This window comes from Streptomyces sp. NBC_00236 (assembly GCF_036195045.1).
Lineage (GTDB): Bacteria > Actinomycetota > Actinomycetes > Streptomycetales > Streptomycetaceae > Streptomyces.
Genome location: NZ_CP108100.1, coordinates 3544274 through 3600159, shown reverse-complemented (window position 1 = coordinate 3600159; position 55886 = coordinate 3544274). Strand labels below are relative to the sequence as shown.

Annotated in this window: 56 protein-coding genes (2 of these 56 running past the window's edge); 21 read left to right on the top strand and 35 right to left on the bottom strand. The window is 71.2% G+C overall.

Annotation, left to right across the window (positions count from 1 at the left end; all coding sequences use genetic code 11):
* The 7 genes from OG446_RS16120 to OG446_RS16090 all read left to right on the top strand — a co-directional run.
* Positions 1-525: the end of a M20/M25/M40 family metallo-hydrolase gene (locus OG446_RS16120; protein ID WP_328894707.1), read on the top strand. The gene continues 783 nt to the left of window position 1, outside the view; 525 of the gene's 1308 nt are visible here — the last part of the coding sequence; its start codon lies beyond the left edge, outside the window; the stop codon is at positions 523-525.
* 33 nt (positions 526-558) lie between these two features.
* The gene (locus OG446_RS16115) at positions 559-1674 is read left to right on the top strand and encodes an Ldh family oxidoreductase (protein WP_328894706.1); all 1116 of its coding nucleotides are present in this window, start codon (positions 559-561) and stop codon (positions 1672-1674) included.
* Positions 1675-1772: 98 nt separating this feature from the next.
* A complete protein-coding gene (locus tag OG446_RS16110; RefSeq protein ID WP_328894705.1) occupies positions 1773-3086 on the top strand; it encodes a Gfo/Idh/MocA family protein in 1314 nt (437 codons plus the stop codon).
* Entirely contained in the window at positions 3083-3748 is a 666-nt protein-coding gene (locus tag OG446_RS16105) for a phenylalanine--tRNA ligase beta subunit-related protein (protein ID WP_328894704.1), read from the top strand. Before OG446_RS16110 ends, OG446_RS16105 begins: the two co-directional genes overlap by 4 nt.
* Positions 3749-3889: 141 nt before the next feature.
* A complete protein-coding gene (locus OG446_RS16100) occupies positions 3890-5386 on the top strand; it encodes an anthranilate synthase component I family protein (RefSeq protein ID WP_328894703.1) in 1497 nt (498 codons plus the stop codon).
* Positions 5383-5982: an anthranilate synthase component II gene (locus OG446_RS16095; protein ID WP_328894702.1), complete on the top strand. Its 600-nt coding sequence runs from the start codon at positions 5383-5385 to the stop codon at positions 5980-5982. The genes OG446_RS16100 and OG446_RS16095 overlap by 4 nt, the downstream gene beginning before the upstream one ends.
* The gene (locus tag OG446_RS16090; protein WP_219567249.1) at positions 5952-6617 is read left to right on the top strand and encodes a flavodoxin family protein; all 666 of its coding nucleotides are present in this window, start codon (positions 5952-5954) and stop codon (positions 6615-6617) included. Before OG446_RS16095 ends, OG446_RS16090 begins: the two co-directional genes overlap by 31 nt.
* Positions 6618-6640: 23 nt before the next feature.
* Here the strand turns inward: OG446_RS16090 and OG446_RS16085 are convergent, their stop codons facing one another.
* From OG446_RS16085 to OG446_RS16050, 8 genes are all read right to left on the bottom strand, one after another.
* Positions 6641-7912, bottom strand: a complete 1272-nt coding sequence (locus OG446_RS16085) for an amidohydrolase family protein (protein ID WP_328894701.1) — start codon at positions 7910-7912, stop codon at positions 6641-6643.
* Entirely contained in the window at positions 7909-8631 is a 723-nt protein-coding gene (locus OG446_RS16080; protein ID WP_328894700.1) for a hypothetical protein, read from the bottom strand. Before OG446_RS16080 ends, OG446_RS16085 begins: the two co-directional genes overlap by 4 nt.
* The gene (locus OG446_RS16075) at positions 8628-10202 is read right to left on the bottom strand and encodes a phenylacetate--CoA ligase family protein (RefSeq protein ID WP_328894699.1); all 1575 of its coding nucleotides are present in this window, start codon (positions 10200-10202) and stop codon (positions 8628-8630) included. The genes OG446_RS16080 and OG446_RS16075 overlap by 4 nt, the downstream gene beginning before the upstream one ends.
* Before the next feature lie 186 nt (positions 10203-10388).
* The gene (locus tag OG446_RS16070; RefSeq protein WP_219567253.1) at positions 10389-10991 is read right to left on the bottom strand and encodes a phosphoribosylanthranilate isomerase; all 603 of its coding nucleotides are present in this window, start codon (positions 10989-10991) and stop codon (positions 10389-10391) included.
* Positions 10992-11071: 80 nt separating this feature from the next.
* A complete protein-coding gene (locus OG446_RS16065; RefSeq protein WP_328894698.1) occupies positions 11072-12349 on the bottom strand; it encodes an MFS transporter in 1278 nt (425 codons plus the stop codon).
* Positions 12336-13619 (bottom strand): ATP-grasp domain-containing protein, encoded by a 1284-nt coding sequence (locus OG446_RS16060; RefSeq protein ID WP_328894697.1) that lies wholly within the window; start codon positions 13617-13619, stop codon positions 12336-12338. Before OG446_RS16060 ends, OG446_RS16065 begins: the two co-directional genes overlap by 14 nt.
* Before the next feature lie 49 nt (positions 13620-13668).
* Positions 13669-14883 (bottom strand): ATP-grasp domain-containing protein, encoded by a 1215-nt coding sequence (locus tag OG446_RS16055; RefSeq protein WP_328894696.1) that lies wholly within the window; start codon positions 14881-14883, stop codon positions 13669-13671.
* On the bottom strand, positions 14880-15896 hold the full coding sequence (locus OG446_RS16050) for a Gfo/Idh/MocA family protein (protein ID WP_328894695.1): 1017 nt from the start codon (positions 15894-15896) through the stop codon (positions 14880-14882). Before OG446_RS16050 ends, OG446_RS16055 begins: the two co-directional genes overlap by 4 nt.
* Before the next feature lie 276 nt (positions 15897-16172).
* On the opposite strand from OG446_RS16050, the gene OG446_RS16045 reads away from it, so the two are divergent.
* Positions 16173-16943 (top strand): 3-oxoacyl-ACP reductase family protein, encoded by a 771-nt coding sequence (locus OG446_RS16045; protein WP_328894694.1) that lies wholly within the window; start codon positions 16173-16175, stop codon positions 16941-16943.
* A 71-nt stretch (positions 16944-17014) separates the two neighbouring features.
* On the opposite strand, the gene OG446_RS16040 is transcribed toward OG446_RS16045, so the two are convergent.
* The 13 genes from OG446_RS16040 to OG446_RS15980 all read right to left on the bottom strand — a co-directional run bounded on the left by OG446_RS16040 (position 17015) and on the right by OG446_RS15980 (position 30937).
* The gene (locus tag OG446_RS16040) at positions 17015-18691 is read right to left on the bottom strand and encodes a phytoene desaturase family protein (protein WP_328894693.1); all 1677 of its coding nucleotides are present in this window, start codon (positions 18689-18691) and stop codon (positions 17015-17017) included.
* Between the two features lie 109 nt (positions 18692-18800).
* Complete coding sequence (locus OG446_RS16035) at positions 18801-19925, bottom strand: beta-ketoacyl synthase N-terminal-like domain-containing protein (protein ID WP_328894692.1); 1125 nt, start codon at positions 19923-19925, stop codon at positions 18801-18803.
* The gene (locus OG446_RS16030) at positions 19922-21145 is read right to left on the bottom strand and encodes a beta-ketoacyl-[acyl-carrier-protein] synthase family protein (protein ID WP_219567261.1); all 1224 of its coding nucleotides are present in this window, start codon (positions 21143-21145) and stop codon (positions 19922-19924) included. Before OG446_RS16030 ends, OG446_RS16035 begins: the two co-directional genes overlap by 4 nt.
* A complete protein-coding gene (locus tag OG446_RS16025; protein WP_148020103.1) occupies positions 21138-21404 on the bottom strand; it encodes an acyl carrier protein in 267 nt (88 codons plus the stop codon). Before OG446_RS16025 ends, OG446_RS16030 begins: the two co-directional genes overlap by 8 nt.
* Positions 21405-21483: 79 nt before the next feature.
* A complete protein-coding gene (locus OG446_RS16020) occupies positions 21484-21918 on the bottom strand; it encodes an ester cyclase (protein ID WP_219567262.1) in 435 nt (144 codons plus the stop codon).
* Between the two features lie 80 nt (positions 21919-21998).
* Positions 21999-22703, bottom strand: coding sequence for a 3-oxoacyl-ACP reductase FabG (gene fabG / locus OG446_RS16015; protein ID WP_328894691.1), 705 nt, complete (start codon positions 22701-22703; stop codon positions 21999-22001).
* Positions 22704-22797: 94 nt separating this feature from the next.
* Positions 22798-23454 carry an HAD-IA family hydrolase gene (locus OG446_RS16010; RefSeq protein ID WP_328894690.1) on the bottom strand — a complete coding sequence of 219 codons (657 nt, stop codon included), beginning with the start codon at positions 23452-23454 and terminating at the stop codon, positions 22798-22800.
* Positions 23447-24493 (bottom strand): AfsA-related hotdog domain-containing protein, encoded by a 1047-nt coding sequence (locus OG446_RS16005; RefSeq protein WP_328894689.1) that lies wholly within the window; start codon positions 24491-24493, stop codon positions 23447-23449. Before OG446_RS16005 ends, OG446_RS16010 begins: the two co-directional genes overlap by 8 nt.
* 49 nt (positions 24494-24542) lie before the next feature.
* Entirely contained in the window at positions 24543-25979 is a 1437-nt protein-coding gene (locus tag OG446_RS16000) for an MFS transporter (protein WP_328894688.1), read from the bottom strand.
* Entirely contained in the window at positions 25976-27061 is a 1086-nt protein-coding gene (locus OG446_RS15995; protein ID WP_328894687.1) for an SMP-30/gluconolactonase/LRE family protein, read from the bottom strand. The genes OG446_RS16000 and OG446_RS15995 overlap by 4 nt, the downstream gene beginning before the upstream one ends.
* Before the next feature lie 407 nt (positions 27062-27468).
* Positions 27469-28881, bottom strand: coding sequence for a DUF2637 domain-containing protein (locus tag OG446_RS15990; RefSeq protein ID WP_443050138.1), 1413 nt, complete (start codon positions 28879-28881; stop codon positions 27469-27471).
* A 178-nt stretch (positions 28882-29059) separates the two neighbouring features.
* A complete protein-coding gene (locus OG446_RS15985; protein ID WP_328894685.1) occupies positions 29060-29905 on the bottom strand; it encodes a DUF3558 family protein in 846 nt (281 codons plus the stop codon).
* Positions 29906-30031: 126 nt separating this feature from the next.
* Positions 30032-30937, bottom strand: coding sequence for a DUF3558 domain-containing protein (locus tag OG446_RS15980; RefSeq protein ID WP_328894684.1), 906 nt, complete (start codon positions 30935-30937; stop codon positions 30032-30034).
* A 170-nt stretch (positions 30938-31107) separates the two neighbouring features.
* Between OG446_RS15980 and OG446_RS15975 the strand changes: the two genes are divergently transcribed.
* Entirely contained in the window at positions 31108-32301 is a 1194-nt protein-coding gene (locus tag OG446_RS15975; RefSeq protein WP_328894683.1) for an RtcB family protein, read from the top strand.
* Between the two features lie 63 nt (positions 32302-32364).
* Here OG446_RS15975 and OG446_RS15970 read toward each other — a convergent pair whose 3' ends face one another.
* The 3 genes from OG446_RS15970 to OG446_RS15960 form a co-directional block, all read right to left on the bottom strand.
* Positions 32365-33249 carry a hypothetical protein gene (locus OG446_RS15970; RefSeq protein ID WP_328894682.1) on the bottom strand — a complete coding sequence of 295 codons (885 nt, stop codon included), beginning with the start codon at positions 33247-33249 and terminating at the stop codon, positions 32365-32367.
* Between the two features lie 159 nt (positions 33250-33408).
* Positions 33409-34170 (bottom strand): SDR family oxidoreductase, encoded by a 762-nt coding sequence (locus OG446_RS15965; RefSeq protein ID WP_328894681.1) that lies wholly within the window; start codon positions 34168-34170, stop codon positions 33409-33411.
* A 54-nt stretch (positions 34171-34224) separates the two neighbouring features.
* Positions 34225-34560: a YnfA family protein gene (locus OG446_RS15960; protein WP_219567274.1), complete on the bottom strand. Its 336-nt coding sequence runs from the start codon at positions 34558-34560 to the stop codon at positions 34225-34227.
* Positions 34561-34649: 89 nt separating this feature from the next.
* Here OG446_RS15960 and OG446_RS15955 point away from each other — a divergent pair, with 89 nt between their 5' ends.
* Together OG446_RS15955 and OG446_RS15950 are read left to right on the top strand one after the other, a co-directional pair.
* Entirely contained in the window at positions 34650-35171 is a 522-nt protein-coding gene (locus tag OG446_RS15955) for a hypothetical protein (RefSeq protein WP_328894680.1), read from the top strand.
* Between the two features lie 50 nt (positions 35172-35221).
* Positions 35222-35710, top strand: a complete 489-nt coding sequence (locus OG446_RS15950) for a MarR family winged helix-turn-helix transcriptional regulator (RefSeq protein WP_328894679.1) — start codon at positions 35222-35224, stop codon at positions 35708-35710.
* A 14-nt stretch (positions 35711-35724) separates the two neighbouring features.
* On the opposite strand, the gene OG446_RS15945 is transcribed toward OG446_RS15950, so the two are convergent.
* The 4 genes from OG446_RS15945 to OG446_RS15930 form a co-directional block, all read right to left on the bottom strand.
* On the bottom strand, positions 35725-36480 hold the full coding sequence (locus tag OG446_RS15945) for a Mut7-C RNAse domain-containing protein (RefSeq protein WP_328894678.1): 756 nt from the start codon (positions 36478-36480) through the stop codon (positions 35725-35727).
* Between the two features lie 62 nt (positions 36481-36542).
* Positions 36543-37382: an NAD(P)H-binding protein gene (locus OG446_RS15940; protein WP_328894677.1), complete on the bottom strand. Its 840-nt coding sequence runs from the start codon at positions 37380-37382 to the stop codon at positions 36543-36545.
* A gap of 226 nt (positions 37383-37608) precedes the next feature.
* Positions 37609-38139, bottom strand: a complete 531-nt coding sequence (locus OG446_RS15935) for a GNAT family N-acetyltransferase (protein ID WP_328894676.1) — start codon at positions 38137-38139, stop codon at positions 37609-37611.
* A gap of 45 nt (positions 38140-38184) precedes the next feature.
* Positions 38185-39024, bottom strand: a complete 840-nt coding sequence (locus OG446_RS15930) for a helix-turn-helix domain-containing protein (protein WP_328894675.1) — start codon at positions 39022-39024, stop codon at positions 38185-38187.
* A 90-nt stretch (positions 39025-39114) separates the two neighbouring features.
* Here OG446_RS15930 and OG446_RS15925 point away from each other — a divergent pair, with 90 nt between their 5' ends.
* Positions 39115-39687: a TIGR03086 family metal-binding protein gene (locus OG446_RS15925; protein WP_328894674.1), complete on the top strand. Its 573-nt coding sequence runs from the start codon at positions 39115-39117 to the stop codon at positions 39685-39687.
* Here the strand turns inward: OG446_RS15925 and OG446_RS15920 are convergent.
* From OG446_RS15920 to OG446_RS15905, 4 genes are all read right to left on the bottom strand, one after another.
* Positions 39620-39937 carry a hypothetical protein gene (locus OG446_RS15920; protein WP_328894673.1) on the bottom strand — a complete coding sequence of 106 codons (318 nt, stop codon included), beginning with the start codon at positions 39935-39937 and terminating at the stop codon, positions 39620-39622. The two genes, OG446_RS15925 and OG446_RS15920, sit on opposite strands and share 68 nt — an antisense overlap.
* A gap of 171 nt (positions 39938-40108) precedes the next feature.
* Positions 40109-40645, bottom strand: a complete 537-nt coding sequence (locus tag OG446_RS15915; RefSeq protein WP_328894672.1) for a DUF3291 domain-containing protein — start codon at positions 40643-40645, stop codon at positions 40109-40111.
* 49 nt (positions 40646-40694) lie between these two features.
* Positions 40695-41375, bottom strand: coding sequence for a helix-turn-helix transcriptional regulator (locus OG446_RS15910; protein ID WP_328894671.1), 681 nt, complete (start codon positions 41373-41375; stop codon positions 40695-40697).
* A gap of 83 nt (positions 41376-41458) precedes the next feature.
* Positions 41459-41896 carry a hypothetical protein gene (locus tag OG446_RS15905; protein ID WP_003968390.1) on the bottom strand — a complete coding sequence of 146 codons (438 nt, stop codon included), beginning with the start codon at positions 41894-41896 and terminating at the stop codon, positions 41459-41461.
* Positions 41897-42175: 279 nt separating this feature from the next.
* On the opposite strand from OG446_RS15905, the gene hemL reads away from it, so the two are divergent.
* From hemL to ccsB, 7 genes are all read left to right on the top strand, one after another.
* A complete protein-coding gene (hemL, locus tag OG446_RS15900) occupies positions 42176-43492 on the top strand; it encodes a glutamate-1-semialdehyde 2,1-aminomutase (protein WP_328894670.1) in 1317 nt (438 codons plus the stop codon).
* Positions 43489-44193: a histidine phosphatase family protein gene (locus OG446_RS15895; RefSeq protein ID WP_328894669.1), complete on the top strand. Its 705-nt coding sequence runs from the start codon at positions 43489-43491 to the stop codon at positions 44191-44193. Before hemL ends, OG446_RS15895 begins: the two co-directional genes overlap by 4 nt.
* Positions 44194-44564: 371 nt before the next feature.
* A complete protein-coding gene (locus OG446_RS15890) occupies positions 44565-45827 on the top strand; it encodes a hypothetical protein (RefSeq protein WP_328894668.1) in 1263 nt (420 codons plus the stop codon).
* Positions 45828-45894: 67 nt separating this feature from the next.
* Positions 45895-46503: a TlpA family protein disulfide reductase gene (locus tag OG446_RS15885; RefSeq protein ID WP_328894667.1), complete on the top strand. Its 609-nt coding sequence runs from the start codon at positions 45895-45897 to the stop codon at positions 46501-46503.
* A gap of 4 nt (positions 46504-46507) precedes the next feature.
* Positions 46508-47266, top strand: coding sequence for a cytochrome c biogenesis CcdA family protein (locus OG446_RS15880; RefSeq protein WP_328894666.1), 759 nt, complete (start codon positions 46508-46510; stop codon positions 47264-47266).
* A gap of 6 nt (positions 47267-47272) precedes the next feature.
* Entirely contained in the window at positions 47273-49060 is a 1788-nt protein-coding gene (resB, locus tag OG446_RS15875) for a cytochrome c biogenesis protein ResB (RefSeq protein ID WP_328894665.1), read from the top strand.
* A complete protein-coding gene (gene ccsB / locus OG446_RS15870) occupies positions 49057-50139 on the top strand; it encodes a c-type cytochrome biogenesis protein CcsB (protein WP_328894664.1) in 1083 nt (360 codons plus the stop codon). The genes resB and ccsB overlap by 4 nt, the downstream gene beginning before the upstream one ends.
* Positions 50140-50207: 68 nt before the next feature.
* On the opposite strand, the gene OG446_RS15865 is transcribed toward ccsB, so the two are convergent.
* The 3 genes from OG446_RS15865 to OG446_RS15855 form a co-directional block, all read right to left on the bottom strand.
* A complete protein-coding gene (locus tag OG446_RS15865) occupies positions 50208-51773 on the bottom strand; it encodes an ABC transporter substrate-binding protein (protein ID WP_328894663.1) in 1566 nt (521 codons plus the stop codon).
* The gene (locus OG446_RS15860) at positions 51766-53871 is read right to left on the bottom strand and encodes a hypothetical protein (RefSeq protein WP_328894662.1); all 2106 of its coding nucleotides are present in this window, start codon (positions 53869-53871) and stop codon (positions 51766-51768) included. The genes OG446_RS15865 and OG446_RS15860 overlap by 8 nt, the downstream gene beginning before the upstream one ends.
* 124 nt (positions 53872-53995) lie before the next feature.
* Positions 53996-54391, bottom strand: a complete 396-nt coding sequence (locus OG446_RS15855; RefSeq protein ID WP_328894661.1) for a PLD nuclease N-terminal domain-containing protein — start codon at positions 54389-54391, stop codon at positions 53996-53998.
* A 567-nt stretch (positions 54392-54958) separates the two neighbouring features.
* Here OG446_RS15855 and OG446_RS15850 point away from each other — a divergent pair.
* Positions 54959-55675 (top strand): lytic polysaccharide monooxygenase, encoded by a 717-nt coding sequence (locus OG446_RS15850; RefSeq protein WP_328894660.1) that lies wholly within the window; start codon positions 54959-54961, stop codon positions 55673-55675.
* A gap of 123 nt (positions 55676-55798) precedes the next feature.
* On the top strand, positions 55799-55886 hold the start of the coding sequence (locus OG446_RS15845) for a menaquinone biosynthesis decarboxylase (protein ID WP_328894659.1). Its footprint extends 1370 nt past the window's final position; only the first 88 of its 1458 coding nucleotides appear in the window; the start codon lies at positions 55799-55801; the stop codon falls past the right edge of the window.

Here is a 55886-nt window from a genome sequence, read left to right as displayed (position 1 = left end):
ATGGGAGCCAAGCTCTGCGTCTCCGGCCTGCACACCGGCAACGCGCACAACCGGGTGTACGGATCGGGGCAGTTGCTCCTCAACATCGCCTACCCGGCGACCGAGCAGGCCGAGCTGCTCGCGGCCTCCCTCGAAGTGCTGATCGAGGAGGCCCGTACCGAGTTCTCCCATCTGCACGCCCATGACCCGTTCAGCCGCCGCACGGTGAAGGACTGGCGCCGGATCGTCCGCCTCGACTGGCTGAAGCAGGGTCTGCCCACCCTGAACAACCGTGACCCCGAGGCCGAACTCCTGCTGAACGAGGCCGGGTTCGTCCGGCACGACGGCCTCGCCGACGGCTCCGCCTTCACCTGCGACGCCATCTGGGCGCCGGGCCCCGGCCGCTATGTCGTCGCCTGCGGCCCCGGCCGCCTCGACGCCAACGGGGCGCACACCGCGGACGAGTTCGTGCACCTGGACGACCTGGACACGTACGCCCTGCGCATCAAGGACCTGGTGCACGCGTTCGCCGCGCACACCGCCTGAAAGCCAATTCACCCACAAGACAGAGGACTTGCCATGACCGTTCGTGTTCCCCTCGCCGAGCTCACCGCCTTCGTCCGCAACGTCCTCACGGAGTGCGGCCTGGACGCCGAATCGGCACGTACCGCCGCCGACGTCATCACGTACGCCGACGCGAACGGTTTCACCACGCACGGCACCAACGGGCTGGTGAACATCTACGCCCCCCGCCTGCTCGACGGCCGGATCGACGCGGGCGCCGCACCGCGCATCGTGCAGGAGACCGCCGGGGCCGCCCTGCTCGACGGGGACCGCGGGCTCGGCCTGGTCACCATGGACCTGGCCATGGACATCGCCATGGCCAAGGCGCGGCAGACCGGCATCGGCATGGTCGCCGTACGCAACAGCACCCACTTCGGCAGCGCCGGCTACTACACGCAGAAGGCGGCCGCCGCCGGGCTGATCGGCCTGGCGATGACGAACTGCGGCGCCCAGGGCGTCGCCCCGCCGCTCGGCGGCACCGTCCGGATGCTCGGCACCAATCCGCTGAGCGCGGCCGTCCCGGTGACCGAGGGCGCGCCGTTCGTCCTCGACATGAGCACCACCGTGGTCGCCACCGGAAAGATCAAGGCCGCCCACCGGGAGGGCCGGGAGGTCCCGCAGGAGTGGCTGGTCCGCCACGACGGCACCCCGACCTCCGACCCGGCCGACTTCATGGCCGAGGAGGCCGACGTCGCCTGGCTCGGCGGGCCCGCCGCGACCGGTGGCGCCAAGGGCTTCGGGCTCGCCCTCCTGGTGGACCTGCTGTGCGGCCCGCTCTCCGGCGCGGCGTACGGCCCCCGGCCCGGCGTGCTGAAGGGCGAACCGGCGGGCGACGACAACGTCGGCCACACCGCGATCGTGATCGACCCGTCGGCGTTCGGCTCCGCGCACGCCATCGCCGCCGAGAACCGGATCCTGCTCGACACGGTCGCGAACTCCCCGGCCGCCGCGTACGCGACGCGGGGCGTCACCTACCCGGGCGCCCCCGAGGCCCTGCGGTACGCGCAGTCGCAGCGCGAGGGCGTGGAGCTGCCGGGACCGGTGGCCGAGGGCCTGGCGGCGCTCGCCGAGCAGCTGACGGTCCGGGCGCCCGAGGCACTGACCGCACGCAGCCTCCAGCCGGTCGCCTGAAGCGCGCCGCACGCAGCCTCCGGCCGGTCGCCCGACGGCAGAGCCGCGCACCCATCCGCACACCCATCCACGCAGCACACGGAGAGGACCGAACCATCATGCGTATCGGAGTCATCGGAGTGGGCGTCATCGCGCCCTTCTTCCTTCAGGCCATCGAGGACGACCCGGAGCTGCGGCTGACCGCCGTCTGCGACCTCGACCAGGCGAAGCTGACCGGATTCCCGCCGGGGACCGTGATGTTCACGGACCACCGCGACCTCCTCGCCTCCGGGCTGGTGGACGGTGTCGTGGTCACCCTGCCCAACCACGCGCACGCCCCGGTCGTGGCCGACGCCCTGCGGGCCGGTGTGCACGTCTGCTGCGAGAAGCCGCTGACCGTCCACGCCGCGGACGCCCACCGGCTGATCCAGCTGGCCGACGAGCACGGCACGACCCTGTTCACCGCCTTCCACCGCCGCTACAACACCCATGTCCAGGACCTGGCGGACCGGCTGCCGGAGCCCGAGCTCATCTCGCACGTCACCAGCCGCTACCAGGAGAAGATCGAGGAGCACACCGGCGCCGACCGCTGGTACCAGGACCTCGACCGCTGCGGCGGCGGTTGCATCATCGACAACGGCCCCAACGCCCTGGACGCCCTGGAGACCGTGCTCGGCCCCCTCACGCTGACCGACGCCACGATCGGGGACGTCAGGTCCGGCGTCGAGTTCGTCGCCGAACTCACCCTGGCCACCGCCGGCGGCATACCCGTCCAGGTGGACCTGGACTGGGCCCTGGAGACCGGTGAGCGCAAGGACATCACCGTGCACCTCAAGGACGGCCGGGAGCTGCACGCCGACATGCTGGACGGCTTCGAGGCGTTCAAGTCCTCCCTCGACCACGAGTACGCGGGCATCATGGCGGACTTCCACCGCGTCGTGCGCGACGGACGCAGCGGACCGGACCGGGGTCCGCACATCGTCGACCTCGTCGAGGAGGCGTACGGCATCGGGCGGACCAAGGAGCAGCGGCTGCGGATGTCCGCCAAGGAGCCTGTTTCGGCCCACTTGGTGAAGCTGCTGTTCCACCGGCGCACGGACCGCGGGATGCGGCTGTCGCCCTGGCAGTCGCGCTGCGTGCGGGCCGGCGACGTCCACGAGCTGGTCACCACCACCGACCGGCCCTCCGCCACCGGGGACCGCGTCGACCACGTGGGATTCCTGGGCTTCGCCGAGTTCCCCTCCGGCACGGTCATCGACCGGGGCGACGTGGTGTCGGGGCCGGACGGGCCGATCGGACGGGTGGCCGGATTCGACGAGTGCCACGCGCCGAACCACTACAACATCCTCATCGACACCGAACGCGTCCTCACGGCCGAGGACCTGAACCTGCATACGCTGGACACCTTCACCTTCTCCGGAGGAACCCGATGACGACCCCCACCTTCCGCAAGGTCGCCGTGACACCCGAGGCCCGCGCACTCGTGCCCGGCGTCCAGGTGCTGACCCTGGAGGCGCAGATCCCCGCCGCCGGCCCCGCACCGGCCGACGACGTCTGGGCCGAGGCGCACGCGCAGTGGACCGGGGCGAGCCGGGCCGAGGTGCGCGCGGCCCCGAACGTCGCCGCCTACCGGGAGTTGAGCCGCCTGATCGGCAGCCACCCCGACAAGCGGCCGCCCTCCGTGCAGGCGCTGATCGACCGGGGGCTGCGGGCCAAGCCGCTCGGCGCCTGGCCGAGGATCAACCCGGCCGTCGACGCCGTCAACGCGGTGGCGGTACGCGACCTCGTCGCGCTCGGCCTGTTCGACCGGGACATGCTGGAGGGTGAGGTCGCGCTCCGACTGACCGACGGCACCGAGGAGTTCATCGCACTCGGCGCGGACGGTCCGGTGACGCTGGAGGCGGGCGGTCTGGTGCTCGCCGACGAGAAGCGCGTGCTCTCGCAGTTCGCCCACCGCGACGGCGTGCACCAGGCGGTGACCGCGGAGACCCGCCGGGTGCTGCTGCTGGCCTGTTCGGTCCCCGGCGTCGACGAGGACTCCTGCCGGGACGCCCTGCTGGCTGCTGCCGCACTCCTGGGCGGAACGGTGCGGTAGCGGCCCCGGGGGTCTCCCGGGCAGCGCGGTGAAGTGGTCCGCCGCCGGCCCGGAACAGTGGACTGCCGTGCAGGTACGCGCTGTTGGTTGGCTGGGATCGAGCCGCTGACCGACCCCCGTACCGAAAAGAGACCGCCCGCGATGACCATGACCGCCGTCGAGCCCGCCGCAGCACCACCCGGGGCGGTCGCCGAACCCCTGCGGGTGACCGTGGCGCGCACCCCGTTGCCGCCGCACCCCCCGCTCGCCCTGGGCGCCGAGCTGCGCCGGCTGCTCGGTGAGGACCAGGTGTTCCTCTTCGAGAGCCTGGCCGGCCCCGACGAGGACTGCCGTTTCGCCGCGGTCGGCGCCGAGCCACTGGCCCGGATCACCGTGCGGGACGGACGGATCGGCCTGGACGGCGTCCCGGAGGTCGTGGAGCGGCTGCGTCCGCTCACCGACCGCGCCCGCCAAGACGTCCGGCACCTGCTGGAGGCCGTGAACGGGGCCTTCGCCGTGGAGACCGACGTACCGCTGGACACCTACGCCTTCGGGTTCCTGGCCGTGCTCGGCTACGAGGCCGCCTGGCACCTGGAGCAGCTGCCGCCGCTTGCCCCCGGCCACGACCCGGAGATCACCCTCACCCTCTTCCGGTACGTCGTCACCTACAACCTGGCGACCGGTGAGAGCCACCAACTTCTTTCGGACGCACCCGAGTTCGGGGGCCCCGGCATTCTGGGTGCCGATCTCTCCGCGCTCGTGGCCACCCTGCCGCCCGAGCCGGCGACGGACCCCGTGCCGCCCGCCCCGCCGGCGTACAGCGTGCGCCGCACCGTCCGACGGGACGAGTTCACCGACCGGGTGCGCCGCTGCCTGGAGCACATCAGGGCGGGCGACGTCTACCAGATCCAGATCGGCCACCGCATCGAGGTGAGGACCCCGCTGCCGGCCATCGACGCCTACCGCCGGCTGCGCCGGAGCAACCCGTCGCCGTACATGTACCTGGTGCCGTGGGCGGGCCGCACCCTCGTCGGGGCCAGTCCCGAACTGCTGCTGCGGATCGAGGGCCGGACCCTGGCGATGCGGCCCATCGCCGGCACGACCGCCCGGGCCGCCGACCCCGCCGAGGACGCCCGCCGGGTCGCCGCGCTGCACGCCGACGAGAAGGAACGCGCCGAGCACATCATGCTCGTCGACCTGTGCCGCAACGACGTGGCCCGGGTGTCCGTGCCGGGCACTCTCGCCGCGGAGCGGATGATGGCCGTCGAGCACTTCGCCCAGGTCCACCACCTCGTCTCCACGGTCCGCGGTGAACTGGCCGACGGCGCCGACGTGTGGTCAGCCCTGCGCGCCACCTTCCCCGCGGGCACCATGACCGGGGCGCCCAAGGTCCGCGCCATGGAACTGATCCAGGAGATCGAGGGCCGGCCGCGCGGCGCCTACGCGGGCGCGCTGGGCCTGATCGACGTACGCGGGCACGCGGCGACCCTCGCCCTGTGCATCCGTACCGCCGTCCACGACCCCGACACCGGGACGTACGCGCTGCAGGCGTCCGCCGGCGTCGTTGCCGACTCCTCGGCCGACGGCGAATGGCGCGAGACCCTGATCAAGATGAGCGCGGTGTACGCCGCCCTGACGGGCGAGGTGCTGACGGCATGAGGATCCTGCTCGTCGACGCACGCGACAGCTTCGTCCACATCATCGACCACTACCTGCGCGAGCAGGGCGCCCGCACGGACGTCGTCACCGCGCTCACGCACTCCCCGGCCGAGCTGGACGCCCGCCGCCCCGACGCGGTGGTCCTCGGCCCCGGCCCCGGGCACCCGGCCGACTCCGGCCACCCGGAACTCGTACGCCACTTCGCCGGACGGGTACCGCTCCTCGGCATCTGCCTGGGCCACCAGGCCATCGGGCTCGCCTACGGCGGCCGGATCGAACGGGCGGCGCGCACCGTGCACGGCAAGACCAGCCGCCTCGACCACGACGGCTCCGGGATCCTCACCGGACTCGCCGACGGCACCGAGGTCACCCGCTACCACTCACTGGCCGTCGCCGACCCGCTGCCCGCCGAACTCCTGGTGACCGCACGGGCCCGCGAGGACGGCTGCGTGATGGGGCTGCGCCATCGCCGGCTGGCCGTCGAGGGCGTGCAGTTCCACCCCGAAAGCATCACCACACAGACCGGATCCGCGTTCATCGCCAACTTCCTCGAAGGGATACAGCCATGGTCGACCACGGTCCCTGGGCGTCGATAGCCGCCCTGAACGGCTCCGAACGGCCCGACGGACTCACCGGAAGGGTGCTGCGCATGCTGGCGGCCCAGGCCGCCGAGCACGGGGTGCACCTCGATGTGATCCCGCTCGCCGAGTACGACATCACGCCCTGCGGGCCGTGCGGCGACTGCAATGTGCGCCCGCTGCCGTGCGCCCTGGACGACGACGTGCCGGCCCTGGTGGACCGCCTCGTGCGGGCCGACGGGGTGCTGTACGCGGCGCCGGTGCACGGCTTCGGTCTTGCGGGCGTCATGCAGAACTTCATCGAGCGGGCCGGGGTCGGCCATCTGCGCTTCGACCGCCCGCTCGCCAACAAGGTGGCCGGCGTCGTGGTCACCGGCCGCCGCTACAGCCACGACCGGGTCTACGGGCAGCTCATCGACAACGTCCTGCTCAACCGGATGATCGTGCCGGGCAGCGGCTTCCCCGCCTTCGTGCACGACCAGTTCGCCCCGGGCGAGGACCAGGAGGGCCTGGCCGCCGCACGCGGACTGATGGACCGGATGATCGACCTGATGCGGATCCTGCTCCTGCCGCACGGCGGTCGCGGCGACACCGCCCGGCTGCTGTCGCTGCCCCGCAACGAAAGGGCCGGGCTGCTCAGCCCCGCAGGGTGAACAGCCCGGCCCGGACGCATGGTTCAGGATGCGGGCGGTGCCACCGGGCCCGCCGCGTGGCGCCCGCCGACCAGCACCGACCGCAGCGCCCCCTTGTCCTGGAGCACCGTCAGGTCCGCCGCCGGGTCGCGGTCCCACACCACCAGGTCGGCGAGGCGGCCCGCCGCCACCACCCCGGCGTCCGCACCGCGTCCGGCGAGCTCGGCCCCGTTGGCGCAGGCCCACTTGATGACCGTCTCGGGCGCGATCCCGGCCCGCTCCACGTACATCACCAGCTCGTCCGCGTACGTACCGTGCGGGGTCCAGGCGAAGCCGAAGTCGTCACCCGGCACGATCTTCATGCCGCGGCCCTCGGCCGTCGGGAGGAAGCGCAGGGTGTTCTCGATCTCGTCCCGGAAGTCCAGCGACTCCAGATAGTCGGGAGCCTTGCCGAACCGCTCCCCGAGCGCCAGCAGCCGGTCCGGCTGGAACAGGCTCGGCACCACGAACACGCCCCGCCCGGCGATCTCGTCGAGCGCCCGGTCGTCCGCGTACGTGGCGTGGTCGATGACGTCGACCCCGGCGGCCAGCGCGTTGCGGATGCCGGCCAGGCCCCGGGAGTGGGCCCGCACCCGGGCGCCGCGCCGGTGCGCGGTCTCGACGACGAGTGACAACTCCTCACGGGTGAAGAGGAGTTCCTCGGAACGGGCGTTAGGGAACGTGTCGTCCCCGGAGGAGAACACCTTGATGATCTCGGCGCCCTCGTCGATCTCCTCCTCGGTGTACTTCACCAGATCGCCCAGGACGTCCACGACCGGCATCAGCTCGCGCGGCATCCGCTCCTTGAGCTCGGGCGAACGCCGTCCCGGCGGGCCCGACACCATCAGGTCGCGGCTGCACGGGGTGATGCGCGGGCCCGCGATCACGCCGGCCTCGATGGCGTTCTTCAGCGCCATGTCGATCCCGGCGACCGATCCGGCCCCGACGAACGCCGTGTAACCGCAGCTCAGCAGGTCCGCCGCGTGCCGGGCGGCATGCAGCGCGACCTCGGGCACCCGGTACTTGAACAGCGTCTCGCGGCCGGTGGTGACATTGACGTACGCGATGTGGGTGTGGCCCAGCGTCATGCCGGGGAGCACGGTGGCCCCGGCCAGGTCCCAGCGGACGAAGTCGCCTTCGGCGGGAGCCTCCGCGGCCGGCAGCACGGCCTCGATGCGCTCGCCCGACACCAGCACGGAGCGGGCGGGCAGCGAGGCGCGGCCCAGCCCCTCCTGGACGGTGACGTCGTGCAGCAGCAGTCGGCGGTCAGTGGTCACGGCCGGCTCCCCACGGACGGCCGGGCACCCTCGGAGCGGGCGAGTACCGCGGGCCCGAACACCATCCACACCATGGGGACACCCGGCCGTGAGACCTGGAACTCCAGCTGGTGCCGGGCGCGCCCCGGTTCGTTGGTGACGGCGGCGTCCGCGCGCCCCTCGGCGACGAGCTGGGCGGCGTGGATCGTGGACTCGGCGGGCACCCAGGCGATGTCGTACCCGCCCCGGCCCCCCTCGGCCCCGTCGAGCAGCTCCACCAGACGGCGGGTCTCGTGCAGGGTCGCGAGGCGCAGGATGCCCTCACGCAGCCCCGAAGGACCGGAGGCGATGCCGTACTCGGGGGTCGGTGAGGAGAAGGTGGCGTCCAGCCGCAGCCGGGGCGACCAGAAGAAGCGGGTCGCGCACTCGGCGGCCCCCGGCACCAGGGCGTAGGCGGGACCACCGCGGCTGCCGACGGCGGCGAGCAGTTCCTCGAAGGAGTCGTACGGCACGGGCTCCACGACGGGGCCGCCGAGGTGGGCCAGCCGGTACCCGAGACGGGAGAGGGCGACCATCGACGTGGTGCCGTCCGGGCCGAGCGTGCCGACCCGCAGGGTGCCGGGCCGCAGCAGCGGCGAGTGGGGTATCCGGGCGGGCTCCCACAGGATGGGGAACGGCGTCGTGTCGGCGTCGGAGTCGGCGCCGAGGACGTCCTGGGCGCGGAGCAGGGGCTCGGTCATGCGCGGTGCCCCCGGGCCCCGGCGAGCCGGCGGGCGGCTGCCGTCTCGTGGTCGATGGGCGCACGCCGGTCGTGGATGCGCGCCGCCTTCCAGCTGACGAAGGCGCCGGTCGTGGTGACCGGGTCCAGTTCGCTCGGCAGCTCCACCCGGCAGCGCACCCCGAGCGCGTCGGCGACCCGTGCCGCGTGGGCGGCCTCCAGGCCCTGTACGGAGTTCCCCCGCGGCGTCACGGCGTCCGGCACCGCCGCCTCCGGCGTTGTCGTCAGTCGCGAGGGCTCCGCCATCACTCCCTCCTCCGCCTTGGATCCGACGGCACCGGACACCGCTCCTTCTCCCGCGCTGGAACTCCGTACAGGACCTGGCCCCTGCACGCGCCCGTCGGGCAGGTCGAGCCGGACGGTGATCAGGTCCTCGCCGTCCTCGGCCCGGTCGATGACGACCTGGTAGCCGTAGCTGTGGTCGATCCGGCGCAGGACGGCCTGCTCGATCTGCCAGGCCTGGAAGCTGTGACCGCCGAGCACGATCCGGTCGCGGGTGCGGCCGACGACCCGCATGACGGGGCCCCGGATGCCGCAGCCGCACACGTTGTCGGAGAGCTCGACCAGGTCGCCGGTCCGGTAGCGGATCAGCGGCTTGATGCCGTCGATCAGCATGGTGACGACGAGCTCCCCGGTACCCCGGTCGCCGAGTGCGGCGCCGGTGTCCGGATCGACGAGCTCGGCGATGTAGTTGGGCCGGGCCAGGTGGAGCCGGCCGTGTGCGCAGGCCGAGGCGATGACCAGGGTCTCCTGGGAGCCGTAGAGCGCGTTGTACGTCCGCGCGCCCCAGGCCTGGTCGATCTGGCGGGCCAGGTCGGGGGTGCACATCTCCCCGGTGACCAGGAAGACCTTCACGGCGAAGTCGCGGCGCGGGTCGAGCCCCTGCTCACGGGCGGCCCGCGCCAGCGAGAGCGCCACGTTCGGTGTGCAGAACACGACGTCCAGGGCCAGGTCCCGCATCAGCTGAAGGGCCTTGGGGAAGCCGATGACGGGGGAGTACGGCCAGATCTTGGCGACGGCCGAACCCACGTTACGGGCCACGTCACCCAGGGTGTCGCCGAGCGAGTGCACCTCGGTGGGACCCATCACGCCGACGCGCGGGGCCCGGTCGCCGAAGACGTCCGTGAAGATGTTCCGCCAGCTCTCCGTCACATGGGCGTTGGAGGCGATCACCTCGCGCGGGTCACGGGGACAGGGCGTGGCCGGTCCGGTGGTGCCGGTGGTCTCGTAGAAGAAGCAGGCCTCGTCGAGATCGCGGCTCAGGACGTCGGACATGGCCGTGCGCAGGTGGTCCTTCGTGGTGAAGGGCAGCGAGCGCACGTCGTCGAGGGTGAGCCGGCCGGCCGGCACGCCGGCCAGGTGCCGTGCGTAGAAGGGCGAGCCCTCCTGCGCGAGCGCGACGACCGCGCGCAGCTGCCGCTGCGCCCAGGTACGCCACTCCTCCTCGCCGAGTTCACCCGCGGTGTACCGGTCGTGCAGCGTCAGATAGCGCTCGATGAAGTCGCGGTGCTTCCCGGATGTGGGCAGCCACATGGATCCCCCAGGTGATTCGGCGGGTGCGGTGGACGTCAGTGCCGTGCACCGGGCACGTGGCCGGGTGCGCCCGTACGCGTCCGGGAAGCGGCAATCCGATACTGCGGTCCGCACCGATGCGCCCTCAATTAGCCTTAGGAGACAGTCCCTCCGCACTTGGTGGCAGTGCCCGGCGGGCCGCGTGGGTCATGCCGCCGCCTTTTTGGCCGCGGCCACGAACTGCCTGATCAGCTCCGGGTCCTTGACTCCGCGGGTGCGCTCGACGCCGCTGGAGACGTCCACTCCCCAGGGCCGCAGGCCGGCGACGGCCCCGGCGACGTTGTCCGGGGCGAGACCGCCGGCGAGGAGCCACGGGCCGGTGGGGGAGACGCCGAGCGCGGCCGGGTCCCAGCGTTCCCCGGAACCGGGCCGGGGTGAGTCGATGATCAGCAGGTCCTCGCCGTACGCACCGGTCTCCAGCGGTGCCCCGCCCTCCGGCGAGGTGGCCCGGATCAGCCGGAACCCGTCGGCGCGCAGCGCGGCGAACGCCTCGGGGGGCTCCGCCCCGTGCAGCTGCACGGTGTCGACGCCCGCCTCGGCGGCGGCCCGGCGCACCTCGTCGAGCGGCTCCCCGCGGAACACGGCGACCGTGGCGGTTCCCTCCGGCACCAGCGCGGCCAGCGCGCGGACGTCGGCGGGGGCGACCTGGCGAGGGCTCGGCGTGAGGACGAAGCCGATCGCGTCGGCCCCGGCCTCGACGGCGGCCGCCACGTCCTGCGGGCGGCTCAGACCGCATACCTTGACGTACATGTCTTCTCCTGGATCCGGAACGGGGACGGGAACGGGGACATCGATGCTGTCGGGATCATCAATGCTGTCAGGCCGGGCTGCTACGAGCGGACGGCGGTACGGGAGCACAGGAAGACCACCGCCGCCGCGGTCAGCCCGCCCGCCGTCAGGGCCAGTGCGGTCCGCGGACCGGCCGCGGACGCGAGCAGCCCGCCGAGCAGCCCGCCCACCGGGATCACCGCCCAGGTGAGGAACCGGAAGGTGGCGCTGACCCGGCCGATGAGTTCGGGGGGCACGGTGGCCTGGCGCAGCGTGATCGAGTGGATGTTGAAGATCGCGATGCCGAAGCCGTTGAGGACGTAGCTGATGCCGAGGAGCGCGTATCCGGCCCCGGTGCCGGCACCGGCCGCCAGCGGCAGCAGCAGGGTCGCCGAGGAGGCGACCGCCATGCCGGACACCATCGCGCGGCCCACCCCGAGCCGCTTCCCCAGCCGGCCCGCGGACAGTGCGCCGCCGAACGCGCCGATACTGCCGACCGCGATGACCATGCCGAGGCCGGCCGGGCCGAGGTGCAGGACGCGGAGGGCGTAGAGCGGGAAGACGACCAGGACGACGTCCCAGAGCAGGTTGTACAAGGAGGCGTGCAGCATGATCACGCGCAGCAGCCGGCTGTTCAGCGTCATGCGCAGCCCCGCGGCGATGTCCTTGCGCACCGAGGACCGGCCACCGGCCGCGCGGACCGGCCGGGTCTCCGGGGTGCGGATCCGCAGCAGCATGGCCGCGCCGAAGAGATAGCCCAGGCAGTCGACCAGGATGGCGACGGGCGCGGTGAGCACCTGGATCAGTGTCCCGCCGAGTCCCTGCCCGGCGGTCTCCGCGACCGAACGGCTGGCCTGGAGCTTGCTGTTGCCCTCGACCAGCTGCTCCTTGGCCACCAGGGACGGCACATAGGCCTGGTACGCCACGTCGAACAGGGCGGTGAGCACCCCGGTCGCGAACGCCACGGCACACAGGGCCCAGATGCCGAGCCCGCCCAGCCAGGCGAGCAGCGGCACCGCGGTGAGGATCGCGGCCCGCCCGAGGTTGGCGGTGATCAGGAGCGGACGGCGGCGCACCCGGTCGGCCAGCACCCCGGCGAACAGGGTCACGCACAGCACCGGCAGGTACTGGGCGCTGTTCAGCAGTCCCAGCTGGGCCGGGCTCGCGTCGAGCAGCACGATCGCGGTGACCGGCAGGGCCAGTTCGGTGACCCGGGAGCCGAGCAGGGAGACCGTCTGTCCGGCCCACAGCCTGCGGAAGTCCCGGTGGTGCCAGAGTCCGCGGGGCGGCGGTTCTGGGGCCGGGGGTCCGGCCCGGTCGAGGAGCTCAGCCGACGACATGGACGGCCTCCCGGCTTGCCGGGCCCCGGGCGTCGGCCGGCTGCTCGCCCTGCGGGTGCCAGTCGAGCCGGTAGGCGGCGAGCGTCTGCCGGATGGCCTCCTCGACCTGCTCCGAGCGCTCCGCCCGGTAGCGGAACGTGCCGGCGGTGTGGACGGCGCCGCCGTTGCCGCTGAGCACGGTGCCGGGCGGCGGCAGGGTCTCCGAGCAGAGCGCGGGCACCTGGCCCACCAGCGAGGTCACCGCGTCCACGACGGCGGGGCGTACGGGAGGCTCGGGCATCATCAGATACCCGGCGACCGGACCGTCCAGGTCCATCGGCGCGATCGTCACGTCGTCGCCGAGCTGCACCCGTGCGGAGGCGGCGACCAGATCGACCCCGTAGACCTCCTCCCAGATGACCCGGACCTGACCGCCGCCGGCCCGTGCCCCGATCTCCAGGAACACCAGGTCGTCGCCGTCGCCCGAGGGCCGCGGGGCACGGAAGACCTCCAGGTGGAAGACGTCGTCGGTGAGGTCCAGGGCGGCGCAGACGCGCTCGGCGAAGTCGGTCACCCGCTGCTCGAAGTCCCGGTCGTCGTTGGCGACCGAGCTGAAGGCCGTGCCGGTGGCGAAGTCGAGGCAGCTGCCGCCGCAGCGCCAGGCGCGTGAGGTGAGCAGCCTGCCGCCCTGCACCACCCCGTCGATCTGGTAGAGCGCCCCGTCGATGAACTCCTCGCACTGGGCGTCGGCGAGCCCGGCAACGCTCAGCAGGGTGTCCAGCTGTGCCTCGGAGCGCACCACGTGCACGCCCTGGCTGTCGGCGCCCGCGCGCGGCTTGAGGACGAACGGATAGCCGTGCCGTGCGGCGAACTCCCGCACCAGACCGGCCGTGGGCGTCTCCGCGAAGGCGGGCACCCGCAGGCCGGCCGCCGCGACCAGGCCCTTCATCACGACCTTGTCCCGGACGGCGGCGACCTCCTCGGGGCCGCGGCCGGGGATGCCGAAGTGCCGGCGGATCTCGCCCGCGGGCTCCAGGTCGAACTCGGAGAGCGCGAGGACATGCGTGAACGGGCCGTACTGCTCGACGAGTTGAGTGGTCTGTGCCAGGACCTCGGCGGTGTCGGAGAGATCGGAGAGCACACGGATGTCCTCGGCCAGCTCCTCGTCGAGCGGCGGACGGCCCGCCGCAGTGGTCAGATAGGCGACGCGATCGGCGGTGTGGTCGAGGTAACGGTGGTACTCGGCAAAGGAGTTGGTCCAGCGGTTGATGATGAGGACATGGCGGTTCATCGGGTCTCCGGATGGTTCGTGGACAGGTGCTCTGGATGGCTCGGACGGCTCAGCTGAAGGTCACGGCACGTTCGGCGCGTCGCAGCACGCTCGCCGTCTCCCGGTACGAGGCGCCCGCGGCGAGCACGTAACCGAGCCGGCCCGCCGAGCTGCCGGGATCCGGCAGGGCGCTGCCCGGCGGCAGGAGGACACCTATCTCGCGCACCCGCGGATCGGACTCGATCACCGGGTCGACGCGGAACTCGCGGTAGGTGTCGAGGCCGGGACGCAGGAAGTAGCGGATGCCGGCCCGGGCGCCGGTACGGGACACGGCCGGTTCGGGGTTGGGCAGGCCCAGGTAGCAGCGCAGCATGATCTCGTACAGATCGTGGCCGCAGGCCAGGCGCAGCAGGTCGGGGATGCGGTCGCCGGGCAGCCGGGCCGCGACCTCCATCAGCAGCGGGCCGCGCGCGGACATCCGCAGTTCGGCGTGGAAGGGCCCGATGCCCAGGGCGACGGCGTCCAGCACGCGGGCGATGTAGGTCCTGATCTCCCGGGCCGCCGTCGTCCTCAGCTGGGCGGGCACGATGTGCCCGACCTCGACGAAGTGCGGTTCGGCCCCCAGGATCTTCTCGGTGATGCCGAGGATGTGCACCTGGCCGTCCTCGACGTACCCCTCGACGCTGTACTCGGGCCCCTCGACGTACTCCTCGACCAGCACCAGTCCGAGACCGCCGCGCGAGCCGTCGGCCCGGCCGGAGCGCAGCGCCCTGCGGAACGCGGCCACGGTCTCCGCCCCGGTGCCGGCCCTGCGGACGTCGAGGCTTCCCGACTGGTCGACCGGCTTGACCACGCACACCGGTCCGAGTTCCGCGTAGGCGGCGGCGGCCGACCGTGCGCCGGAGACGATCCGGTACCGGGGCTGGTCGAGGCCCGCCGCGTCCACGGCCCGGCGCATCCGGTGCTTGTGGCGCAGGAACTCCACTCCCGCCGGGTCGATGCCGGGCAGGCCGAGCGCGGCGGCGGCGTGGGCGGCGAGCGAGACGAAGTGCTCGAAGCCGGGCAGGACGGCGTCCAGCGGCGTCTCGGCGTGCAGGGTACGGATGAGGTCGAGTACGGCGGCCTGGTCGGAGGTGTCGGCGGTGATCACCCGGTCGGCCTTCGCCGGGGCGCTGCCCGGCCCGAGGCCGGCGGTCAGTACGAGGGCGGTGTGCCCGAGTTCATGGGCGCGGGTGACCAGTTCCAGTCCGGAGGAGCGGGGCTCGATGATCAGAACGGTGCTCATGCTGCTTCCTGCGGGGCCGGGGTGCCGGAGTCCGCGAACGCGGCGGCGCGGGCGGTGTCGAGGAGTTCCATGGACTCCAGGTGCAGGGCGAGATTGCTGCGCGGCGCGGGGGCCTCGCCGCGGAAGTGGGCGTACGCCTGCTCGATGAACCGGGTCAGCGGGGCGTCCTGGACGACCTTGCGGACCGGCCGTCCGGCGATGCGGACCTGGCCGAAGTCGTCGTCGCCGGAGACGGGGTAGTCCGCCACGAGCGTGCCCTCGGTGCCGTGGATGTGCAGCCGCCGCCGGCGTACCGGCGAGGCCAGATCGGTGTACAGCGTGGTCCGTACGCCGGAGGTGTGCCGCAACGTGACCTCGGCACCGCCCAGCCGGGCCAGCCGGCCGGACGGCAGCGGCAGGTCCCAGCCGCGCGAACCGGTGACCTCCGCGACGGGCCCGGCGAGATGCAGGGCGAGCAGCAGCTGGTGCGGCAGCTCCACCTCGAAGGCACTGCCGTGCCCCTGGGTCTGCAGCGAACGGCGGAAGCGCGGCTTGCTCTGCTCCATGTGGTACGAGACCGGCTCACCGATCGTCCCAGAGGCGACGAGCTCCTCGGCGGCCTCGGTGACCCTGCTGGCCGGCCAGACGCTCATCGGCAGCACCACGGCCCCGGTGGCCTCCGCCAGGTCCACCAGGTGGGCGGCCTCCTGGACGGTGTGCGCGATCGGCTTCTCCAGGATGAAGCGCTGCGCCCCGGCGTGCAGGAGCTGCTCCAGGCAGTCCCGGTGGGCGTCGGGCGGCACCGCCACGTGGAAGACGGCGTCGGCGACCCGGTGGCCCGCCGCCCACAGCGCCGTCACGGCGCCGCGGACGTCCGGCACCCATTCCCCTCCCGCCACCTCGGCGGGGCGGGGATCGACGGCGATCACCGTCGACCGGCCGCCCGTGATGTCCCGCAGCGCGCGATGGTGCAGATCGCGGCCCGCGTGTCCGTATCCGACGATGACGGAAGGTGAATTGCCTTTCTTCCTCATCTGTTTACCGCCCTTCGCTGTCGTAGTGAAAGGAGCTTCGCAGCGGGCCGGGAGAGACTTCCAGGCCAATTCCGCGGACCCCCGGCGGACCACTTGAAAGGATTTCCCGCGGCCGGCGGTGCCTGTTCGTGCCTCGAAAGGAACAGGTGCGGCTGCCGAGGTGGTATCGGTCGACGGCATGGTCAACAGGCATGCTGGATAAGGTTGTTCGACGTATTCGGAATTTCGGAACACATTGCGGTACGCATCCGGTTCACCTGGAGAAGGAGTCAATTGATGAGCCTCGAAGGCCGGGCCGCCCTGGTCACCGGTGGTTCCCGCGGCATCGGACGGGCCATCGCGCTCCGTCTCGCGGCCGACGGTGCCGCGGTCGCCGTGAACTACCGCTCCCGCAAGGACGAGGCCGAGCGCACGGTCGAGGAGATCACCGCCCTGGGAGGGCGGGCGATCGCCCTTCAGGCCGACGTGTCGGACCCGGACGCCGCCCAGCGACTGGTGGACGAGACCATGGCGGGGCTCGGCGGGCTGCACATCCTGGTGAACAACGCCGGAGTGGCGCAGGACGGGCTCATATTCGACCAGTCGCCCGAGGACTGGTGGGAGGTGCTCAAGGTCAACGTCGGCGGCGTCTACCACTGCACCCGGGCCGTCGCCGGCCACTTCATGTCCCAGCGCGAAGGCAACGTCATCAACATCTCGTCGGTCATGGGCGAGGGCGGCTGGGTCGGGCAGTCCAACTACTCCGCCTCCAAGGGCGCCGTCAACGCGTTCACCCGCGCCGCCGCCGTCGAACTGGCCCGCTTCGAGGTCCGGGTCAACGCGGTCCTCGCCGGGTTCACCACCACCGACCTGATCGGCGGACTGCTGGAGAAGGACGGCGGCAAGGCCATCAAACGGCAACTGCCGCTGCGCGAGTTCGCGACCCCCGAGCAGGTGGCCGGCGCGGTGTCGTTCCTGGCCGGCGAGGACTCCACCTACATCACCGGTGAACTGCTGCGCGTGGACGGCGGATGGGCCGGCCAGCTCGGCCTCGGCCGGGCGAAGTAGTCCGGCGGCACGGCGCGGGAACGCGGGAAGCCCCGGGGAGCATCTCCCCGGGGCTTCCCGCTCTCCTTCCATCAGCCGATCCGGGCCAGCCCGCGGGCGCCCTGCCGGCCGGAGCCGCGGGAGACGGCCAGCGGGTCCCAGCCCTCCGCACGCTCCGGCAACAGGTCCGGGTCACCCAGGAGCGCGCCCCGGTGGACCTCGGCCATCAGGCCGCGGCCCAGGAGCTGACCGGCCAGCGCCATTCCGCCGGCCGCGGAGCCCGTGATGCCGGTGCCGTGCCGGGTGTTGGTCCCCACCATGTGGAGGCCCTCGATGCTGGTGCGGGTGTCGGGGCGGCTGCCCGTACCGCCCCACTCGGCCAGCCCGTACGGGGTCCCGCCGGTGGCGAGCGTGTAGCGCTCGTGGGTGATGGGGGTCGCCGTCTCCAGGTGCACGATGTTCTCCCGGAACGGGCCGAGCGCCTCCTCCGCCGTGCTCAGCATCGCCTCGGTCAGCTCCGCCTTGCGCCGCTGGTAGCCCTCGTTGCGCCGGTAGCGCTCACCGGCCGCCGGGCCCTTGTCCACCCCCCAGTAGTCGTATCCGGGCGGACACAGCGTCATCACCTGGAAGTTGCTGTGCCCCGGCGGGCAGACGGCCGCGGTGCCCGGGTCCTTCAGCGAGGCGAACGACGCGAAGAGGAAGGGAACCGGACTGATGGTCTCCTTCGCCACCTGCTCGTAGTAGGCCTCGATGTCGTCGTCCCGGTACCACCACAGGTTGGCGTTCGGACGGGCCGGCAGCTCCTTGTCGGTGGCGATGTAGAGCGTGGCGAGCGGCAGCGCCATCTTCGCCTGCCGGGTCCTCGACACCACCCTGCGGCCGAAGTGCTCCTCTCCCACGAGGTCGAACACGGTCCGGGAGTAGTCGGCGTTCGACACCACCAGGGGAGCGCTGTGGACGTCGCCGCCCGTCATCCCCACCCCGGTGACCCGGCCGTCCTCGACGAGGATGCGCTCCACCCGGCTCCTGGTCCGCAGCTCCCCGCCGTGCGCCTCCAGCGCCTCGACGAGCGCCGCGGCGAGCACCTGGCCGCCGCCCTCGGGGTAGTAGGCGCCCCGCAGATAGTGGTCGGTGACGGCCGCGTGGGTGGAGACGGTGGCCTGGCGCGGCCCCATCCCGTAGTTGGGCGACTGGGCGGCGAGCACGGTACGGGCCCGTGGGCCCAGCCCGCAGTGGTCGAACAGCTCGGAGAGCGTTCGGCGGCCCCACTCGGCGGTGACCGGGGTACGCGCCAGCAGGTCGGCCAGCGACGGCTCACCGTCCGACAGCATCATCGAACGGGTCTCCGCGCCGACGGCGGCGCAGATCCGGGTGAACCGCTCGATGCCCTCACGCTGGGCGGGCAGCGCCGCCGTCAGCCGCTTCGTGTACGCCTCCCAGCCCACGGGCACGTCGACCGTGAGACCGGGCAGCACGATCCGGTCGAAGCCGCCCCGGTCCATCTCCCGGTAGGTCACCCGGCCTTCGAGCCCCAGGCCGGAGAAGATCGCCGGCAGCAGCCCGCCCGGACCGCAGTCACCGAGGTAGTGGACGCCCACGTCGAACTCGTAGGCCCGGCGGCGGCGGAACACATGACTGTTTCCCCCCGCCACGTCGTGCTGCTCCAGTACGAGGACGCGGCGGCCGCTCACGGCCAGGTACGCCGCACACACCAGGCCGCCCATGCCGCTTCCGACGACGATGGCGTCCCACTCATCCCGCTTCACCATGCGGCTCAACCGTCCTGTTCCTGTCGGTCCTGTCCGGAGTTCCGCCGCTTCCTCTCCCGCGCTGGAACGCCGGACAGGACCAGGGCGGGGCTGACGTTCCTGTCGCGGGTCAGACCCGCTCGCGCACGACCAGCGCACCGGCGTTGCCGTCGTGGCCGACCGAGGTGATCAGGCCGATACGGGGCTTCCCGCCGCCCGGTGAGTCCTGCCAGCGGGCGAGGAGCGCCGCGAGTTGCATGGCCCCGCCGGCGCTGTACGTCTCGCCCAGTACCTCGGTGACCCGCACCGGGTCCGGCAGCCGGCCCAGGGCGAGCCGCACGGCACGCTCCTCCACCCGGTCGAGCCCGATGTGGTCACCGGCCCCCAGGGACACGTCGGCCACGTCCTCGGCCGCCACCGCGCTGCGCTCCAGGGCTCGGTTGATCGCGGTGACCAGGCCGTTCGTCAGACCGCGGCCGAGCCCGGCCCGCCGGTTGACCCCGGTCCAGCCGAAGAAGCCGACCTCGCAGGCCAGCAGCTCCGCGAGGACCGGCTCGCCGGCGGACTCCTCGGCCCTGACGACGAAGACGGCGCTGCCCTCGCCGACCGGGGCGGCCTCCCGCAGCGTTCCCGCGTGGTGCCAGGCCCAGGCCGTCGGGGCGCTGAGTTCCTCGGCACCGCCGACGAGCAGTTCCTCGGCACGCCCCGCCGCCATGGCGAGCCTCGCGTGCCGGAAGGCGTAGAGGCTGGCGCTGCGGCCGCCGGCCACCGTGGCGTTCAGGCCCTTGAGACCGTGCCGGATGGCCATCTGGCCGGCGCTGCAGTTCATGACGCTGCCCGCGAACTTGCCCGGGTTGATGAGGTAGGGCTTGTCGAGGGTGAGGGTCTCGTACAGCAGGTCGGAGTAGCCCGCGATGGAGCCGGTGTTGGTGGCCAGCACCACACCGGTCCTGGCCGGGTCCGTGCCGGCCGCGGCCGGTCCCGCCGCTTCGAGGGCCTGCTTGCAGGCGACCAGGCTCAGTTGGGCGAGCCGGTCCAGGTTCTTGATGCCCTTGCGGCCCAGGTGGTCGGCGGCCCTGAAGCCGGGGACGGGCCGCAGCGGACGCGGCGGGTAGGCCGCGTCCGCCCCGGCGGCGGACTCCGGCGACGCGTCCCGGGCCGGCGCTCCGGCCAGGGGCGCCAGCCCGTAGCCCGCGCTGGAGACCACTCCGGCGCCGACGACCGGCAGGGGCTGCACGGGCGCGGCCGTGGTCACAGGTACCTCCCGAGGATGGTGATGACGTTGTTGCCGCCGAAGGCGAAGCCGTGGTTCTGGACGATCTCCACCCGGGCGTCCCTGCCCCGGCCCGGGACACAGTCCACGCCGGGCCCGAGCTCCGGATCCGTCTCGACCAGGTTCGCGGTCGGCGGCAGGAAGCCCTGCTCCAGGGCGGTGCAGCAGGCGATGGCGCCGAAGCCGCTGGCCGCGCCCATGGTGTGGCCGAGCATCGACTTGATCGAGCTGATCGGTGGCAGCCGGTCACCGAAGACCTGGCGGACGGCCCGGACCTCGGTCGCGTCGTTGGTCGGCGTGCCGGTGCCGTGGGCGCAGATGTAGTCGATCTGGTCGGGGACGACGCCCGCGTTGCGGTGCGCCGCCTTGATGCAGTCCGCGATGCTCGTGGCGTCCGGGTGCACCATGTGGGAGGCGTCGCAGTTCGCCGCGTAGCCGAGCACCTCGGCGTAGATGCGGGCACCGCGGGCCAGGGCGTGCTCCAGCGGTTCGAGCAGCAGGGCGGCCCCGCCCTCGCCGGTGATGATGCCCGAACGGTTGGCGTCGAAGGGCTGCGGCAGGTCCTGGGCCATGGCGCCCAGGGCGTAGAACCCGGCATGGGTCAGCCGGTTCACGGAGTCGGCGCCGCCGGCCAGCATGAAGTCGGCCTCGCCCAGGCGCACCATGTCGAAGGCGTACCCCAGCGCGTAGTTGCTGGCCGAGCAGGCGGTCGGGATGGTCTGCGCGTCACCGCTCAGGCCGAGTTCGGCATTGACGGCGCCCGCGATCTGGCCCGCCGGCAACTGGCCGACCAGGCGGGGCTCCAGGCCCTTCAGGCCCTGGGTGACCCACTGGCCGCCCAGGCTCTGGGCCACCGCGGACTCGCCGCTGGTGGTGCCCATGATGGAGCCGGACCGGCCGGCGGAGAGCAGCAGGGGATCGATGCCGGAGTCCTCGACCGCGAGCCGGGAGGCGGCGGCGGCCAGGAGCGCGCTGCGGCCCCAGCGGTCGGGGTCGAGGTGGTGCAGGAGGGCGGCCGGGTCGAAGTCGTCGACCTCGGCGGCCTTGCGGCTGGGGAAGGGGGTGGCGTCGAAGCTGCGGGCCGGCCCGATGCCGACCCGGCCCGCCCGGAGGGAATCGGCGAAGTCCCGCACGCCGATTCCGACCGGGCTGACCGCTCCGAGCCCCGTGATGACGACTCGGCGCAAGGTCGGCTCAGGCATTCCGCGCGCATCCCTCGACGGCGAGAAGCAGCGTGCGGAGCGTGGTCAGGGACTCCAGCTCCTCCTTGGGAAGGACGAAACCGAGTTCCTTCTCTATTCGGGAGACGACGGTTATCAGCGTGAGCGAGTCGCTGTCGTAGTCCTCGATGAACAGACCGTCCTCGGTCAGCTCACCGTCTTCCAGTTCCAGTTCCTCGTTGACGATGTCGATGACGCGGGTCCGCAGCTCGGCATCCAGTTCCACGGTCTGCACGGTCATGGTGGGTCCTTTCGTAAGGAGCGAACGTGAAGGGGTGGCGCGACAGGTCTCAGGAAAGGGGCCGGAAAGGCCGGGCGGGTCAGACGGCGGCCGGGGTCGGCGGCACGAGGGTGATGGCGCCGATCTGCGTCAGCAGCAGCAGGTCCTGGCGGAAGCCCCAGTGCTCGACGACCTTGCCGTTCTCGATCCGGTAGATGTGGGACTGCTCGACGTCCACGTCGCGCCCGGTCGGCGCGATACCGAGGAAGTCGCCGGTGTGCTTGCCGGTGAAGCGCAGCCGCAGGACGGCGCGGTCACCCTCGGAGAAGCTGTCCAGGTGCTCCCACTTGGCGCCCTCGAACGCGCTGTGCACCCAGCGCGCGGTGCCGAGGTAGCCGTACGGGCCGTTCGGGACGCCGGCCTGGGCCTCGTAGTCGACGAAGTCGTCCGCGACGTACTTGAGGGCGGCCTCCTCGCTCAGGTCGTTGAAGATCAGGCCCATGTTGATGGAGAGGTCGAGTGCTTCGGTGCTCATCTGATGACTCCTCGAACGGTGGGGAGGGAACCCGGGGAGATACCCCGGAAATCTTCTTTTCGCTGGCCCGGCGGGGCTGCTCAGTGCCCGGCGCCCAGACCGCCGGTGACCGGAATGACCCCGGCGGTCACGTACGAGGCGTCCTCACCGGCGAGGAAGCGCACGGCCGCGGCCACCTCCTCGGGGGTGCCGGTGCGGGCCAGCGCGGTCCTGGCCAGGGCGGCCTCGCGGCGCGCGTCGGTGACGTGCTCCACCATGTCGGTCTCGATCATTCCGGGAGCCACCACGTTCACGGTGACGTTGCGCCGGCCCAGCTCGATGGCCAGCGAGCGGGCGAAACCGATCAACGCGGCCTTCGCGGACGCGTAGTTGGTCTGCCCCGGCGCGCCGGACATGCTGTTGATGGACGACATGTAGATCAGCCGGCCCCAGCGGGCCTTGATCATCGCCGGGACGACCTCGCGGGTGACGGTGACCGCGGCCTGGAAGTTGGTCTCCATCACGGCCCGGAAGTCCTCCTCCGGCATACCGATCAGCAACTGGTCGCGGGTGATGCCCGCGTTGGAGACCAGGACCTCGACGGCCCCCTGCTGGACGGTGACCTCCTCGACGGCGGCCTTCACCTGCGCGGGGTCCGTCACATCGCACCGTACGGCGAAGAAGCCGGGCGGGGGCGGCGTGCTGTGGTAGGTGACGGCGACCTTGTGTCCCTCGGCCGCCAGGGCCCGCGCGGTGGCGAGCCCGATGCCCCGGTTTCCGCCGGTGACGAGTACGGAGCGGCTCATATGCACTTCCTCCTGGTGGGGTGCCGCGGTCCGGCCGGACGAGGCCGGACCGCGGTCGGGGGCGTGGTGGTGGCCGGGGCGGGCGTACGGTGCGTCACGCGAAGTCCTCCCACAGGGAGGCGAGCCGGTCACCGGCGCTCTCGGCATCGAGGAACAGCACCGACTGCCAGCCGGCCGCCTCGGCACCCGCGCAGTTCTGCGCCATGTCGTCCACGAGCACACAGCGCTCCGCGGGCACACCCGCCCGCCGCGAGGCGAGCTCGAACATGCCCGGTGACGGCTTGCGGTGGCCCACCTCGAACGACAGGATCACGTCGTCCCAGAGCCCGTCGGGCTCGATCATGCGCCGCCAGTACGGGTCCCAGGCGGGCACCATGTTGGAGAGCATCCCGACGAACGCCCCGCGCTCCCGCGCCTTGCGCAACTGGGCCACCCAGGCGTGGTTGGTCTCCCGCCCGTCGAACCAGGCGTCCGCCATCGTGGTGAGGCGGAGCGTGACGCCGTGCTCGGCCTCCAGCACATCGCCGATCTCCTGGAGCCACGCCTCCTCGGTCACCACCGGGGTGTCGATCGGCTCCATGATGTCGCTGGTGCCGTAACGGGCCGTGACCGTGGCCAGGGCGCGACCGAGGACCTGCTGGTCAAGGCCCATCGAGGCGCAGAACGTCTTCATCGTGTGGGCGAGCGGAGGGGTGAGAACCCCGCCGAAGTCCGACCAGACGGCCAGACGCGGTGGTGTGGTGTCAGGCATGCCGGCTCCTGGAGGATCCGTCGAGGTGGGAGACATCGGCCACGGCGACGGTGAGCTCCGCGATCTCAGCTGCGTCCTGATGGAAACGGATCCGCACCGCGTGCTGCCCGGCACCCGCGGGAGCCGGCGTCGCGGTGGCCGTCAGGGGGATGTCCAGCTCCGCGAAGCGCTCGAACCCGCCCTCGTAACCGATGGCACACAGCGAGCCCGAACCGGACGCGGCGGCCCGGCCGGTACCGGCGGACGCCACCGTGAGCAGCGCCAGCTGGCGGGCCGCCTCCACCAGCGTCATGGCCGGCAGATGGTCGTAGACGTGGTCGAACAGCGCCGGGTTGTCGAAGCGCGGTGCGACCCGGGCCGTGACGGAACCCTCGGTGAACTCCGGCTCCGTGAGCACGACGTTCAACGGGTTGTCACGGCCCACCAGCTCCGGCGCCACCCGCTCGACGTCACCCGCAGCCTCGGTGAAGTCCGAGCTGAGCGGCGCGGGCGTACCGCGCTGCGCGTGGCGCAGGATCTCGTTCTCGTCCCCCTTGAGGAAGAGCACGTCCATGGAGTGGTCGGCGACATGCACGTCACCCATGAAGATCCGCTGCTCCAGCCGGCCCTTGCGGTAACGCCCGCTGTGCCGGGCGGTCTTGCCGAAGAAGTCCGTGTCGACCCTCGGCGGCCCCGGCTCGCCGCCGATCCGCAGCGCGTGCAGGTTCCGCAGAGAGAACTGGAAGGCGTGCACGATGGCCATGGTTCCCGCCGGAACACCGGCGTTGGTGTGGGACCCGGCGATCGCCGACTGCCGGCCCGCCTCCAGCAGCAGCAGGGAGTCGTGCAGCTTCGGCCGCTGCCGGTGGTCGCTGTAGTAGAGGTGGGTGAGCGGCAGGTGGATACCCGCGGTCACCGCCATCGGCCGCAGACTCCTGACGTCCGTGACGAAGACCTCGGAGATGGCGGAACGGTGGGCGAGCGAGCGCTCGATCGTGCGGCCGTACTCGACGGCCGGAGCCACGGGCGTCGTGGCGTCTTCCAGCACCTGGGTGGTCATCGGTTCCTCCGAACCAGTTCTCGGGGTGGTCTGCCGGGCCTCGGACCGGTCAGCCGACCGGGACCGACACCGCGTTCTCCTCGGCCGCCTCGTCGCCGGCCCGCTCCGCACTGCGCCGGATGAACATGCCGCTCACCGCGCCGATCATCACGACGGCCACACCGATCCACAGAGCGGCCTCCAGACCGTCGGTGAACGCCGCGGCCGGATCGCCCGAGGTGTTGTCGGCGAACTGACGGCTGAACACGGTGGTCAGTGCCGCCACACCCAGCGCGCCACCGAACTCACGACTGGTGTTGTTGGCACCCGACGCCTTGTTCTGCTCGTTCTCCGGCACCGCCGAGATCACCGTGGCGGGGTTGCCCGCGAAGACCAGGCCCATACCGATACCGGCCAGCGCCAGCGCCGGCACCATGGCGCCGTACCCGACGTCCGGCGTCACGACCAGGGCGATCCAGCCCAGGCCGACGCCCTGAAGGGCGCAGCCCGCCGCCTGCAGCACTCCGCCGCCGATCCGGTCCACGAACTGGCTGGCGACCGGCACCACGAACATCGGCGCCAGCGTCCACGGGATGGTGCGCAGACCCGCCTCGAACGGGGAGTAGCCCATCGGGCCCTGAAGGAACTGCGTGAGGAAGAAGATCGACCCGAAGACACCGAAGTACATCGTGATCGAGACCACGTTGCTCAGCACGAAGGCCGGCGCCCGGTACATGTGCGTCGGAATGAGCGGGTGCCTGCTGTTGCGCTCGGACACGATGAACGCCACCGCCAGAACCACCGTGAGGGACAGCCCGGTCAGCGTGGTGACGTGCGTCCAGCCGTGGTCGGCCGCCGACACGATGCCCCAGACCGCCGACACGACCGACGCGGTCACCAGCACCATGCTCGGGACGTTCAGGCTCCGCTCCTTGCCGCGGCTCTCGCTGACCGCCCACAGGGCGAGCGGCAGAGCGATCACACCGACCGGCACGTTGATCCAGAAGATCCAGCTCCACTCGATCTTCTCGGTCACCAGACCGCCCGCGAGCGGACCCGCCGCGATACCGAGACCGTTGACACCGCCCCACACACCGACGGCCAGGTTCCGCTGCGCCCGCGACACCGCGCCGACGGCCAGCGTCAGCGAGACCGGAAGAATGGCCGCCGCGCCCGCACCCTGGAACACCCGGGCGATGACGAGCGTCACGACCGAACCGGCCATCGCACACGCCACGGAGGACAGGGTGAACAGGGCGATGCCGCCCAGGAACACCCGGCGGCGCCCGAACCGGTCACCCAGCGCCGCACCGGCCAGCAAGAGACCGGCGAAGGCCAGCACGTAGCCGTTCATCACCCACTGCAGCTCCGACTGCTTCACGTCGAAGTCCTGGCTGATCTCCGCCAGCGCGTTGGTGACGACGAGATTGTCCAGCGAGACCATGAACATGGGCAGAGAGGTGGCCACCAACGCCCAGAGAACGCCTCGGCTCTTGGTTGTCGTCATCGGATGATCCCCTTGCTGCTCGTGGAGTTGCTGCTCGTGGAGTGCCCGTGGCGCACCGGGCCCGGGCAGGGAAGGCGACGCAGGACGATCCGGTCCGAGGTCTCCCCGACCAGAACCGTCCCCACCTCACCGCTGAGCACGTAGTCGCCGTACGGCGTCACCGCCACCGTCGTGGGGCCGCCGACGGGCCACGGGTCCACCCGCGAGCGGACCGACGCGCTGCGCCATCCGTCGCGCGAACCCACGACCTTGACGGCGTCCACGCCGCCCGGCGCGCCGACGGCGGCACCGATGGAGTTGGTGACGACGACCAGGGAGCCGTCGGGACGCAGTCCGAGCCCGTCCGTACCCACCAGCGGCTCAGCGAGGTCCACCTCGGCCACCTTGCGGCCGGCCGGGGCGTCGGGACGGATCTTGAACATCCGGCCGTCGTCGTAGCGCACGGCCAGCAGATAACCGTCCGGATGCCACACGATGCCGTTCAGACCGACGATCTGCGCGGCGAAGCGGGGGTCGCTCACCACCGGGGTGACATGGCCGGCGAGGTCGATCCGCTGCAGGGTCTGCGACACGGAGTCCGTGACGTAGACGTTGCCCTGCGGGTCGAAGGTCAGGTCGTTGGCGAACGTCCGGGGAAGCCCCTGGGCGACGTCGATACGACGCTGCAGCTTGCCGGTGTCCAGGGCGAAGACGGCCACACCCGAGGTCGGGGGCTGATCCCCGACCTCCAGGCGCTGACGGATCCAGAAGTCGCTGTACGCGACGAGGATGCGATTGCGCGCGGTGTCCACCCGGACACCGAGGGTGGACACCATGCCGATGCTCGGCGCGAGCTCCTCGACGGTGCCGTCCAGCCGGATCACCGAGAGGGTGCCCTTCAGGGCGGAGCCGACCAGGAAGGCGCGGCGCGTGGGGTCCCAGGCGACGCCCTCCGGGTAGACGTCGGCCGCCCGGGTGTTGATCACGTCCGGACCGGTGTGTCGGCCGGCGACCGAGGCCGCCGGGGCAGGCGAATTCGCCAGGGCGGGGGCCGGGAGGGCAATCGGCGCGATCGCCGTGAGAACGGCCGCGGAGGCGAGCACGGCTCTTAGCGGAAGGGCGCGGGACACGGTGTTCCTCTCATGGTGGGTCGGCGGGATCCGGACTCCGTGAAGTGAGGGGAAACGGGTGCACGGAGCATGCGAATTCCGGCGGCGCAACGAACGGTGCGAGGTCGATTGATTTCCGTGCCGCGTGAATGGGCGGGGGCGCGTCCACTGCGGCACACCATCGAATCTAGGTCGGCCGCCGCGCGATATGTAGAGGACCTAGGACGCACCGGGAATGCCTCTTTCGAAACATTCCCCGACCGCGTCGACCCGCGTGGACCTGGCCAAACGCGCACGACTGAGGGCCGCCACCCCGGTGATGCGGGTGGCGGCCCTCAGCCGTTTTCGTCGCTGTTCCTGTGGTTGTCCTTTTCGCTTCCCGCCGTCGCCCTATGGCCCGATCACGCGATGTGGTCGGCCTCGAGTTCGGCGTGGTACCGGTTCTTGAAACCCTGGATCAGCTGGCGGAGCAGGGCCGCACTGCGCGGATGCCGCACGTTGTGCCCGTCCGACAGATGTATGTCGAGGACCTCGATACTGGGATACGTGCTGTGCTGGGTCACGAACGCGGCGAAGACCTCGTACGCGATCTCGCTGAACTCCGCGTCCTCCTGCGCCCACTCCTCGGCCCACTCGTCGGCGGCCTCGACGACGGCCTTCGGCTGCTGCTCCTGCACCGGGAACTGCTCCTGCACGGGCCCCTGGTCCTGCCCCGGAGCCTCCTCGGCCTCGGGGGCCATCGGCATCTGCTCCGTACGCTGCCCGGGCACCCCACCGATCGTGCCGACGTTGCCCAGCGGCCGGGTGCGGCCCCCGGGACCCGACGGGATCATCACCGGGGTGGGCTCCAGGCCCTCGACGTACATCGGGTTGTACGAGCCCTCGTACGCCCCGTCCGGCACCTGCGCCGCGAACCACGGGCTGTCGTGCGAGCCGGGCGGCCCCTCCGCCGGCTGCTGCTCCTCGGCCCACTCGCCGGGAACCGTCTTGGCGTACTGCTCCTGCTGAACCGGCTGCTGCTGCCGCGCCTGCGGGTCCTGCTGCGGTGCGTACGCGAGCTCCGGCTGCGGGGCCGTCTCCACGGCGGCGGCGGCCTGGGCCGTCGGCTGAGCGGGGGCCGGGGGCAGCAGGGCCGGTTCGATGCCGGCCGCGGCGAGTCCGGCGGGGCCCGTCTCGGCGAGCGGGACGCCGTACTTGGCGAGGCGGAGCGGCATCAGGGACTCGACGGGGGCCTTGCGGCGCCAGCTGCGGCCGAAGCGGGCCTGGAGGCGGGCCTGGTAGATCAGCCGGTCCTGTTCGAGCTTGATGACCTGCTCGTACGACCGCAGCTCCCACAGCTTCATCCGCCGCCACAGCCGGAACGTCGGCACGGGGGAGAGCAGCCAGCGGGTGAGGCGGACACCCTCCATGTGCTTGTCGGCGGTGATGTCGGCGATCCGGCCCACCGCGTGGCGGGCGGCCTCGACGGAGACGACGAACAGCACCGGGATCACGGCGTGCATGCCGGTGCCCAGCGGGTCGGGCCAGGCGGCGGCACCGTTGAACGCGATCGTCGCCGCGGTCAGCAGCCACGCGGTCTGACGCAGCAGCGGGAACGGGATGCGCAGCCAGGTCAGCAGCAGGTCCAGCGCGAGCAGGACACAGATGCCGGCGTCGATGCCGATCGGGAAGACGACGGAGAAACTGCCGAAGCCCTTCTGCTCGGCGAGCTCGCGCACGGCCGCGTACGAGCCCGCGAAACCGATCGCCGCGATGAGCACCGCACCGGCGACCACGAGCCCGACGAGTATCCGGTGAGTGCGTGTCAGCTGCATCGCGGCCACCCGCGACCCCTCCCCAATTCTTTGTCCCCGACGTCCGTTCCAGCGGGACGACTTCGAGATCCGGCGGGCACAGCCTGGCACATGCCGGAGCGTGGTGTTGCGCGGGGAGGGGCGAAGCCCGGTTCTCGGGCGAGGACCGGGCTTCGTGGCAGGAGAGGGCCGGGGGTGGTCAGCCCGTCTTCTTGACTGAGGCCGAGCTCTTGGCCGAGCTCTTGGTGGAGCTCTTGGACGAGGCCTTCGTGGACGCCTCGGCGGAGGCGGACCCGGCGGGCTTCGGCGAGCCGCTCGGCTGGCCGGCGTCGTTGGCGGCGGCCACCGCGGCGACCGCCTCCTTGGCGGCCTTCTGGGCACCCTTCAGGATGTCCGAGGCGGACGGGGTCTTGGCGCCCGCGTAGCCCGCACCGTTGTAGTTGACGGTGACGACGACGTTGCCCGTACGGGCGATGACCGTCGCGTACTTGAAGTCCTCACCCGTCTTGGTGAGGTCGTACGTGACCGTGGTGGCCGCTTCGTCGATCGAGCCGGCCGGGGCGGGGGCGGTGGCGAGCTTCTTCGCACCCTCGGCCGCCTGGGCCTTGGCGACCTGCTTCGTGTAGTCCGCCTCGGCCCGGTCCGCGCCGCTGCCCAGGGCCTGGTCGGACGCGAAGCGGGTGAAACCGACGTCGAGCCAGCGGTACTGGGAGCCCTTGACGCCGTTGTCGTCGAGGCCGTTCCAGGAGCAGCCGCCGCGGGCGGCCGTGTCGCTGGACTTGCCGCGCGTACCGCTCTTGTTCTTGGCCGAGGGGACCAGGGACTTGACCGTCTTCGCGGTGATCGACTTGCACGGGTCGGGCAGCGCGGCGAACTTCGCCGGTGCGACGGCCGCTTCGGTCTTCGTCGCGTCCGGTGCGGCGGACGACGAGGAGGCGCCGTCCTTCTTTCCGTCGGAGTCCGACGAGCAGCCGGCGACGACGAGCATCACCGGGACGGCGGCGCAGGCGAGTATGCGGGTGAGTCGCGGGGCTGATCGGTGCATGGTTCCTTCACTCGGGTGGCGCGGCGGTCGGGCGGGTGGTCCGGAGGGCCACGGTACGACGGACGGGTCTCGGATGCCGCCTCGGCCGGGAGTCCCGGGGGCGGCCCGTGGCGGCCGGGGGCGGGGCTACTCGCTGAGTCCGTCGACCAGCTTCTCGCCCAGTGCCTGGGCCTTCTCCTGCAGTTCCTTGCTGTCGGGGACCTCGGTGGAGAGGGCCGGCTGCGCGGTGTACCGGATGGTGACGATGACGTTCGATGTGCGGAATACCACGCTCACCGTGCGCTGCTGCGCGGCGGAACCTGCCGGGGTGAGCAGATCGTCCAGAAACGCACTGTCTCCGAGCGTGTCGAGGACCCGGGGCTGGAGGTTCTCGGCGGGGCTGCCCTCGGTGCCGCCGTCCGCGGTGTCATCCGTACCGCCGTCCGCGTCGCCGCCGCTCGTGCCGGCGTCCGCATCGGCGCCCGGGCTGCTCTCCGGGTCGGCGCCGGCGCCCGGCGTCGCGTCCGTCTTCCCGTCGGCGCCCGCCTTCGCGGTCGGGGAGCCCTCGGGCGAGACCGGGTCCTTCTCCGTCTCCTTCTCCGTGTTCCCGGGCGGCACGGAGGGCGCGGGGAGATCCGCGGCCTCCTCCTTCTTCGCGTACACCTCGCGGGCGCGGTCGTCGTCGCTCACGGCCGGGTCGTACGACACGACGCGCTCGAAGTCGATGGTGACGCCGCGGGAGGCGTCGGCCGCCTCGGACTTCCAGCTGCAGCCGACGCGGCGGTCCGTGTCGAACGTTCCGGCGGGCGTGCCCTCGTACACCTGCTCCTGCTGGGCCTCGGGCAGTTGCGCGGCTCCCGGCAGCAGGTCCTTCAGCGTGGCGAGCGGGATGGCGCGGCAGGCCTCGGGAAGGGTGCGGTACTTGCCCGGGGGTGCGGCGGAGGCGGACAGGGTGCCGGGCTTGCTGTCGGTGGCGGATGCGTCGCCCTCGGTGCCGGCACTGCAGCCGGCGACGAGTGCCGCGATCAGCACGGCGCCGGGTACGTACGCCATTCGTCGCACGGTCCTGGGCTCCCTTCGCGCGAAAAACGGTTGCCGCTCGATGGCGGCCGGTGGACACAATGTGTATCGCACGCGCCGCCGTGAATGCCGGTCGGCCGACTCATTTGCCGATCTTGGCACCGGTTTTGCGCTTTCAGTCTTTTCGGGGGAATCGAGGGGTTATGTCGTATGTAGAGGTACCGGGTGCGAAGGTCCCCATCCGTATGTGGGCCGATCCGGCTTCGGTCGAGGACGTCGCCATGCAGCAGCTGCGCAACGTCGCCACCCTGCCATGGATCAAGGGCCTGGCCGTGATGCCGGACGTCCACTTCGGCAAGGGAGCCACGGTCGGCTCGGTGATCGCGATGCACGGAGCGGTCTGCCCGGCGGCGGTGGGCGTGGACATCGGCTGCGGCATGTCCGCGGTGAAGACGTCGCTGACCGCCAACGACCTGCCCGGGGACCTGTCCCCGCTCCGGTCGAAGATCGAGCAGGCCATTCCGGTGGGCCGGGGGATGCACACCGACCCGGTGGACCCGGACCGTCTGCACGACCTCCCGGCGGCCCGTTGGGACGACTTCTGGGCGCGGTTCGACGGGGTGGCCGATGCGGTCAAATTCCGTCAGGAACGTGCCACAAAGCAGATGGGAACGCTCGGCGGGGGAAACCATCACATCGAGGTCTCCCTCGACGAAGTCGGCGCCGTATGGCTGACCCTGCACTCCGGGTCGCGGGCCATCGGCAAGGAGCTCGCCGACTTCCACATCGGCCAGGCGCAGCAGCTGGCGCACAACCAGGGCCTGGTCGATCGCGACCTGGCGGTCTTCCTCGCGGACACCCCGCAGATGGCGGCCTACCGCAACGATCTCTTCTGGGCGCAGGAGTACGCGAAGTACAACCGCGCGACGATGATGGCGCTTCTGAAGGGCGTGGTGCGCAAGGAGTTCAAGAAGGCGAGCGTGGCCTTCGGCCAGGAAGTCAGCTGCCATCACAACTACGTGGCCGAGGAACGGTACGAGGGTATGGACCTGCTGGTCACCCGCAAGGGGGCCATTCGGGCGGGCAGCGGCGAGCTGGGGATCATTCCGGGCTCCATGGGCACGGCCACGTACATCGTGAAGGGCCTCGGCAACGAGAAGGCGTTCAACTCCGCCTCGCACGGGGCGGGCCGCCGCATGAGCCGTAACGCAGCCAAGAAGCGGTTCTCGACACGTGACCTGGTGGAGCAGACTCAGGGGGTGGAGTGCCGCAAGGACTCCGGGGTCGTGGACGAGATCCCCGGTGCGTACAAGCCCATCGAGCAGGTCATGCAGCAGCAGCGCGACCTGGTCGAGGTCGTCGCGAAGCTGAAGCAGGTCATCTGTGTGAAGGGCTGAAGCGTGGGCGGTGGGTCCGCCTGTTGGAGTGGACGCCTCAGGAGGGCCTCCGCCCACGCCCGGTCACTGGCTGGGCGTCACGTCTGCGGGCGCTGGGATCTGGCCGGTTTTAAGCCGCCACAGCCGGACCGAGCAGCTCGCCACGCTTCGGTCGAGCTCGGGTGACGCGCTGTCGGCGCTGTCGAGCCGGAGGAGGACTTCGTCCTCCCAGGGCTTCCAACGCCGGTTCTTCCCACGGGGTTTCACGCCCGGAGGGCGTTGCCAGGCGAACACGCTTTCTGCGGCCTTCTGTTTGCGGTGCAGCGCGAGGGAGCCTGGGTAGTAGAGGTGCTCGGCCAGTCGGACCGCGGCCTCCATGGTGTACATGACGTTGTAGATGCCGTCACGGCTGTTGCGTTTGCTGTAGCGCTGGGCTCCGGTCACTTGTTTCGCGTAGAAGCAGAGGTAGGCCCCCACGGCCGTGCTGGCCGTGGTCAGGGAGACGAATGGGAACCCCTGTCCGGTGATGCCCACCGAGCCGTCGGCGTCGATGACTCCGCGAAGGTAGTCGCGGGCCGAGAAGTCGACTCGGGGCGGTGTGATCCGCCGTGACTTGTGTCCGTACGGGATCCCCAGCTCATTGATCAAGGACCTGGCTTCGAGGGAGCAGACGGTCCAGATCGCCGAGTGATGGCGTTCGGAGAAATTGGTGGAGCGAATGCGCTCCGTGATGCTGCTGTTGTACGGGGTCAGCTGCTGGAACTCGCGAAGGATCGCGATGTCCCGCACGTTGATCTCCACACTCAGGCGGCCCTTCCGGCCCGGCCCCGCGGATAGGTGCCCGTCCGCCTGCACGAAGCCGAACATGTAGGCGTACCGGGGATCGGTGAGGTCCATGTACCCGGTTGAAGGGGCCACGAGAGCGTCGACTTCGAATAGCGCGGGGGCGTTAGGGTCGTGCTCAGCCACGGGAAGCTCCACTTCCTTGGTGGTGAGGCTCTCGGTCCGGACTGCAATCCGGCCGGGAGCCGTTCTGTGTTCAGTTGTGATCAACCGTAGGACGAGAGCGCGAAAGGCGACCCGGCGATCGTGCGGGTTCCCCCGGACGGGTGACGACCGTATCGGCCCTCACACCGTCCGGTGGACCTTCGAGTTGGAGGCCTGGGCGCGGGGGCGGACCACCAGGAGGTCGATGTTCACGTGGCTGGGGCGGGTGATGGCCCAGGTGATCGTGTCGGCCACGTCGTCCGCGCTGAGGGGGGCGTCGACGCCCGCGTACACCTTGGCGGCCTTCTCGGCGTCGCCGCGGAAGCGGGTGGTGGCGAACTCCTCCGTCTTGACCATGCCGGGGGCGATCTCGATGACGCGGACCGGGGTGCCGACGATCTCCAGGCGGAGGGTCTCCGCCAGGACGTGCTCGCCGTGCTTGGCGGCCACGTAGCCGCCGCCGCCCTCGTACGTGGAGAGGCCCGCGGTCGAGGAGAGGATGACCACCGTGCCGTTCCCGCTCGCGGTCAGGGCCGGGAGCAGGGCCTGGGTGACGTTGAGTGTGCCGATGACGTTGGTCTCGTACATCTGACGCCAGTCCGCCGGGTCACCGGTGGCCACGGGGTCGGCCCCGAGCGCGCCGCCGGCGTTGTTGACGAGGACGGCGAGGGTACGGAACGCGGTGGCGAACTCGTCGACCGCGGCGCGGTCGGTGACGTCCAGCGCGTAGGCCGTGGCCTCGTGGCCCGCCTCGGTGATCTCGGCGGCGAGCGCCTCGATGCGGTCCTTGCGGCGGGCGGTCAGCACCACGCGGAAGCCGGCTGCCGCCAGCTGCCGGGCGGTCGCGGCACCGATGCCGCTGCTCGCTCCGGTGATGACGGCGATGGGGGATGCGGCGGCCATGGCGGGCTCCTCGGACAGCTGATCGGTACGGGCTCAGGATAGGCAGGGGCGCGGTCAGTGGTTGCGGGGGGCGTACATGATCACCGCCATGCCGGCCAGGCAGATCAGCGCACCCGTCACGTCCCAGCGGTCGGGGCGGTAGCCGTCGGCGGCCATGCCCCAGGCGATCGACCCGACGACGAAGACCCCGCCGTACGCGGCGAGCACCCGCCCGAACTCGCCGTCGGGCTGGAGGGTGGCGACGAAACCGTAGGTGGCCAGCGCGATGATGCCCCCGCCGATCCAGGCCCAGCCGCGGTGCTCCCGGACCCCTTGCCACACGAGCCAGGCGCCGCCGATCTCGAACAGCGCGGCGACGACGAAGAGGGCGATGGAGCGGATCACGGACATGGGGGGAAGGGTGCCATGCCCGCGTACCCAAGACGCGCCGAACCAGTGGGTAAATATGGATAATTCGTGATGATCTGTATCTTCAGGGCATGGTAGTGACGCGTAAGGCTCTGCTTGGGGTGGCCGCTGCGGCGGCGATGGCGTCGATGGTGACGCTGGGTGTGGGCGGGACGGCCGCCGCCGTCGGCGCGCCCTCCGGTACGCCTCCGGCGCGGAACATCGCGCCGGAGGCGGATGTATCGCACCACGGACATGTCTCGCTGTGGGGTACCGGGCTCGGGATCTGGCTGCGCAGCGAGAACCGCGGGCCGTCGGATCTGGACGGAACGACCGTGCGGCTGCGGATCTCCGTACCGCTGGCGGGCCGTCAGCGGTTGCCGCAGGAGTGCCTGCGGGCCGACCTGAGGACCGTGCTGTGCCGGACGGGCGCGTTGCACGCGGACGGCTCCGAGCAGCGGCAGCTCGCCCTCGAACTCCGGCTCGCCGGGCGGCCGGCCGAGGTGGTCGTCCGGATCGACACCGTGTGGAACGGCGGGGCGACGGACCGGAACGCGAAGAACAGTGAGCACGAGGTGCTGGCTCTCGCGACGGGGGACGAGTACGTGTTCTGAGCCGCGGGCGGGCGGAGCCCGGGGCAATGTCTGCTCCGTACACTTTCTGCATGCCGCAGAAGTCGTCCTCACCCCGTCGCAGCGCCCTGCTGGCCGAGCTGGCCGTCACCTCGCGCCGCTACATGGCCTCCTACGCCCTGTTCAACCAGGCCGTGGCCGACCATCTGGGGCTCCATCCCACCGACCTGCAGTGCCTCAACCTGCTGGGTCTGGAGGCCGGGCCTGTCACCACGGGCCGCGTCGCGGAGCTCACCGGGCTCACCACGGGCTCTGCGACCCGGCTCGTCGACCGGCTGGAGCGGGCCGGTTATGTGACCCGCGCCCGGGACACGGCCGACCGGCGGCGGGTGCTGGTCACGACCGTGCCGGAGCGGATGGCGGGGTTCGGCGCGGTCTGGGAACGGCTGAACGGCGGCTGGGCGGCGCTGTTCGAGGCGTACGACGATGATGAGGTCGCCTTCCTCATCGCCCATATGCGGCGGACGGCGGAGCTGAGCGCCGCGCAGGTCGAGCGGTTGCGCGACGGCGACGCCCCCTGACCCGGCGTGCGGGCTCAGCCGCCCGACGGGCCGGGTCCGGCCAGGGCGTTGCCGAAGTCGCGGACGGCTTCGGTGACGATCGCCTCCAGGCGGGCGTGGTGGGCGCCGCGCCAGTAGACCCGGTCGCACTCCGTGCACTGCGCGAAGACGTCGTAGGACTGCTGTGTTCCGTGCTCGAGCTGCCCGCTGACGGAGTCCTTGTCGGCTGCCGCCAGCGGTCCGTTGCACGCCGTGCACCGCGTCCACGGGGCGAGGTCCGGCGCGAACCGCTCCAGTACGTCGCGCAACTGCGCCTCGGGGCGGTCGCTGTAGACGTACGCCCCCGCCCAGATCTCCCGCCGGTGCAGCAGTCCCCGGTCCCGGGAGAGCAGGACCCGCCGCTCCTGGGCCGAGCGGGTGGCCAGTGCGGGGTCGCCGATGTCCTCGCTCTCGTACGCCGCATCGACGCCGAGCAGCCGCAGTCGCCGCGCGAGGGTGCCGAGGTGGACGTCGAGGAGGAAGCGCAGGGGTGCGCCCGGTACGTGCTGCGGGCGCTGGACGGCCCGGACCTCGACCTGTTCGCCCGCCGCGGGGATGTGTGACACGGGCACGGGGTGTCCGTCGACGAGGAGCTGCCCGGCCTCGGTGAGCGGGACGCCGAGCGATTCCACGACGTGGCCGAGGGTGGACGAGCCGTCGGTGGTCACGGCCGTCCGTCCGCTGCGGCGTTCGTGCGCGACGAAGAGGCGCAGCTCGGGGGCGACTTCCAGGTGGATCTCGGGTCCGTTCACCCGGTCAGGATGCCATCGGAGCGGGGGCCGAAGCCATGGGATTCGGTCGGGTCACGCGGGCGTCAGGCGCGGAAGGCGGCGGCGTGTCCGGCAGCCCAGGCGGCGAACGTACGAGGCGGACGGCCGGTCAGTTTCTCCGTGTCACCGGTGACTTCGTCTGCGGAGCCGTCCGTGGAGGCCCAGTAGTCGAGCAGTCCCTCGGCGATCTCCTCCGGCATGTAGGGGGAGACGGTGGCCTTCCAGTCGGCCCTGCTCACGGTGCGGACCGTGACGGGGCTGCCGGACGCGGCGGCCAGGAGCTCGACCTGCTCGGCCGCGGTGAGGGATTCGGGGCCGGTCAGGTGGTACGCCGAGCCCTGGAGCCGCGCGTCGGTGAGGACGGCGAGTGCCGCCTCGGCGATGTCGGTCTCGTCGATGGGGCTGGTCCCGCTGTGCGGGTAGGGCAGTTCGACGGGGCGGCCCGACCGGATGGACTCCGACCACTGGTAGGCGTTGCCGGCGAAGGCGCCGGGGCGCAGGAGGGTCGTGGTGAGGGGTGAGTCGGTCAGCGCCTGTTCCACCGCGTGGTGGAGGGCGGCGATCGGGTTGGACCCGGCGTCCGGGTCGAGGACCGAGCTGGAGGAGAGCAGGGCGATGTGTGTCACGCCCGCGGTCTGCGCGGCGGCGAGGAACTCGGTGATGTGGGACGGCTCGGCGTAGAGGAAGACGGAGTCGACGCCTTCCAGGGCGGCCGCGAAGGTGCTGGGGTCGCCGAGATCGCAGGCCACGGACGGAACTCCGGCCGGCAGCGAGAGTCCGGCGGGGTTGCGGGAGCCGGCGCGCACGGCGTGGCCGCCCCCGTGCAGGAGCGATACGAGTGCGGAGCCGACGCGGCCGCGGCAGCCGGTGACGAGGGTGAGCATGAAGAGGTCTCCTGGGTGAAGGGCCCGGATGGATGATCACGGGCCGAATATTACCTGTGATACGCATAAGCTGTGTCGCGCAGATAAATATCCAGGAGGCGGCCGCACCCGTCAAATCCTTAACGCGTCCGCGTCCGCGTCCGCGCTCCTCGGCCCGTCAGCGGCCCGGTCGACGGTCCGTCAGAAGTCCGGTCCTCGGCCCAGCTGGCGGCCGGTCGGCGGCCGGTCAGCGGTCCGGGTGGAGGTCCAGCCGCCAGTCGTTGGTCAGCAGTGGGTGCCCCGGTGGGTACTCGATCTCGCACTCGCCCATCAGCAGGAATCCCGCCCTGCGGCACACCCCGTTCGACGCGGCGTTGTCCACGGACGGGTAGGCGTGCAGATAGCGGTGTTTGCGCGCGGCGCGCGCCTGCCCGGCCACGGCCGCCGTCGCGGCCGATGCGATGCCCCGGCCCTGGAACTCCGCGAGGACGGCCCACCCCGTCTCGTACACCTCCCGGCCCTGCCAGGTGCGCTCCCAGAACCCGATGGTGCCCACGGCCTCGGCCACGCCGGGCAGCGCGATGCGGTACATCCTGCCCCGGCCCGTCCGGTCCGCGCTCAGCGCCACGTAGCGCCCGTGACGGCCCATGAGCTGCTCCTCCGACTCGGGGCCGCCCAGATGGTCCATCAGCTCCGGTGCGTTGGCACGGCGGAGCAGTTCCAGGTCGCTGTCCGACCAGGGCTCGATCCGTACGGATGGTGCTTCGGTGCGCTCCATGCCGGAACTGTAGGACGGGGCACTGACATTCAGCGGCGCCGCTCCTTACCGGGCAAACCCTGGCTGACGCGGCACCAGCACGGTCGGCGGGACGCCGACCGTCGCGGTGAAGTCTCTGACCAGGTGCGCCTGGTCGCTGTAGCCGAGATCCGCGGCGAGTGCCGCCCAGTCCACCGCCGGGTCCGACTCGGCGCGTTCCAGCGCCTCGTGGATGCGGTAGCGGAGGATGACCCACTTGGGGCCGACGCCCACGTACGTGGCGAAGAGCCGTTGCAGCGACCGCACCGACAGTCCCTCGGAGCGGGCCAGTTCGCCGACGCGGCGGACCGTGCGGTCGGTGCGTACGAGATCGACCAGGGCCATCGCCCGCTCGGCCTGCGGATCCGGCTGCGGGCCGAGCGCCAGGAGGTACGCGTCGAGCGCGGCGACCCGTGCGTCCTCCTGTCCGGGGTCCAGTACGGCCGACGGCGGGGCGGGCGGCGCGAAGACCTCGGCGGCCGGGACCCGGCGGCCCGTCCAGTCGGACACCGGCCGGTCCGGTGCGAACGGCCGGAAGCCGCCCGGCCGGAACTGCACACCGCAGACCCGTCCCCGCCCCTCCAGCTTCTGCGTGAAGAGCTCCAGGCCGATGCCCGAGACCTCCGCGAACCCGGCGTCCTCGTCCCCGCAGCCCGCGTACCGCTCGAAGACCAGGTTGACGCTGGGGTGCGGGACCAGATGGGAGGCGTACGGCTCGCGCAGGTCCCAGTCGATCAGCCAGTAGTGCTCCAGGTAAGGCCGCAGCGCGGGGGCGGGCTCGCGGCGCCGGAAGCGTACGTGTGTGAACAGCTCGGGGGCGTCGACGATGCCCCGGGTGTCGCGTCGGGGACCTGGGGAGCCGGGCATGGCTGCCGATCCTATGACGTGGTCCGCTTTCGCGTCCCGGCTGTCGCGTTTGTTCAAGACCCCGGCCGTCACCGGATGCATGGTCGAAGCATGAAGAGGATCAGTGAATTGCTCGATGCCGCGGCCGGCCGCGCGCTGCCCGTGGTGCGGGGGATCGACGACAGCCGGCTGGGCGACCCCACACCGTGCGCGGAGTACGACGTGCGTGCCCTGGTCTGTCATCTCTCCCAGGTGGTCGTCAACTTCACCGCGCTCGCGGCGAAGCGGGACACGGAGCTCGGTGAGTCCCCGGACGCGGTGACCGGGGACTGGCGGGAACGATTCGGCGAGGAGACGGCCGCGCTGGTCGAAGCGTGGGCGGCGCCGGGTGCGGAGGAGGGGACCACGGGCGCCATGGGATTCCCCGCGCGGACGGTCGGGCACATGGTGCTCGGCGATCTGACGGTGCACGCGTGGGACCTGGCGCGGGCCACCGGTCAGGAGTTCGTGCCGGACGCGGACGTGGTGGACGAGATCGGGCCCGCCATGGCGGGGATGGCTCCCAAGGCCCGGGAGGCGAAGGTGTTCGGCGAGCCCTTCCCCGTACCGGACGGGGCTAGCCCCTTTGCGCGGGTGCTGGCGCTGACCGGTCGTGATCCGGGCTGGCAGCCGCCCCGGGCGTGATGCCGGTGGCCGGAATGCGCGTGTCCGCCGCCGTCGGGCCGTCGTAGAGCGTGCCGAGACTCGCGTAGGCGCCGTCCACGATCTGCTCGGCGTCCACGAGCATCGCGCGCTCGGCGAGCCGGGCGGCCTGGTGGGTGTACGGGGACGGCGGCGCCGGGTGCCTGCGCCGCCACCAGGTATCGCATGCCGCGTAGATGCCGGAGGCGAAGACCAGCAGGGGGATGGACAGTGCCAGCAGAGTGTCGCCCATGGCAGGCCTCCTTCAGCGTCGATGCCTCCTGCATCGGCAGGTTCGGCATGTCTACTGAAGATCATTCTTCGGCCAATGAATGGCTGGATAGGGCTGGCTGGCGGACGCCCTTCGTGCAGGACGGCACCGGGGGGTGACGCGGGCTGGGCCGTGTGTTCGGCGGCACCCCGCTCAGCGGGGTGCGTGTTCGGCGGCTGTGTGTTCAGTGCGGGAGGGGGCGCTCTGAAGGGGGTGCGCGGGTTCGGCGGGGGAGCCGGACGGTGGGGGGTGCGGCGCCCGGAAGGTGAACGCCTCAGGCCCTTCGCCCTTCTCGCGGATCAGGGCGATGCGGCCCATCGCCTCCTCCATGCCCGGACGGTGCCCTGCGGGGACCCACCACAGCGCGACGGAGACGCCGGCGAGGCGCTCGAACCAGTCCCGGCGGCGCGCCAGCACCTTGAGGTGGTCGCTGCGGTACGTGTAGTTCCGCAGCGCTTCGACCGATTCCCAGACCGAGCAGTTGATGAGGAGCAGGTCGTCGTCGTGCTCGGGGCGCAGGTTCGTCGCGTCGGCTCCGCTGTCGTCGACCATGCGCCAGATGAAACCGGGCGCCTGGTCGGCGACGGCGTTGATCTCCTGGAGCTGGTCGACGAAGCCGGCCAGCTGAGGGCTGTCGAGTGGGGCGAGCATGCGCCCGACATTGACTTGGGCAAGGTGGAAGTCGCTCACGGGGGCAAGCATGCCCGGGCGAACCTTCTAAAGTCAACGAAGTTTTGTTTTAGACATCGGTTGCGGCCCCGGGCGCTCCTTCCGCGGTTTCGAGCGCGACGCAGCAGCCGTGCGGAAGGGGGGCCATCGCCGCGCTCCAGTCCTGTCCGCCCGGCAGTCCCGCGAGCAGGCCCTCGATTCCGGCCAGGTTCATCCCGCAGACCAGGGCGGGGAACTGATCGGCCAGCGCATGGAAGGGGCAGTTGTTCAGTCGGAGCGTCCCGTCGTCCCAGAACGGCTCGTAACCACGTGCCCGCAGGAGCTCGACCGGATCCGCCTCGCACCCCGGGTCACGTCCCGAGGCCTCCCCGGCCGCCCGTGCCGCCGACTGCAGTTCCCCGTCGAGCCCGGCCCGCTCCACCACCTCGGCCAGCAGCCGGCTCGCCGTGTCGTAGGACCGGGGCGGCACCGACACGGTGCGCTCGCCCTCCGCTCGCCGGTACAGCTTCGAGGGCCGCCCGGACCCCGGGCCGCTGCGGCCCGAAAGCCGCCGGAAGCACACTTCCAGCAGCCCGGCCTCGACCAGTTTGTCCAGGTGGAACGCGGCCAGTGAACGGGAGACCCCGACCGCCTCGGCCGCCGCGTCCCGCCCCACCTCGCCCGGTGTCCCGCTGACGTGCCGATACAGTCCGCGCCGCACCGGGTCCCCCAGTGCGACCAACGCCTCCAGGGCGGCATCCTCGCTGCTCACGGCTCAATTCTATAACTAACAGCGATTGACGAAGGGGTGGCTTCGATGGGACGGCTCGGGCGGGGCATCCGCAAAAGAGCGCGTCAGGGCCAGACCAGGCAGTAGGCCTGATGCCCCGCATCGTGCAGACGGTGGCTGAAGTCCTGCCACTCGTGCAGCAGCTGGTAGACGTTGAACGCGTCGCGCGGACCGCCGCGGTCCGGAACCGTCGACCAGATGAAGGCCGCGGCCCCCACGGACTCCTCGCCCACGCCGCGCAGCGGGTCCACCACCGTCATGGGGAGCTTGACCACCGCGTAGTCGGGGTGCAGCACGACCAGCTCCAGCGGCGGGACCTTGTGCAGGGGTATGCCCTGTATGCCGGTGAGGACCATCGCGGCGACCGTCTCCGGCTTGATCTTGGTGAACATGCCGCCCATGCCCAGCTCGTCGCCGCCGAGCTCCTCGGGCCGCATGGAAATGGGCACACGTGCGGCAGTGGCGCCGTCCGGGGCCCCGAAGTACTTGTAGGTCACCCCCATCCCGCCACTGCTCCTGCTTCCGGCTCCGACCTGCGCACCACCGGCCTGTATGCCCTGCTTGCGCTCAGCCTCGCGCCGGTGCCGACCCCGCCGGGCAGGCTCGGGCCCCAGGTCGTCGGTGCCTTCGCCCACTTCGCCACCGCGATGCATATCTCATCCACCCGACTACTAACTAGGAGACACAGCCCCCGCCGCGCAACCCGATCATCGTGTCAGTGACCTCCCCCATGAACGTGCGGTGAAACACCTGTCCGCAAGACCGTCCGTGGCTCTGACACCATGGCATGTGTGAGCTTTCCCTATGACGCCCCAGTTTCGCAGACGCTTTTCGACCGCGCGTCCCTCGTGACGCCCGGTGGCGTGAACTCTCCCGTACGTGCCTTCCGGGCCGTGGGCGGTACGCCCCGCTTCATGGTCTCCGGTACCGGTCCGTACCTCACCGATGCCGACGGTCGCGAGTATGTCGACCTCGTGTGCTCGTGGGGGCCGATGATTCTCGGCCATTCCCACCCCGATGTCATCGCCGCCGTCCAGGAGGCCGTCGCCCGCGGCACCTCGTTCGGTACGCCCGGCGAGGGCGAGGTCGCACTCGCCGAGGAGATCGTGGCCCGGGTCGAGCCCGTGGAGCAGGTACGGCTCGTGTCGTCCGGCACCGAGGCGACCATGTCCGCGATCCGCCTCGCCCGTGGCTTCACCGGCCGGGCGAAGATCGTGAAGTTCGCCGGCTGCTACCACGGCCACGTCGACGCGCTGCTCGCCGCCGCCGGGTCCGGTCTTGCGACCTTCGGCCTGCCGGACACGCCGGGGGTCACCGGCGCCCAGGCCGGCGACACGATCGTGCTGCCGTACAACGACCTGGAGGCCGTGCGGGCCGCCTTCGCCGCGCAGCCCGGCGAGATCGCCTGTGTGATCACCGAGGCGTCGCCGGGCAACATGGGCGTCGTGCCGCCCCTGGACGGTTTCAACGCGGGGCTCAAGGAGATCTGCGCCGCCAACGGTGCGCTGTACATCTCCGACGAGGTCATGACCGGGTTCCGTACGTCGAAGGCCGGCTGGTTCGGCGTCGACGGGGTGCGGCCCGACCTGATGACGTTCGGCAAGGTCATGGGCGGCGGCTTCCCGGCCGCGGCGTTCGGCGGCCGCGCCGACGTGATGGCGCACCTGGCCCCCGTCGGCCCCGTCTACCAGGCGGGCACCCTCTCCGGTAACCCGGTCGCGACCGCCGCCGGTCTCGCCCAGCTGCGTCTGCTGGACGACGCCGCGTACGCGAAGGTCGACGCGGTCTCCGCGGAGATCCGGGGGCTGGTGAGCCGGGCCCTCGACAAGGAGGGGGTCGTGCACACCGTGCAGGCCGCGAGCAACATGTTCTCCGTCTTCTTCACCGACGGGCCGGTCCGCACCTACGACGACGCCAAGCGGCAGGAAGCTTTCCGCTTCACCGCGTTCTTCCACTCGATGCTGGCGCAGGGGGTCTATCTCCCGCCGTCCGCGTTCGAGTCGTGGTTCGTCTCCACCGCCCACGACAGCCGGGCCGTCGAGCGGATCGCCGCCGCGCTGCCCGCCGCAGCCCGAGCCGCATCGGAGGCCACCGCATGAGCGAGACCAGCAGTACCGGCACCGGACGCCGGGACATCACCGTCGTCCACCTGATGCGCCACGGAGAGGTGCACAACCCGGAGGGCGTGCTGTACGGGCGCCGGCCCGGCTACCACCTCTCCGAGCTCGGCCGGCAGATGGCCGACCGGGTCGCCGAGCACCTGGACAAGCGCGACATCACGCATGTCGTCGCCTCCCCGCTGGAGCGGGCCCAGGAGACGGCGACGCCGATCGCCAAGACGCACGGCCTGGACCTCGCCACCGACGAGCGGCTCATCGAGGCCGCCAACGTCTTCGAGGGCAAGACCTTCGGTGTGGGCGACGGGGCGCTGCGCAAGCCGGACAACTGGAAGCACCTGACGAACCCGTTCCGGCCGTCGTGGGGTGAGCCGTACATCGAGCAGGTCGTACGGATGATGGGCGCCCTGGACGCGGCGCGCGACGCGGCGCGCGGTCACGAGGCGGTGTGCGTCAGCCATCAGCTGCCGATCTGGATCGTCCGCAGCTTCGTGGAGCGGCGGCGCCTGTGGCACGACCCGCGCAAGCGTCAGTGCACGCTCGCCTCGCTGACCAGCTTCACGTACCAGGGCGACAAGATCGTGTCGGTCGGGTACTCGGAGCCGGCCCGGGATCTGGTGCCGGCGCATCTGCTGGCGGGGGCGAAGCCGGTGAAGGGGGCGTCGAAGGGGTTCGGCGCGTAGCCGGCCGTTGGGCCGGGGGTTTCGGTCCGGGCCCGCCCCGGGTGGGCCGGGGATGGGCCCGGGTGCGACCAGGTGGCCGTTTTGTCCTCAATCACCGGACGGGCTGGATCTGGGCGTTGCGGTCCGGGATGTGACCGTCTCCGGCTCGTGCTGATCATTTCGTAGGCCGACCGGGCGGAATTTCGCCGTCCGGGGTTTCGGCCTGCCGGTTTTCTGGGGGTTCGGGGTCGCTCTCGCGTTCGGGCATGGCTGGGGTCTGGTTCCGTAAAGAATTGTGTGCTAATTCGAGGAACCCTCGTGTTGCTTCACCCATCTAAGCCTTTGCCAGTTTGTATGGACTTGAGGCAAAACGACCGCAGATGGGAAACAGCATGCGCGACATCAGCCGAAGGGGTTTGCTCGGAGCCGGACTTGGGGCCGCGGCCGCCATCGGGATGGCGGGCTGCAGTTCCTCCGGCGGTTCCGATACGGGTGGGGCGGGTCCGGACAAGGGCGCCAAGGGGGAGAAGGGTGCCGACGGCGCGGTCAAGGGCAACGGGCCCGCGAAGAAGGACGTCCGCGCCATCGGTGACGGTTCCACCGCCGACACCGGGAAGCAGCCGCACCAGCCGTCCACGCCCGTTCCGCTCGAACCCGGGCAGAAGCCGCCGCAGTTCGTGATCTTTTCCTGGGACGGGGCCGGCGAGGTCGGCAACGGGCTGTTCCCGCGCTTCCTGGAACTCGCCAGGGAACACGACGCGAAGATGACCTTCTTCCTCTCAGGTCTGTATCTGCTGCCCGAATCGAAGAAATCCCTCTACCGTCCGCCGGGCAACCCCATCGGCGCCTCCGACATCGGTTATCTCACCGACGATCACATCAAGGAGACGCTGAAGGGTGTGCGCCAGGCCTGGCTCGACGGCCATGAGATCGGCACGCACTTCAACGGGCATTTCTGCGGCGGCTCCGGATCGGTGGGCAACTGGTCGCCCTCCCAGTGGCAGAGCGAAATCGATCAGTCGATCTCCTTCGTCACCGAATGGCGCACCAACACCGGCTGGACCGACCTCGACCCGCTGCCTTTCGATTACCGCAAGGAACTCGTCGGCGGCCGCACCCCCTGTCTGCTCGGCCAGGACAATCTGCTGCCCACCGCGAAGAAGCTGGGCTGGCGCTACGACGCCAGTTCGCCCGGTGGCACCCAGGTGTGGCCCACCAAGCGCATGGACGTCTGGGACCTGCCGCTCCAGGGCATCCCGTTCCCCGGGCACAGTTTCGAGGTCCTCTCCATGGACTACAACATCCTGGCCAACCAGTCGCAGAATTCGACCAAGGGAATGCCGTCCCGGTATCCGGGCTGGCGGAACCAGGCCACCCAGGCGTACCTCAGCGGTTTCCAGCGTGCGTACGAGACGAACCGTGCGCCGTTCTACATCGGAAACCACTTCGAGGAGTGGAACGGCGGCATCTATATGGATGCGGTCGAGGACGCGCTCAAGCACATCGCGGGGAAGCCGGATGTGCGCCTCGTCTCCTTCCGGCAGTTCGTCGACTGGCTCGACGTCCAGGACCCGGCGGTGCTGGCGAAGCTTCGTACGCTGGAGGTCGGTCAGGCTCCCGAAGGCGGCTGGAACGCGTTCTTTAAACAGGCCTGACAACGGGCTTTACGGGCACCGAGGGGGGTGCCCAAGATCCCCGAAACCGTCATGCGAAACTTTTCACATGAGCTATGGCCGCGCATACCGACGCCGCTTCACCCTGCTCGCCGCACCCGCGGCGGCCGTCGCGCTCGCACTGACGCTGAGCGCGTGCGGTTCGGGCGGCACGACCGGTGGCGGTGGCGACACGAACTTCGTCACCGGCAATGGCGGGATCTCGACCGCGGCCAAGGGCGAGCGGGCCGACGCGCCGAAGCTCGACGGCAAGAGCCTGGACGGCACGAAGCTCGACCTCGCCGACTACAAGGGCAAGGTCGTCGTCCTCAACGCCTGGGGCTCGTGGTGCGCCCCCTGCAGACTGGAAGCCAAGTACTTCACCAAGGTGGCCAAGGCCACCGAGGACCAGGGCGTCCAGTTCATCGGGGTCAACACCCGCGACCCGGAGCCGGCCCAGGCCATCAGCTTCGAGAAGGACTTCGGGGTCACCTACCCCAGCTTCTACGACCCGACGGGGAAGCTCCTGCTGCGGTTCCCCAAGGGGACGTTCAAGCTGCAGTCCATCCCTTCGACCGTCGTCATCGACCGGCAGGGCAAGCTGGCCGCCCGCTACGTGGGCCCGCTCGACGACACCCGGCTGCGCGAGATGCTCGACCCCCTGATCGCGGAGAAGTGATCAGGTGATCGCCCTCGCCGCCGGCCCCAACGAGACGGTCCTGAGCGGGGCCCTGCTGGTCGCCCTGCCCATCGCCCTGCTCGGCGGGCTCGTCTCCTTCTTCTCGCCCTGCGTCCTGCCGCTCGTCCCCGGCTACCTCAGTTACGTCACCGGGGTCAGCGGCGCCGATCTGGCCGACGCCCGACGGGGACGCATGGTCGCGGGCGCCTCGCTGTTCGTGGTCGGCTTCACCGCCGTGTTCGTCTCCGGCGGCGCGCTCTTCGGCTACTTCGGCGACACGCTCCAGGAGAACAGCGGGCCGCTCACCAAGATCCTCGGCGTGCTGATGATCCTCATGGGGGTCTTCTTCATGGGCCTGATGCCGTGGATGACCCAGCGCGAGTTCCGCATCCACAAGAAGCCGGTGACCGGCCTGGTGGGGGCACCGCTGCTCGGAGCGCTCTTCGGGATCGGCTGGACTCCGTGCCTCGGCCCGACGCTGAGCTCGGTGAGCATCCTCGCGATGGACCAGGGAACCGCCGGACGCGGGGCGATACTGACCGTCGCGTACTGCCTCGGCCTCGGCATCCCCTTCGTCCTCGCGGCGGTCGCCTTCCGCAAGGCGCTCGGCGCGTTCGGCTGGGTCAAGCGCCACTACGCATGGGTCATGCGCATCGGCGGCGGCATGATGATCGTGACCGGTCTGCTCCTGCTGACCGGTGTGTGGGGCAGCATGATGCAGGAACTACAGGGCTGGTCCGCCGGCTTCACGGTGGGGATCTGAGTACCGATGAGCAACACCAAGTCCAACCCGTCCCAGGAGCGCGAGCGTCCCGATGAGCGGGAGGTGCGCGCGGAGCAGGACCGGGAGACCGCCCGGGAGCTCGGCGCCGCCGGCTCCCAGCTCTCCACAGCGCCGCGCGAGGAGGCCATGGCGAGCCTTCCCGCCATGGGCGTCATCGGCTGGGCGCGCTGGTTCTGGCGCCAGCTGACCTCCATGCGGGTCGCGCTGATCCTGCTCTTCCTGCTGTCGCTCGGCGCCATCCCCGGCTCGCTGATCCCGCAGAACAGCGTCGACGAACTGAAGGTGCAGACCTTCAAGGGGCTCCACACCACCGTCACGCCGATCTACGAGAAGCTCCAGTTCTTCGACGTCTACAGCTCGGTGTGGTTCTCCGCGATCTACATCCTGCTGTTCATCTCCCTCATCGGCTGCATCGTGCCGCGCACCGGCACGTTCATCGGCCAGCTGCGCAGCCGCCCGCCGGGCGCCCCCAAGCGCCTGACCCGGCTGCCCGCGTACACCACCTGGCGCACCGAGGCCGAGCCCGGGCAGGTCCACGAGGCCGCGCTCGCGATGATGCGCAAGCGCCGCTACCGGGCCCACGTCGACGGGAACGCGGTCGCCGCCGAGAAGGGCTATCTGCGCGAGGCCGGGAACCTGATGTTCCACATCGCGCTCATCGTGATGCTGGTGGCCTTCGCCTGGGGACAGCTCTTCAAGTCGGAGGGCGCCAAGCTGGTCGTCGAGGGCGACGGGTTCTCCAACACGATCACGCAGTACGACAACTTCAAGTCCGGCTCGCTCTTCGACGACGACTCGCTGTCGCCCTTCAGCTTCACCCTCGACGACTTCATCGGCACGTACGAGCGCAGCGGCCCGCAGGTCGGTACGCCCCGGACGTACGAGGCGCACGTGACGTACTCCGACGGCGCCTACGGCAAGCCGAGGAAGAAGGTCATCAGGGTCAACGAACCGCTGGTCGTCGACGGTACGAAGGTCTATCTCAACGCCCACGGCTACGCGCCCGTCGTCTCCGTCAAGGACGGCAGGGGCAAGGAGGTCTACAAGGCCGCCGTGCCGCTGCTGCCGCTCGACAACAACGTCACCTCGTCCGGTGCGATCAAGGTGATGGACGGCTACCGCGACAAGAACGGCAAGAAGGACCAGCTGGGCTTCCAGGCCTTCTTCGTGCCGACCTTCGCCGGCAGCGGCAAGGGCACGATGTTCTCGCAGTTCCCGGCCGCCGACATGCCGGTCCTCGCGCTCAACGGCTACCACGGCTCGCTCGGCGTCGACTCCGGACTGGCGCAGAACGTCTACCAGCTCGACAAGTCGAAGATGAAGGAGTTCAAGGACTCCGAGGGCAAGCAGCTCAAGCAGCGGCTGCTCGTCGGCGAGACGATGAAGCTGCCCGACGGGGCCGGCTCCATCACCTTCGAGGGCCTCCAGGAGTGGGCGAGCTTCCAGATCTCGGAGCAGCCCGCCAGCGGCTGGGCGCTCACCGGAGCCATCGGCGCGATCGCAGGGCTGGCCGGTTCGCTGTTCATCCAGCGCCGCCGGGTCTGGATCCGCGCCGTGCGCGGCGCCGACGGCGTCACCGTCGTCGAAATGGCGGGGCTCGGCCGCAGCGAGTCCGCGAAGCTTCCCGAGGAGCTGGCCGATCTCGCGGTCACGCTCAACGCCGTCGCGCCCACGGCGCCCGGCCCAGACACCGACCCCGACACCGATCCGGACCCCGGCACCCCTGTCGCCGCCGCGTCCTCCGCAGAACCTTCCGAAGGGGCTGAGAAGTGAATCTCGCCGCCGCAACCAACGAGAACCTGGCACACACCAGCAATGTGCTGATCTACTCGTCGATGGCCGTCTACACCCTGGCCTTCTTCGCGCACATCGCGGAGTGGGTGTTCGGGTCCCGCAGCAAGGTCGGCCGTACCGCCGCCTCGCTGACCACCGAACAGGCCGCCGCCGGCACGGTGAAGGTCCAGGTCGCGCAGAAGGGCGGGACCACCGCCGTCCTGGAACGGCCGAAGATCGTCACCCGGTCCGCGGCCGGATCACGCGACGTGCCGGACGGTCCCGGCGCCGCGGGCGGCACGTTCAAGGGCGACCTCTACGGGCGGATCGCGGTCTCCATGACCGTGCTCGCCTTCCTGATCCAGGCGGGCGGGGTCATCGCCCGCGCGCTGTCCGTGCAGCGCGCCCCCTGGGGCAACATGTACGAGTTCTCCATCACCTTCTCCACGGTGGCGGTCGGCGCGTACCTGGCCCTGCTGGCCCTGAAGAAGAACGTCCGCTGGATGGGTCTGATCCTCATCACGGCCGTCCTGCTGGACCTGGGCCTCGCGACCACGGTGCTCTACACCTCCAGCGACCAGCTGGTGCCCGCACTGCACTCGTACTGGCTGTGGATCCACGTCTCCACCGCCATCATCTGCGGCGCCGTGTTCTTCATCGGCGGCATCGGCACGCTCATCTACCTCTTCCGCGACAGCTACGAGAGCAAGATCGCCAACGGTGGTGAGCCGGGCTCGTTCGCCCACTCCGTGCTCTCCCGGATGCCGTCCGCCTCCAGCCTCGACAAGTTCTCGTACCGGATCAACGCGGCGGTCTTCCCGCTGTGGACGTTCACGATCATCGCGGGCGCGATCTGGGCCGGCGACGCCTGGGGCCGCTACTGGGGCTGGGACCCCAAGGAGGTCTGGTCCTTCATCACCTGGGTCGCGTACGCCTGCTACCTGCACGCCCGCGCGACCGCCGGATGGAAGGGCCGCAAGGCCGCCTACCTGGCGCTGATCGCCTTCGGCTGCTGGATCTTCAACTACTACGGCGTCAACATCTTCGTCACCGGCAAGCACTCCTACGCCGGCGTCTGAGCCGCCCGCACCAACACGGCTGCCCGTCCCCGCTCCGGCAGGGAGGGGCAGCCGTCCGCGTTCCCGGCTCAGGGGGCCGACGACGGGGGCAGGCACTGCTCCTTCGGCGGCGCGCCCTCCGGCCACGCCAGGGCCGAGAACCGCTGGTGCGGCGGGTCCGGTGCCAGCTCCACCACCGGTACGGCCTTGTTGTACGGGTTGCCGTGGTTGTCCAGGCAGATCCAGCCGCTGGCCCCCCGCACCCGCAGCGATCCCTTCACCCGGGGCCACTGGCCGCCCACGTCCTCCAGGCCCGGCAGCTCCTTCCCGTCCGTGGTCGCCCGCCGGATCCCCGCCACCGCCAGCGTCATCGCGTCATGGGCGATGATCAGCTGGCCGTCGGTCAGGTCGTCGTGCGCGGTCGGCCCGATCGGGCCGACCGGCTTCTTCCCCACCTCGGCCAGCAGATCGGTGAACGCCCGGTAGTCCTCCGCCGAACCGCCGGTCGGCTGCTTCTTCCCGGCCGCCACCGCGGGCCAGGCGTCCGGATGCGCCAGCGAGGCGTAGCGGACCGTCACCTTGCGCCGCAGCGCGTTGCGGTCGAGCTTCTTGTCGTCGCCCAGATAGGAGCCCTCGTCACCGGTGAGGACCGTGAAGCGGCGGCTCTGACAGCCGCGCGCGCCCAGCGCGTTGACGAACTGGCGCAACTGGACATGGCGTCCGGCGAAGAACACCGTGTCCGCGTCCGTGTCGCAGATGAGATGGGTGATCTGCTCGAAGGTGTTGGCCGTGGTCCCCTCGTCGTACGGATCCTTCCGCGAGGTGAACAGCTCCGGTTCGTACTTCGAGCCCTTCAGCAGCGTGCTGAACGCCGACTTCAGGGTGTCCGTGTAGTGGTCGCCGCTGCGGGTGTCCTGCACCAGCAGCGCCTTGTCCGCCTCGACCTCACCGAACGAGGCGAGGGCGCGGGCCTCGTCCCGGTTGGTGGGGGACACCCGGGCGAGGCCGGGGAACGGGTCGCCACCGGGGCCGTTCGCGAGGTCGTCGGCGGTGATGGTGGAGCCCACGACCGGAATTCCGGCCTTGGTCAGCGCCGTCACCGCGTCCTTGTTCTGCCGACTGCTGATGGCCACCCCGGACACCGCGCGCAGCTGGTGCGGGGCCCCCGTCATCTTCAGCAGCCGGTCCACCACGGGCTGCCACTGCCGGCTGTTGCTCCCGGTGTTGGCGAGCACCACCCGGATCTGCGGGACCTGCCCGTTGGCCCGGTGGTTGGACCGGTACTGCGCGGCGAACGCGCCCTGGAGCTCGTGCAGCACCTTCGTCCGCATGGACGCGTCGGTCGAGGTCAGCGGGAGCAGCAGCGCGACCGTCGCGTACCGGCCCGCCTTCAGTGAGCTGTTCTCCCTGCCGATCGCCGCGGCGACCGCGGTCAGCTGCGACTGCCCGAAGTCGTAGCCGTCCCCGGACACCCCGACGCACTCGTCGCTGCCCGGCGGGCGGGAGACCCCCGTCGCGCAGGACCGGTCCGCGGGCTCGGTCAGCCGGTCCGCCCCGTACCAGCCGGCCGTGACCAGCAGGGAGCCCACGACAACCGAGGTGATGATCTTCTGCCGGGTGGTCCACCACAGGCGGTACCGCAGCGGGTTACGCATCCGGACCACCCTCCCCCGGACGGGCGGGCACGGCTGCGCCCGGCGGCATGGACAGCGCCCGCCAGTCCCGCAGGTCGCGCGGCCAGTGCGTCGCCGCGTCCCAGAGCACCGCGTGCCCGGTGGGATGCCTGCCGGACAGCTGCCGCAGCTCGTGCGCCATCTTGTCGATCACCTCTTCGTCGGGCAGGGCCAGCGGATCGGACAGCAGCCAGACGGCGTGGAGCAGCCGCCGCAGCTGCAACTGGAGTTCGGCGGCCCGTTCGTCGAGCCCGGCGAGCGCGTCCCGTTCCTCGTCGGAGGCGGTCGCCCGACCCAGCGCGACGGCCCGCCGCGGATCGGGGCCGGTGCTGCCGGGCGGGCGGGGGCAGGGGGCCGAGGCGATGAAACGCAGCGCGTCGAGCCAGCTCAGCACGTCGGGCCGGGCGAACTGCACCCGCAGATGCGTCACGCAGTCCTCCGCCGCGCCCAGCACCAGCTCCTGGTGCAGCCGGTGCGGTTCGCTCGGGCAGCTGCCCCCGGCGGCGTACGCCGACCGCAGCGTCTCGTGCACCGCGCGCCACACCGCGTAGTACGGCGGGTCGTCGTCCTGGAAGCGCAGCCGGTGCAGCAGCAGCGACCGCAGTAGCGGATCGGCGACGAAGTGCTCCGGCCCCACCGGCCAGTCCTCCGACCGCAGCGCGTCCCGCACCCGCAGCGCCACGTCGCCGTCCAGGGACTCCCCGCGCAGCCGGGTCGTGGCCAGCAGCCGCGCCGAGTCCTCGCCGTGCGCGGCGGCCAGCACGCTCAGCACGTCCGGGCGCTGTCCGGGCAGCAGCCGTTCCAGCAGTTCGTCGGCCACCCGGACCGGCGGCCGGTCCTCCCGCAGCTCCACCGTGCGCTCCAGCAGCGACCCCGGCACCAGGCCGCCCGGGTCCGGCGACTCGCCCGCCGCCTGGGCCAGCAGGGCCACCCCCAGCGGCCGGCCGCCCGTGAGCCGGTGGACCCCGCGCGCCAGCCCGGCCGGGGTGCGACCGTGCGGATCGTGCCGGTCGAGCGCGGAGCGCACATGTCCGGCGTCCAGCGGGGTGAGGCCGACGGCCAGGATCCCGGACGTCACCTCGGTGCCCCGTACCCAGTGCGAGGCGTGCGCCACCTCGGGCAGCCGTCGGCGCACCGCGTGGCTCAGGCCCGCGTGGTCATGGATGCGCGAGGACGCGAACACGGCGATCTGGTCCCGCACCCCGCCCGCGCGCTGCCGCAGCAGGGGTTCGACGAGCTGCCGGCCCAGCGGGGTGTGGGCGTTGTCGAGGAGCAGGACCGGGCGGCCCCGCCGGGCGCCGCGCGCCATCCCGCGGTAGGCCCGGACCAGGTCCTCGACCAGGGCCAGCACCAGGTGGTCCTCGGCGCGACGGCGCAGGTCGCCGCCGCGTTCGAAGTCGACGGCCAACTGCCGCAGGCCGATGCGCCCGTTGCCGCCCGCGTGCGGATACGTTCCGTACCAGTCCGCCGAACGCCGCTGGAACCGGCTGAACGTCTCCTCCAGCACCGTCTCCACGGTCGCCTCGGCGACCATGCCGGCCATCGGCGCCATCGAGTCGAACGCCCCGGCCGCGAGCTTCGTCAGGACCTTGGTGACCCAGCCCGTCGCGGTGTCGGCCCGGGTGTCGAGCGTCGCCAGTACCGGCCCGAGCGACTGGAGGTCGCGCTGGGCCCGTGACTCGTCCTCCCGCCGCCAGGACACCGAGGCCACCGCCACCAGACCCAGGCTGAGCCGGGGGAACTGCACCGGGCGGGCCGCGTGCACCCGCGCCGTGAGCTGGGTGGCCAGTTCGGGCAGCACTCCCGTCACGGGTGTCCAGCCGGGGCCCGGGTCCGCGGGCGGCCGTACCGCCTCGCAGTCCACCAGGGCGACCGGGGTGATCTCCCGGTACAGGCTGCGCAGTTGCTTGAGCACGGCCGTCTTGCCCATGCCCCGGCCGCCGGTCAGCACCGCGACGGGCGGGTCGTCACCGTGTTCACAGCTGACCCGCCGCGAACCGTGCGGGGTGAGACCGGTCAGGCGCGCCGCGAGTCCGTCGTCACCGAAAATTGCCTCGCGCCCGTACAGGTCTCGCTCCACAGCACCCCCAGCGCCGCCGCCCGCCCTGATCTGTCACTCCGTCAACACCAGGATATCGGCCGGGTGTTGGAGGGGGGTGAAGATTTTCGAACGATCGCGATCGGGCGCTGCGGTGTGCCCGGGATCAGGAAGCGGGCGGGGTCGACTCCGGCCCGCTCTCCCGCCGCTTGAGCTCGTCCTCGCGGCGGCGCAGGTCCGCCTCCCAGTCCTTGAGGACGGCCTCGTCCTTCTCGTTCTCGTCCTTGAGCGACTTCAGGAAGTCGGGGTTGTCGTCGGGGGCCACCCACTGCTGACGGTGGTTGCGGTGCCATTCGGACGGCGTACGGCCCCCGTCGGGCACCTGGCGCAGCTTGCCCGCGGCCAGCCACACGATCGGGCCGACGATCCAGAACAGCAGGATGATGAAGACCCAGGCGACCTTCGGCAGGTGCTTGGCCTCGTCCTCCGGGGTGTTCAGGCAGTCGATGAACGCGTAGATCGTCAGCGCCAGAGGCAGGAGATAGATCAGGGCCCGGAGCATGGTGGAGAGGTCCCCCCGAGGAGAGTTGGCGGGGCGACGCCCCGCCCCGGTGACGCGCCCAGAGTAGCGGGTGTCCGTTACGTCCTCGGGGGAGCGGGTCCGGGGACAGGTCTGTCCGGCCGTGACCGTGCGGCGGCTGTCCGGGGACAGGTCTGTCCGGCCGTGACCGTGCGGCGGCTGTCCGGGGCACGGCCCATTCCCCGCTCTTCTCCCCGAAGGGACTCATCGCGCCTCCCGCGCGGCCCGACTGCACAGGTGGCCGTCAACTCCCGCATGAAGCAAGGGCGTTGTTGGCGGATCGCCGCGAGTGCGACGGAGTGATTCCGGGTGGTGCGTTCTCTTGACGGAGACCCCGTCCCGAGTATGGTCTAGACCTAAAGGTGAGCCCCGGTCGACAGTGCGTGGCCGGCGGCGCGCGAAGGGTCTGCGGGGCGGCGCCCCCCTCGCCACCGGCCGCACCCGTGTGTTCACCGTGCCCGGTACGCATCACGCCACGGGACCACGCCGGTGCGGGCGCGTCCTGATGCTGCCGTTGCCTTCGGCAGCCCCTTCAGCGAAGGAGTTGGCATGAACGCCAAGCGAAAACTGGCTCTCGTGATCGGTGCGGCGGTCGCCCCCCTCATCGCGGTGGCCCTGCCCGCCACCACAGCGAGTGCGCACGGCTACATCTCCTCACCTCCGAGCCGCCAGGCCCAGTGCGCCGCGGGCACCGTCCCCTGTGGTCAGATCAAGTACGAACCGCAGAGCGTCGAGGGCCCGAAGGGCCTGCGGAGCTGCAGCGGCGGAAATTCCCAGTTCGCCGAGCTCGACGACGACAGCAAGGGCTGGAAGGTCACCCCGGTCGCCGGTTCGGCCAACTTCTCCTGGACGCTGACCGCCCGGCACGCCACGAGCACCTGGCAGTACTACGTCGGCGGCACGAAGGTGGCCGAGTTCAACGACGGCGGTGCCCAGCCCGGCGCCACAGTGACCCACAACGTGAACTTCGGGTCCATCTCGGGCAAGCAGAAGGTCCTCGCGGTCTGGAACGTCGCCGACACGTCAAACGCCTTCTACGCCTGCATCGACGTGAACATCGGTGGCGGCGGCACCGACCCGGGCGACCCCGGCGATCCGGACCCGGGCGACTGCGCGGCATCGGCCTGGGACGCCGGACGCGTCTACAACGCCGGGGACACCACCTCCCTGAACGACCACACCTGGCAGGCCAAGTGGTGGACGCAGGGCGAGCGGCCCGGCACCACCGGCGACTGGGGCGTCTGGAAGGACCTCGGCGCCTGCTGACGTCCGTCGCACCTGCCCGGCCCCGCAGCCGGCGCCACCTCTCCGCAGGACACCGCGGAGAGGTGGCGCCGACGCGGGGGAGCCCCGGCAGCCGACGGCAGGCGGGATGTCAGACTGGACGGCATGGCTTACGACGATCTTCGTTCCCTCCTCCGGGCCCTGGAGCGCGAGGGCGAGCTCAAGCGCATCAAGGCCGAGGTCGACCCCTACC

Bases quoted from the DNA above. Each gene is read 5' to 3' on its own strand.
- OG446_RS15930 (WP_328894675.1), bottom strand. From the start codon at position 39,024: ATGCCCGGCTCCCCAGGTCCCCGACGCGACACCCGGGGCATCGTCGAC.
- OG446_RS16050 (WP_328894695.1), bottom strand. From the start codon at position 15,896: ATGAGGAAGAAAGGCAATTCACCTTCCGTCATCGTCGGATACGGACAC.
- OG446_RS15850 (WP_328894660.1), top strand. From the start codon at position 54,959: ATGAACGCCAAGCGAAAACTGGCTCTCGTGATCGGTGCGGCGGTCGCC.
- OG446_RS15925 (WP_328894674.1), top strand. From the start codon at position 39,115: ATGAAGAGGATCAGTGAATTGCTCGATGCCGCGGCCGGCCGCGCGCTG.
- OG446_RS15895 (WP_328894669.1), top strand. From the start codon at position 43,489: ATGAGCGAGACCAGCAGTACCGGCACCGGACGCCGGGACATCACCGTC.
- OG446_RS16000 (WP_328894688.1), bottom strand. From the start codon at position 25,979: ATGACGACAACCAAGAGCCGAGGCGTTCTCTGGGCGTTGGTGGCCACC.
- OG446_RS15965 (WP_328894681.1), bottom strand. From the start codon at position 34,170: ATGGCCGCCGCATCCCCCATCGCCGTCATCACCGGAGCGAGCAGCGGC.
- OG446_RS15920 (WP_328894673.1), bottom strand. From the start codon at position 39,937: ATGGGCGACACTCTGCTGGCACTGTCCATCCCCCTGCTGGTCTTCGCC.
- fabG (WP_328894691.1), bottom strand. From the start codon at position 22,703: ATGAGCCGCTCCGTACTCGTCACCGGCGGAAACCGGGGCATCGGGCTC.
- OG446_RS16045 (WP_328894694.1), top strand. From the start codon at position 16,173: ATGAGCCTCGAAGGCCGGGCCGCCCTGGTCACCGGTGGTTCCCGCGGC.
- OG446_RS16030 (WP_219567261.1), bottom strand. From the start codon at position 21,145: ATGCCTGAGCCGACCTTGCGCCGAGTCGTCATCACGGGGCTCGGAGCG.
- OG446_RS16055 (WP_328894696.1), bottom strand. From the start codon at position 14,883: ATGAGCACCGTTCTGATCATCGAGCCCCGCTCCTCCGGACTGGAACTG.
- OG446_RS16025 (WP_148020103.1), bottom strand. From the start codon at position 21,404: ATGACCGTGCAGACCGTGGAACTGGATGCCGAGCTGCGGACCCGCGTC.
- OG446_RS16020 (WP_219567262.1), bottom strand. From the start codon at position 21,918: ATGAGCACCGAAGCACTCGACCTCTCCATCAACATGGGCCTGATCTTC.
- OG446_RS16065 (WP_328894698.1), bottom strand. From the start codon at position 12,349: ATGTCGTCGGCTGAGCTCCTCGACCGGGCCGGACCCCCGGCCCCAGAA.
- OG446_RS16040 (WP_328894693.1), bottom strand. From the start codon at position 18,691: ATGGTGAAGCGGGATGAGTGGGACGCCATCGTCGTCGGAAGCGGCATG.
- OG446_RS15865 (WP_328894663.1), bottom strand. From the start codon at position 51,773: ATGCGTAACCCGCTGCGGTACCGCCTGTGGTGGACCACCCGGCAGAAG.
- hemL (WP_328894670.1), top strand. From the start codon at position 42,176: ATGGCATGTGTGAGCTTTCCCTATGACGCCCCAGTTTCGCAGACGCTT.
- OG446_RS16110 (WP_328894705.1), top strand. From the start codon at position 1,773: ATGCGTATCGGAGTCATCGGAGTGGGCGTCATCGCGCCCTTCTTCCTT.
- OG446_RS16100 (WP_328894703.1), top strand. From the start codon at position 3,890: ATGACCATGACCGCCGTCGAGCCCGCCGCAGCACCACCCGGGGCGGTC.
- OG446_RS16090 (WP_219567249.1), top strand. From the start codon at position 5,952: ATGGTCGACCACGGTCCCTGGGCGTCGATAGCCGCCCTGAACGGCTCC.
- OG446_RS16105 (WP_328894704.1), top strand. From the start codon at position 3,083: ATGACGACCCCCACCTTCCGCAAGGTCGCCGTGACACCCGAGGCCCGC.
- OG446_RS15990 (WP_443050138.1), bottom strand. From the start codon at position 28,881: ATGCAGCTGACACGCACTCACCGGATACTCGTCGGGCTCGTGGTCGCC.
- OG446_RS16005 (WP_328894689.1), bottom strand. From the start codon at position 24,493: ATGACCACCCAGGTGCTGGAAGACGCCACGACGCCCGTGGCTCCGGCC.
- OG446_RS16115 (WP_328894706.1), top strand. From the start codon at position 559: ATGACCGTTCGTGTTCCCCTCGCCGAGCTCACCGCCTTCGTCCGCAAC.
- OG446_RS15985 (WP_328894685.1), bottom strand. From the start codon at position 29,905: ATGCACCGATCAGCCCCGCGACTCACCCGCATACTCGCCTGCGCCGCC.
- OG446_RS15950 (WP_328894679.1), top strand. From the start codon at position 35,222: ATGCCGCAGAAGTCGTCCTCACCCCGTCGCAGCGCCCTGCTGGCCGAG.
- resB (WP_328894665.1), top strand. From the start codon at position 47,273: ATGAGCAACACCAAGTCCAACCCGTCCCAGGAGCGCGAGCGTCCCGAT.
- OG446_RS15940 (WP_328894677.1), bottom strand. From the start codon at position 37,382: ATGCTCACCCTCGTCACCGGCTGCCGCGGCCGCGTCGGCTCCGCACTC.
- OG446_RS15980 (WP_328894684.1), bottom strand. From the start codon at position 30,937: ATGGCGTACGTACCCGGCGCCGTGCTGATCGCGGCACTCGTCGCCGGC.
- OG446_RS15890 (WP_328894668.1), top strand. From the start codon at position 44,565: ATGCGCGACATCAGCCGAAGGGGTTTGCTCGGAGCCGGACTTGGGGCC.
- OG446_RS16010 (WP_328894690.1), bottom strand. From the start codon at position 23,454: ATGCCTGACACCACACCACCGCGTCTGGCCGTCTGGTCGGACTTCGGC.
- OG446_RS16070 (WP_219567253.1), bottom strand. From the start codon at position 10,991: ATGTACGTCAAGGTATGCGGTCTGAGCCGCCCGCAGGACGTGGCGGCC.
- OG446_RS16075 (WP_328894699.1), bottom strand. From the start codon at position 10,202: ATGTGGCTGCCCACATCCGGGAAGCACCGCGACTTCATCGAGCGCTAT.
- OG446_RS15905 (WP_003968390.1), bottom strand. From the start codon at position 41,896: ATGGGGGTGACCTACAAGTACTTCGGGGCCCCGGACGGCGCCACTGCC.
- OG446_RS15885 (WP_328894667.1), top strand. From the start codon at position 45,895: ATGAGCTATGGCCGCGCATACCGACGCCGCTTCACCCTGCTCGCCGCA.
- OG446_RS15975 (WP_328894683.1), top strand. From the start codon at position 31,108: ATGTCGTATGTAGAGGTACCGGGTGCGAAGGTCCCCATCCGTATGTGG.
- OG446_RS15935 (WP_328894676.1), bottom strand. From the start codon at position 38,139: ATGGAGCGCACCGAAGCACCATCCGTACGGATCGAGCCCTGGTCGGAC.
- OG446_RS15955 (WP_328894680.1), top strand. From the start codon at position 34,650: ATGGTAGTGACGCGTAAGGCTCTGCTTGGGGTGGCCGCTGCGGCGGCG.
- OG446_RS15960 (WP_219567274.1), bottom strand. From the start codon at position 34,560: ATGTCCGTGATCCGCTCCATCGCCCTCTTCGTCGTCGCCGCGCTGTTC.
- OG446_RS16060 (WP_328894697.1), bottom strand. From the start codon at position 13,619: ATGAACCGCCATGTCCTCATCATCAACCGCTGGACCAACTCCTTTGCC.
- OG446_RS16095 (WP_328894702.1), top strand. From the start codon at position 5,383: ATGAGGATCCTGCTCGTCGACGCACGCGACAGCTTCGTCCACATCATC.
- OG446_RS15855 (WP_328894661.1), bottom strand. From the start codon at position 54,391: ATGCTCCGGGCCCTGATCTATCTCCTGCCTCTGGCGCTGACGATCTAC.
- OG446_RS16080 (WP_328894700.1), bottom strand. From the start codon at position 8,631: ATGACCGAGCCCCTGCTCCGCGCCCAGGACGTCCTCGGCGCCGACTCC.